57 protein-coding genes are annotated in these 53,553 nt (G+C 35.5%); 46 read left to right on the forward strand and 11 right to left on the reverse strand.

Annotated features, from left to right (window positions below; all coding sequences use genetic code 11):
• The first annotated feature begins 201 nt into the window (after positions 1 to 201).
• The 7 genes from EGT49_RS07870 (at position 202) to EGT49_RS07905 (ending at position 5,314) form a co-directional block, all read left to right on the forward strand.
• On the forward strand, positions 202 to 390 hold the full coding sequence (locus EGT49_RS07870) for a type II toxin-antitoxin system HicA family toxin (protein WP_135373191.1): 189 nt from the start codon (positions 202 to 204) through the stop codon (positions 388 to 390).
• A 20-nt stretch (positions 391 to 410) separates the two neighbouring features.
• Positions 411 to 803 carry a type II toxin-antitoxin system HicB family antitoxin gene (locus EGT49_RS07875; RefSeq protein WP_135373192.1) on the forward strand — a complete coding sequence of 131 codons (393 nt, stop codon included), beginning with the start codon at positions 411 to 413 and terminating at the stop codon, positions 801 to 803.
• Positions 804 to 1,598: 795 nt separating this feature from the next.
• Complete coding sequence (locus tag EGT49_RS07885; RefSeq protein WP_167849798.1) at positions 1,599 to 1,952, forward strand: type II toxin-antitoxin system MqsR family toxin; 354 nt, start codon at positions 1,599 to 1,601, stop codon at positions 1,950 to 1,952.
• A gap of 13 nt (positions 1,953 to 1,965) precedes the next feature.
• Positions 1,966 to 2,934: a type II TA system antitoxin MqsA family protein gene (locus EGT49_RS07890; RefSeq protein ID WP_167849799.1), complete on the forward strand. Its 969-nt coding sequence runs from the start codon at positions 1,966 to 1,968 to the stop codon at positions 2,932 to 2,934.
• A gap of 54 nt (positions 2,935 to 2,988) precedes the next feature.
• Positions 2,989 to 3,192, forward strand: coding sequence for a type II toxin-antitoxin system HicA family toxin (locus EGT49_RS07895; RefSeq protein ID WP_119327141.1), 204 nt, complete (start codon positions 2,989 to 2,991; stop codon positions 3,190 to 3,192).
• A 132-nt stretch (positions 3,193 to 3,324) separates the two neighbouring features.
• On the forward strand, positions 3,325 to 4,725 hold the full coding sequence (locus EGT49_RS07900; protein WP_135373198.1) for an MFS transporter: 1,401 nt from the start codon (positions 3,325 to 3,327) through the stop codon (positions 4,723 to 4,725).
• A 118-nt stretch (positions 4,726 to 4,843) separates the two neighbouring features.
• The gene (locus tag EGT49_RS07905; protein ID WP_135373200.1) at positions 4,844 to 5,314 is read left to right on the forward strand and encodes a glutathione peroxidase; all 471 of its coding nucleotides are present in this window, start codon (positions 4,844 to 4,846) and stop codon (positions 5,312 to 5,314) included.
• Between the two features lie 741 nt (positions 5,315 to 6,055).
• Here EGT49_RS07905 and EGT49_RS12485 read toward each other — a convergent pair.
• Positions 6,056 to 6,202, reverse strand: coding sequence for a hypothetical protein (locus tag EGT49_RS12485; RefSeq protein ID WP_167849800.1), 147 nt, complete (start codon positions 6,200 to 6,202; stop codon positions 6,056 to 6,058).
• Positions 6,203 to 6,392: 190 nt separating this feature from the next.
• Here EGT49_RS12485 and EGT49_RS07910 point away from each other — a divergent pair, with 190 nt between their 5' ends.
• The 4 genes from EGT49_RS07910 to EGT49_RS07925 all read left to right on the forward strand — a co-directional run bounded on the left by EGT49_RS07910 (position 6,393) and on the right by EGT49_RS07925 (position 9,525).
• Complete coding sequence (locus EGT49_RS07910) at positions 6,393 to 7,862, forward strand: MFS transporter (protein WP_135373202.1); 1,470 nt, start codon at positions 6,393 to 6,395, stop codon at positions 7,860 to 7,862.
• A 41-nt stretch (positions 7,863 to 7,903) separates the two neighbouring features.
• Complete coding sequence (locus EGT49_RS07915) at positions 7,904 to 8,506, forward strand: sugar O-acetyltransferase (RefSeq protein WP_135373204.1); 603 nt, start codon at positions 7,904 to 7,906, stop codon at positions 8,504 to 8,506.
• 92 nt (positions 8,507 to 8,598) lie between these two features.
• Positions 8,599 to 9,153: a TetR/AcrR family transcriptional regulator gene (locus EGT49_RS07920; protein WP_135373206.1), complete on the forward strand. Its 555-nt coding sequence runs from the start codon at positions 8,599 to 8,601 to the stop codon at positions 9,151 to 9,153.
• Between the two features lie 111 nt (positions 9,154 to 9,264).
• Positions 9,265 to 9,525 (forward strand): hypothetical protein, encoded by a 261-nt coding sequence (locus EGT49_RS07925; RefSeq protein ID WP_135373208.1) that lies wholly within the window; start codon positions 9,265 to 9,267, stop codon positions 9,523 to 9,525.
• A 40-nt stretch (positions 9,526 to 9,565) separates the two neighbouring features.
• Here EGT49_RS07925 and EGT49_RS07930 read toward each other — a convergent pair whose 3' ends face one another.
• The 4 genes from EGT49_RS07930 to EGT49_RS07945 all read right to left on the reverse strand — a co-directional run bounded on the left by EGT49_RS07930 (position 9,566) and on the right by EGT49_RS07945 (position 12,992).
• On the reverse strand, positions 9,566 to 10,261 hold the full coding sequence (locus tag EGT49_RS07930; RefSeq protein ID WP_135373210.1) for a M57 family metalloprotease: 696 nt from the start codon (positions 10,259 to 10,261) through the stop codon (positions 9,566 to 9,568).
• 87 nt (positions 10,262 to 10,348) lie between these two features.
• Positions 10,349 to 11,674 (reverse strand): glycosyltransferase family 2 protein, encoded by a 1,326-nt coding sequence (locus EGT49_RS07935; RefSeq protein ID WP_135373212.1) that lies wholly within the window; start codon positions 11,672 to 11,674, stop codon positions 10,349 to 10,351.
• A 9-nt stretch (positions 11,675 to 11,683) separates the two neighbouring features.
• The gene (locus EGT49_RS07940) at positions 11,684 to 12,184 is read right to left on the reverse strand and encodes a hypothetical protein (RefSeq protein ID WP_135373214.1); all 501 of its coding nucleotides are present in this window, start codon (positions 12,182 to 12,184) and stop codon (positions 11,684 to 11,686) included.
• The gene (locus tag EGT49_RS07945) at positions 12,171 to 12,992 is read right to left on the reverse strand and encodes an EAL domain-containing protein (protein ID WP_135373216.1); all 822 of its coding nucleotides are present in this window, start codon (positions 12,990 to 12,992) and stop codon (positions 12,171 to 12,173) included. Before EGT49_RS07945 ends, EGT49_RS07940 begins: the two co-directional genes overlap by 14 nt.
• A gap of 779 nt (positions 12,993 to 13,771) precedes the next feature.
• Between EGT49_RS07945 and EGT49_RS07950 the strand changes: the two genes are divergently transcribed.
• The 3 genes from EGT49_RS07950 (at position 13,772) to EGT49_RS07960 (ending at position 18,125) form a co-directional block, all read left to right on the forward strand.
• Positions 13,772 to 15,733, forward strand: coding sequence for a PTS sugar transporter subunit IIABC (locus EGT49_RS07950; protein ID WP_135373218.1), 1,962 nt, complete (start codon positions 13,772 to 13,774; stop codon positions 15,731 to 15,733).
• A 9-nt stretch (positions 15,734 to 15,742) separates the two neighbouring features.
• Complete coding sequence (locus tag EGT49_RS07955; RefSeq protein WP_135373220.1) at positions 15,743 to 16,567, forward strand: alpha/beta hydrolase; 825 nt, start codon at positions 15,743 to 15,745, stop codon at positions 16,565 to 16,567.
• Between the two features lie 106 nt (positions 16,568 to 16,673).
• Positions 16,674 to 18,125: a glycoside hydrolase family 1 protein gene (locus tag EGT49_RS07960; protein WP_135373222.1), complete on the forward strand. Its 1,452-nt coding sequence runs from the start codon at positions 16,674 to 16,676 to the stop codon at positions 18,123 to 18,125.
• 316 nt (positions 18,126 to 18,441) lie between these two features.
• Here the strand turns inward: EGT49_RS07960 and EGT49_RS07965 are convergent, their stop codons facing one another.
• Positions 18,442 to 19,395 carry a LacI family DNA-binding transcriptional regulator gene (locus EGT49_RS07965; RefSeq protein ID WP_135373224.1) on the reverse strand — a complete coding sequence of 318 codons (954 nt, stop codon included), beginning with the start codon at positions 19,393 to 19,395 and terminating at the stop codon, positions 18,442 to 18,444.
• A 535-nt stretch (positions 19,396 to 19,930) separates the two neighbouring features.
• Between EGT49_RS07965 and EGT49_RS07970 the strand changes: the two genes are divergently transcribed.
• The 5 genes from EGT49_RS07970 to EGT49_RS07990 all read left to right on the forward strand — a co-directional run bounded on the left by EGT49_RS07970 (position 19,931) and on the right by EGT49_RS07990 (position 24,082).
• Positions 19,931 to 20,851: a DMT family transporter gene (locus EGT49_RS07970; RefSeq protein WP_135373226.1), complete on the forward strand. Its 921-nt coding sequence runs from the start codon at positions 19,931 to 19,933 to the stop codon at positions 20,849 to 20,851.
• A 180-nt stretch (positions 20,852 to 21,031) separates the two neighbouring features.
• Positions 21,032 to 21,904 carry a DMT family transporter gene (locus EGT49_RS07975; protein ID WP_135373228.1) on the forward strand — a complete coding sequence of 291 codons (873 nt, stop codon included), beginning with the start codon at positions 21,032 to 21,034 and terminating at the stop codon, positions 21,902 to 21,904.
• Positions 21,905 to 22,047: 143 nt separating this feature from the next.
• Positions 22,048 to 22,638, forward strand: coding sequence for a type IV toxin-antitoxin system AbiEi family antitoxin domain-containing protein (locus EGT49_RS07980; RefSeq protein ID WP_135373230.1), 591 nt, complete (start codon positions 22,048 to 22,050; stop codon positions 22,636 to 22,638).
• Positions 22,639 to 22,719: 81 nt separating this feature from the next.
• Positions 22,720 to 23,580 carry a sce7726 family protein gene (locus EGT49_RS07985; protein WP_135373232.1) on the forward strand — a complete coding sequence of 287 codons (861 nt, stop codon included), beginning with the start codon at positions 22,720 to 22,722 and terminating at the stop codon, positions 23,578 to 23,580.
• A 22-nt stretch (positions 23,581 to 23,602) separates the two neighbouring features.
• A complete protein-coding gene (locus EGT49_RS07990) occupies positions 23,603 to 24,082 on the forward strand; it encodes a hypothetical protein (protein WP_135373234.1) in 480 nt (159 codons plus the stop codon).
• Between the two features lie 56 nt (positions 24,083 to 24,138).
• On the opposite strand, the gene budA is transcribed toward EGT49_RS07990, so the two are convergent.
• Entirely contained in the window at positions 24,139 to 24,849 is a 711-nt protein-coding gene (gene budA / locus EGT49_RS07995) for an acetolactate decarboxylase (protein WP_135373236.1), read from the reverse strand.
• 18 nt (positions 24,850 to 24,867) lie between these two features.
• On the reverse strand, positions 24,868 to 26,544 hold the full coding sequence (gene alsS, locus EGT49_RS08000) for an acetolactate synthase AlsS (protein WP_135373238.1): 1,677 nt from the start codon (positions 26,542 to 26,544) through the stop codon (positions 24,868 to 24,870).
• 111 nt (positions 26,545 to 26,655) lie between these two features.
• Here alsS and EGT49_RS08005 point away from each other — a divergent pair, with 111 nt between their 5' ends.
• On the forward strand, positions 26,656 to 27,087 hold the full coding sequence (locus EGT49_RS08005) for a MarR family winged helix-turn-helix transcriptional regulator (protein WP_135373240.1): 432 nt from the start codon (positions 26,656 to 26,658) through the stop codon (positions 27,085 to 27,087).
• 189 nt (positions 27,088 to 27,276) lie between these two features.
• Positions 27,277 to 27,525, forward strand: coding sequence for a Mor transcription activator family protein (locus EGT49_RS08010; protein ID WP_135373242.1), 249 nt, complete (start codon positions 27,277 to 27,279; stop codon positions 27,523 to 27,525).
• A 737-nt stretch (positions 27,526 to 28,262) separates the two neighbouring features.
• Here EGT49_RS08010 and EGT49_RS08015 read toward each other — a convergent pair.
• Together EGT49_RS08015 and EGT49_RS12490 are read right to left on the reverse strand one after the other, a co-directional pair.
• Positions 28,263 to 28,934 carry a metal-dependent transcriptional regulator gene (locus EGT49_RS08015; protein WP_135373244.1) on the reverse strand — a complete coding sequence of 224 codons (672 nt, stop codon included), beginning with the start codon at positions 28,932 to 28,934 and terminating at the stop codon, positions 28,263 to 28,265.
• A gap of 12 nt (positions 28,935 to 28,946) precedes the next feature.
• Positions 28,947 to 29,102 (reverse strand): hypothetical protein, encoded by a 156-nt coding sequence (locus tag EGT49_RS12490; protein WP_167849801.1) that lies wholly within the window; start codon positions 29,100 to 29,102, stop codon positions 28,947 to 28,949.
• Positions 29,103 to 29,488: 386 nt separating this feature from the next.
• Here EGT49_RS12490 and EGT49_RS08020 point away from each other — a divergent pair, with 386 nt between their 5' ends.
• Positions 29,489 to 29,929, forward strand: coding sequence for a universal stress protein (locus tag EGT49_RS08020; protein ID WP_135373246.1), 441 nt, complete (start codon positions 29,489 to 29,491; stop codon positions 29,927 to 29,929).
• A gap of 29 nt (positions 29,930 to 29,958) precedes the next feature.
• On the forward strand, positions 29,959 to 31,614 hold the full coding sequence (locus EGT49_RS08025) for an Nramp family divalent metal transporter (protein ID WP_135373248.1): 1,656 nt from the start codon (positions 29,959 to 29,961) through the stop codon (positions 31,612 to 31,614).
• Between the two features lie 131 nt (positions 31,615 to 31,745).
• Here EGT49_RS08025 and EGT49_RS08030 read toward each other — a convergent pair whose 3' ends face one another.
• Positions 31,746 to 32,156, reverse strand: a complete 411-nt coding sequence (locus tag EGT49_RS08030; RefSeq protein ID WP_135373250.1) for a peptide deformylase — start codon at positions 32,154 to 32,156, stop codon at positions 31,746 to 31,748.
• A 577-nt stretch (positions 32,157 to 32,733) separates the two neighbouring features.
• On the opposite strand from EGT49_RS08030, the gene EGT49_RS08035 reads away from it, so the two are divergent.
• The 23 genes from EGT49_RS08035 to EGT49_RS08145 all read left to right on the forward strand — a co-directional run bounded on the left by EGT49_RS08035 (position 32,734) and on the right by EGT49_RS08145 (position 53,343).
• Entirely contained in the window at positions 32,734 to 33,546 is an 813-nt protein-coding gene (locus tag EGT49_RS08035; protein ID WP_135373252.1) for a glycosyltransferase family 8 protein, read from the forward strand.
• A 146-nt stretch (positions 33,547 to 33,692) separates the two neighbouring features.
• Positions 33,693 to 34,997, forward strand: a complete 1,305-nt coding sequence (locus tag EGT49_RS08040; RefSeq protein WP_167849802.1) for an AAA family ATPase — start codon at positions 33,693 to 33,695, stop codon at positions 34,995 to 34,997.
• Positions 34,998 to 35,002: 5 nt separating this feature from the next.
• Entirely contained in the window at positions 35,003 to 35,587 is a 585-nt protein-coding gene (locus EGT49_RS08045; RefSeq protein WP_135373257.1) for a hypothetical protein, read from the forward strand.
• 163 nt (positions 35,588 to 35,750) lie between these two features.
• On the forward strand, positions 35,751 to 36,074 hold the full coding sequence (locus EGT49_RS08050) for a toxin-antitoxin system HicB family antitoxin (protein WP_135373259.1): 324 nt from the start codon (positions 35,751 to 35,753) through the stop codon (positions 36,072 to 36,074).
• 15 nt (positions 36,075 to 36,089) lie between these two features.
• Positions 36,090 to 36,908 (forward strand): SPFH domain-containing protein, encoded by an 819-nt coding sequence (locus EGT49_RS08055; protein ID WP_135373261.1) that lies wholly within the window; start codon positions 36,090 to 36,092, stop codon positions 36,906 to 36,908.
• Between the two features lie 574 nt (positions 36,909 to 37,482).
• Positions 37,483 to 38,019, forward strand: coding sequence for a phenolic acid decarboxylase (locus tag EGT49_RS08060; RefSeq protein WP_135373263.1), 537 nt, complete (start codon positions 37,483 to 37,485; stop codon positions 38,017 to 38,019).
• A 44-nt stretch (positions 38,020 to 38,063) separates the two neighbouring features.
• Entirely contained in the window at positions 38,064 to 38,582 is a 519-nt protein-coding gene (locus tag EGT49_RS08065; RefSeq protein ID WP_135373265.1) for a PadR family transcriptional regulator, read from the forward strand.
• Positions 38,583 to 39,094: 512 nt separating this feature from the next.
• Positions 39,095 to 39,871, forward strand: coding sequence for a YveK family protein (locus EGT49_RS08070; protein ID WP_135373267.1), 777 nt, complete (start codon positions 39,095 to 39,097; stop codon positions 39,869 to 39,871).
• 4 nt (positions 39,872 to 39,875) lie between these two features.
• Positions 39,876 to 40,631, forward strand: coding sequence for a CpsD/CapB family tyrosine-protein kinase (locus EGT49_RS08075; protein ID WP_135373269.1), 756 nt, complete (start codon positions 39,876 to 39,878; stop codon positions 40,629 to 40,631).
• Positions 40,628 to 41,410 carry a tyrosine-protein phosphatase gene (locus EGT49_RS08080; protein WP_135373271.1) on the forward strand — a complete coding sequence of 261 codons (783 nt, stop codon included), beginning with the start codon at positions 40,628 to 40,630 and terminating at the stop codon, positions 41,408 to 41,410. The genes EGT49_RS08075 and EGT49_RS08080 overlap by 4 nt, the downstream gene beginning before the upstream one ends.
• Positions 41,411 to 41,446: 36 nt before the next feature.
• On the forward strand, positions 41,447 to 42,115 hold the full coding sequence (locus EGT49_RS08085; RefSeq protein ID WP_135373273.1) for a sugar transferase: 669 nt from the start codon (positions 41,447 to 41,449) through the stop codon (positions 42,113 to 42,115).
• Between the two features lie 97 nt (positions 42,116 to 42,212).
• Complete coding sequence (gene pssD / locus EGT49_RS08090; RefSeq protein WP_135373297.1) at positions 42,213 to 42,662, forward strand: PssD/Cps14F family polysaccharide biosynthesis glycosyltransferase; 450 nt, start codon at positions 42,213 to 42,215, stop codon at positions 42,660 to 42,662.
• A gap of 9 nt (positions 42,663 to 42,671) precedes the next feature.
• On the forward strand, positions 42,672 to 43,169 hold the full coding sequence (locus EGT49_RS08095; protein WP_135373275.1) for a glycosyltransferase: 498 nt from the start codon (positions 42,672 to 42,674) through the stop codon (positions 43,167 to 43,169).
• A 19-nt stretch (positions 43,170 to 43,188) separates the two neighbouring features.
• Positions 43,189 to 43,617 carry an FAD synthase family protein gene (locus EGT49_RS08100; protein ID WP_135373277.1) on the forward strand — a complete coding sequence of 143 codons (429 nt, stop codon included), beginning with the start codon at positions 43,189 to 43,191 and terminating at the stop codon, positions 43,615 to 43,617.
• Between the two features lie 9 nt (positions 43,618 to 43,626).
• Positions 43,627 to 44,784, forward strand: coding sequence for a CDP-glycerol glycerophosphotransferase family protein (locus tag EGT49_RS08105; protein WP_135373279.1), 1,158 nt, complete (start codon positions 43,627 to 43,629; stop codon positions 44,782 to 44,784).
• A gap of 23 nt (positions 44,785 to 44,807) precedes the next feature.
• Positions 44,808 to 45,932, forward strand: a complete 1,125-nt coding sequence (locus tag EGT49_RS08110; protein WP_135373281.1) for a glycosyltransferase — start codon at positions 44,808 to 44,810, stop codon at positions 45,930 to 45,932.
• Between the two features lie 23 nt (positions 45,933 to 45,955).
• Positions 45,956 to 47,116, forward strand: coding sequence for an O-antigen ligase family protein (locus EGT49_RS08115; RefSeq protein WP_135373283.1), 1,161 nt, complete (start codon positions 45,956 to 45,958; stop codon positions 47,114 to 47,116).
• The gene (locus EGT49_RS08120; RefSeq protein WP_135373285.1) at positions 47,113 to 47,640 is read left to right on the forward strand and encodes an acyltransferase; all 528 of its coding nucleotides are present in this window, start codon (positions 47,113 to 47,115) and stop codon (positions 47,638 to 47,640) included. Before EGT49_RS08115 ends, EGT49_RS08120 begins: the two co-directional genes overlap by 4 nt.
• 24 nt (positions 47,641 to 47,664) lie before the next feature.
• Positions 47,665 to 48,606: a glycosyltransferase family 2 protein gene (locus EGT49_RS08125; protein WP_167849803.1), complete on the forward strand. Its 942-nt coding sequence runs from the start codon at positions 47,665 to 47,667 to the stop codon at positions 48,604 to 48,606.
• 36 nt (positions 48,607 to 48,642) lie between these two features.
• The gene (locus EGT49_RS08130; RefSeq protein WP_135373289.1) at positions 48,643 to 49,758 is read left to right on the forward strand and encodes a polysaccharide pyruvyl transferase family protein; all 1,116 of its coding nucleotides are present in this window, start codon (positions 48,643 to 48,645) and stop codon (positions 49,756 to 49,758) included.
• Positions 49,759 to 49,783: 25 nt separating this feature from the next.
• Positions 49,784 to 51,163 (forward strand): lipopolysaccharide biosynthesis protein, encoded by a 1,380-nt coding sequence (locus EGT49_RS08135; RefSeq protein ID WP_167849804.1) that lies wholly within the window; start codon positions 49,784 to 49,786, stop codon positions 51,161 to 51,163.
• 31 nt (positions 51,164 to 51,194) lie between these two features.
• Positions 51,195 to 52,184 carry a nitroreductase family protein gene (locus EGT49_RS08140; protein WP_135373293.1) on the forward strand — a complete coding sequence of 330 codons (990 nt, stop codon included), beginning with the start codon at positions 51,195 to 51,197 and terminating at the stop codon, positions 52,182 to 52,184.
• A gap of 64 nt (positions 52,185 to 52,248) precedes the next feature.
• Positions 52,249 to 53,343, forward strand: coding sequence for an LCP family glycopolymer transferase (locus tag EGT49_RS08145; protein WP_135373295.1), 1,095 nt, complete (start codon positions 52,249 to 52,251; stop codon positions 53,341 to 53,343).
• Positions 53,344 to 53,553: the final 210 nt, after the last annotated feature.

Genomic DNA, 53,553 nt, shown 5'->3' on the forward strand with positions numbered 1-53,553 from the left:
GAAGCCTAAACCAACAATTATAGAAGAAAAAGCACTCGACTTTCTGGAAAGAAAGTCGGGTGTTTTTGCGTTCTGAAAGAAATCAGAAAATCAATACGGTCGGTTATTTACTGCTTACATTTTTTCGTAATTTATATTATAAGCATCAAAATGTAAAAATACATATTGATGTGTATAATAAATGTGAGAGGAATAATTCTTATGCCCATGAAGCCCAGAGAATTAGTTAGAATCTTGAAACGAAATGGCTTTATTGAAAAATCACAACAAGGTTCACATTTGAAAATGTATAATCCCTTAACTAAAGTAACTATTCCAATTCCTATTCACGCACGAGAAATGAAAAAGGGAATTGAACATGCTATTTTGAAGAAAGCAGGATTAGAATAATTCTTTTAAAGGAGAAAAATATGTCAGCAGGAAGAAAAATCTTAATTTACCCAGTTATTTTGCATCCCGAAGATCAAGGATATAGCGTTGAGATTCCTGATATTGATCATGGTACTTGGACTCAAGGTGAAACGATGAAAGATGCTTTATTGATGGCTCAAGATGCAATTGGCATAATGTTAGAAGATAAAACTGAATATCCACAAGCTACTAAAATTGAGGATATTAAAGTAAAAGATGAAGATATAAAAACAGTCGTTTACATTGATATGGAAGAGTATCGGCGTAATAATCCCAAAACTGTTCGTAAGAATGTTACCGTTCCAGAATATTTAGTCGTTTTAGGAAAGAAACAGAATTTAAATTTTTCGGCTATTTTAACTGAAGCTTTGAAGAATAAATTGGAACTTTAAGTAGAATTCCTATATTGCGAAATATTGGTTTATAGTTGTTGACGTGTTATAGTTTAGATGCAAAAAAGGAACACATTATGCACACCAAAACCCGAAGTGAGGGGGTCTCGCTTCGGGTTTTATAGTGGGCTAGAATTACCTTTTTATTTTGCTTGCGGTGTTTGCGACGTAGCCGGTCGGCAAACCAAGCGATTATCAAGCCAACCACAAGAGGGGCAAAAAGGAACTCCACATGAAACATACCTCCAATCTGATACCAGACTAGGAAGGTAACAGGTATAGTTTATCAAATTGGCATTTTTGAATGATCTAGTATCACTAATTAAATATAAATATTATTTAAATTTATGATAATTAATTGCTTAATAATGAATTTATAAAAAAAGCACATCAATTTCGATGTGCTTTTTTAGTATAGTGATATGCAATAAGATCTTGTTGGGGATTCACCAACTTCCAGTCTGACTAATTTGATGTTTAGTTTCTCCAAGTGTGGCATGAATAAGTTGAACAGTCATATTGGTATCTTCGTCAATCGTATTGATGTTGTAAAGAAAACTTTTCATTGGCGCTTCCTTACGAAAGTCCGAAAAGACTCCAGCCATAGTGAAAAGCTGATTCTTATGCGATTCCATAACTCTTCCGGATAAAAAAAGCTTATGCATAGTTGAGATTGAATAATTTTTTCGTAATTTAGAACAGTTAAGGATATTTTTTAAATCGTTTTTGATATCAATTGATTGCAAAAGCAAAAAATATTGGTTAATATACCTTTGAATAGTGATGGTAAATTGGATGTCTATTACAACAAGAAATAATATTGCTCTATTTTTAATTAAGATTAAAATATCGATCTCAAAACAGGGAATAGAGTGGGTTCCCAGAATTTTTGATGGTATTTTAGAATTGGAAATTAATTTAAAAGAAGCGGTGAATATTCTTCAGAATTTAACGCCAGCCGATTATTATCGTGGTACAAGTCCTGATTTTAATGGGGATGGAACAATGATTTGGGAATTTATTTATGAGATGGACAGTGAAAAGCAAAACATTCCTATTTATATTAAATTAAAATTTCAAAATGATAAATGTAAGGTTTTATCTTTTCATAGAAGTAGAAAACCTTATTTTTTACCGTATAAAGATTAAACGGAGGAAACCGATGCAAACACATATTGAAAAACGCCGGCAAACTTTCCACGTCCGCAATCAAGAAATAACAGTACTTGCGGATGCTTTGATCAATGACGTGAACAATGAGATAGTTTTTGATTTGAATTTAGACAATCACGCAATCGAAATGGCTTATGATCAATATCGGCAAAAGAATCACCTCATTACACCAGAAGAGATTGTTGCCATTAGAAAGAAATACCATTTGTCACAAAGAGCTTTCGCAAAACTATTGGATGTAGGTTCTGCCACGATTGCTAGATACGAAAAAGGGGCCTTGCCAGCTGAGAGTATGAATAATTTATTATTGAATTTAAAAAATGACAGCAGTTATGTTATCAAATTATTTATGCAAAATAAGAACAAGCTGAGTGATTACGATAGGAGAAGGGCTGAAGATTCCATTTCAAAAATGACGGTCCAATTAAAAAGTGAGTCGTTACTAAATTCTTATATTTTTAGAAATCAAAATGATAAATCGACCTTAGATGATGGTTTCACCGAATTTAATTTGGAGAAACTTTCCAATATGGTTTTGTATTTTACGCAAGAGAATTCCAATTTATCCAAAACTAAATTGAACAAGTTACTGTTTTATAGCGATTTTCGTTTCTTTAGAGATAATTCAAAAGCTATTAGTGGAATCGTCTATACACATGATCATCATGGGCCGGTTCCTAGCGATTTTGAGTTGTTATACACTATTCTTAAAGATAATGGGGATGTCACAACAGAACCTTTTGCGGATGGCCGTGGGTCAAAGTTCATCAGTTTGCGTGATTTCGATAAAGCAGTTTTCACAAATTCTGAATTTAGTATATTGCAGAAAGTTTCAAAGGATTTTGAAGGTTACGATATTGAGATGATGAGTGAGTACTCCCATCAAGAAACTGCCTTTCAAAAAACGGTGCTTGATGAGGTGATTTCTTACCAATACGCTTTGGATTTGAGAGACTAAATTTTTGTATACCGCCAATCTTGTGTACAATGGTAACGAGAGGGGGTAATTCTTATGGCAATGAAACCCCAGAAAATCGTTAAAATATTACGACAACATGGTTTTGTTAAGAAGTCGCAAAATGGGTCGCACTTGAAAATGTACAATCCAACTACGAATGTGACTTTGCCAGTTCCAATTCATCATGATAAAGAGTTGGAACATGGGATTGAAAGTAAAATATTGAAACAAGCGGGTATCAAAGTAACGGATATCTAAATAAAGCTATGCAATGAGTTGTTCAAAGACAAATCATTACATAGCTTTATTTTTATGGAAGCGTTTATTGCATTTGCTTGAAAGAAGTTAAGAGGTCTAATATTAGAAGTGTATTTTTGAGGAGTTATTTTCATGAAAACTAAACATAATATTTTGACACTATTTGCGACTAGTTTTATGTCATTCATGCAATTGTTGGATGCCAGTATCGTCAACGTCGCAATTCCAAGTTTAACTAAAGATTTAAACGTTCCCATGAATCGAGCCGAATGGATCGTATCAGTTTATCTGATCATGATTTGTATGTTATTGCTATTTTGGGGTCGAATGGCCGATCAAATCGGTTATATCAAAATTTTTCAAACTGGAACGATTTTTTTCACCATTGGTTCACTGACCTGTGCAATGAGCCCGTCGTTATATATCCTATTGGTCGGACGAGTCGTTCAAGGCTTGGGTGCTAGCATGAGTATGGCGACTAATATTGGTATTATCGCGATGATTTTTCCGATGAGCCAGCGTGGTCGAGCTTATGGAATCAACAGTATTATTGCCCAACTCGGTAATATTTCCGGACCTGGTCTAGGTGGATTGGTCTTGAGTGTTCTGTCGTGGCACTGGATTTTTATCATCAACATTCCAATTGGTATTATCGTCTACATCTACGGCAGATTCATGTTCCCGAAGGAAAATCGCAAAGTAAAGCGGGTTTCTTATGATTGGCTAGGACTGATTACTTACTCAATTGCCATCGCAACATTTTTCGTCAGTATCTTCTTAGGTCAAGATATTGGTTTTGGAAAAGTCAGTGTTTTATCCACTTTTGCAGTCAGTCTAGTCTTTTGGATGATCTTCTTCTATGTCGAAAAACGTCTTGCAGAACCACTAATAAATTTAAAGATTTTCAAAATATCACGTTTGACGTTGAGTCTAGTCAGTGCACTGATTGTCTTTTCTATCGGTTATTACGCCAACGTTATAATGCCGTTTTACTTAACTAATTTTAGAGCGTTGAGTACCTCATTGACCGGGCTGATTATGATGGCAATTCCGTTTGCTAACGTGATTGCCGCCCCAATTGCCGGCTATTTCACCGATAAGTATAACGCCGCTTCAGTCTCGATTTTTAATCTCTTCGTCTATGCTATTCCAATCGTTTTCTTGATGTTCGTCACTGGTAAGGAGAATTTGTATCTATTTACCTTTATGCTGTTGTTCTTAGGAGTAGGTAACGGTGGTTTCCAAAATAATCCAATGATTATGGGTTATGCCCCAGCAGAATATCAAGGGATTGCCGGTAGTCTAGCGGCTTTGTTCAGAAATCTCGGTATGGGTATCGGAGTCAGTTTGGCCACAACCAGTCTTTATTCTGGCATGAGTGTTAAAGCTGGTAAGCAGATAGCTTATTATCCAAGTCACAATCCTAGTTGGTTTTTGAGTGGGATGCACTTTGCTTATTTGACGGCGTTATTGTTATTGATTGCAGCGATTATTTTAGTTTATTCAATTCATCGACTAGATAAAAAAGCGTGATTTCCATTTGGTAAATAATCGAATAAATTTTGATTACAATTGTCTTGTTCGCAAGTCTTTCTAGTATAATTGAGTCGATAGTTAACAGATAAATTGGACTAGGAAAGGCGGTATTGGAATGGAAGCAATTTACAATTTTCGAGAAACTGAGATGAATGGCGGAATTATTGATTTCAGAGATTATCAAGGCAAGGTGCTTTTGATCGTCAATACCGCTAGCAAATGTGGTCTAGCTCCGCAACTAGAAGCTATTGAAGAGCTTTACAACAAATATCGGACACGTGGTCTAGAGGTTTTAGGATTACCGTCGAATCAATTTCATCAAGAATTGGACAGCGATGAAGCCACTAGCGACTTTTGCCAAATGCACTACGGAGTGACTTTTCCCATGACTCGACAAGTTGTCCTAAATGGTCTAGGTGAAGATCCACTGTTTACTTATTTAAAGGATCAATCAGGTAAAGGCAGAATCAAGTGGAATTTCACCAAGTTTTTGATCGACAAAAATGGTAGTCTCGTAAAGAGATTCGCCCCAATCACGAAACCTGAAAAGATGGAATCATTTATTATTGAAGCATTGAAAAAATAAAAAGAACTTCAGCAATTGTTATATTGTTGAAGTTCTTTTTGTGGTGGTGTAGTATGCCGTCCTCCATAGCAAAGAAAATTTGGCTGGAACGATGTGGGCACGACTTGAAACTACCGCAAAGGGCGCGGCATTTCCAAGCTCGGCCTTTTTGTAAATGCTAAAGCATTAACAAAAATTTCACATCTGAGCCAATTTTCTTTGCTATTCCGGACTGAATTTCACACTTATTTTTTATTTGCTTTCCATTTATTTAAGAATAATAACTCTATTCTGATTAGTAGTTTGGTATTTTGATAAGTAGGATTGTGGGTTCTTATTCAATATAGAAATAATAATGACAAAAGAAAGAGAATCCTGCATATTGCAACAATTTATCACGATTAAGTAAGATTCTCAATTATTTTTCTAAAAATTAACTTAATCAAAATACAGAAATACGATAATGAATCCAGACTATAAAACAATTTCCCATTAATCCCGAATAGAACCTATATCCAATTCAGAATCCATTGAAATAAAGCATAGATTTGCACTCTAGTCTGGAACAACAGTTCTGGGAAATGCTCAGCCGTCAAATTCTAGTTAGCGATTTATCGCTTACTAGAAGGCCAAGCTTGGAGACTTTTTCCGGTTTTGAAAAAGGCTTCAAGTTGTGCCGACAGCGTTCCAGCGTTTCCCAGAACTGTTGTGGAAGACGGGAATCAATCACTACCCAAACTAAAGAGCTATACTAACAAAGCTTTACTTCTGTTCCTTAGTAAAATTCAACATGTACTGTGCAGCTTCTTCCATACTCTTAAAATTGTGCTTGATTTGAATCTCTTTGAGTTTCTTTTTAGCTTGACTGCTTAACTTATCAATATCGATTTTATTATTGTTTTTTTCCATAATTCACCTTCAATTTGCAGTTTACCGTAACAGCGAAAATTTTGATAGTAATTGACTTTGCGAAACAAGAAAAGAAGTCTATAATTGAAAGATGGTTATTCATTTTCTGTAAAAATATATTAGTTATGCGAGGTAAGGCGGACACTTAGTGGAGGTCTTATTTTTTATACTTGGGGAAAGAAGTCGGGATATGAGTCGCAATCGAAAAATTTTAGTTACTTTCGCCTTAGTTTTGTCGAATATGATGGCAGGCTTGGACGCTACAATTATTAATACCGCTTTGCCAGCAATCATCAGTGATTTGCACGGAATTCAATACATGGGTTGGATCGTGGCTATTTTCCTATTAGGAATGGCCGTTTCGACACCGTTATGGAGTAAATTTGGCGAGAAGCGTGGAAATAAGATTGCCTATATCACGGCTACAATTGTTTTCATGATTGGAGCTTTGTTCCAAGGACTCGCTCCTAACATTATTTGGTTTATTACTGCTAGATGTGTGATGGGGATTGGTGCTGGTGGTATGAACACAATTCCTTTTATCATTTATTCCCAGATTTTCAAAAATATTAAACGCCGTTCGCAAGTTATTGGGATTGCGTCTGCTGGATTCAGTGGAACTTCAATTATCGGACCGCTGATTGGTGGTTGGATCGTTGATACGTTCAGTTGGCATTGGGTGTTCTATATTAATTTACCTTTGGCACTGCTTTCAATTATTATTATTGCATTATTCTTCAGGATTAAAGAAACCTTGAACCATGAAAAAGTCGATTATCGAGGAGCAATTTTGATGGTGCTTGGATTGACTGCCATTTTGATTGGAATTCAATTACTGGGAGTCGCTTCGATTTTCATCACGATTGCTTTTGTTATTGTTGGTGGCTTGATGATTTTTTGGATGTCACGAGTTGAGAGTCACGTTGATGATCCCATTGTGCCTAATCGCCTGTTCAAGAATGAGAAACTCGTGATTGACTTGATTTTGTTTGCCTTGTTGTGGGGGTCGTTTGTCGCTTTCAACATCTATATTCCCATGTGGGCACAAGGAATTATGGGCTTGAGCGCTTTGATCGGTGGCATGACACAGATTCCTGGGGCCATTGCCAACTTCATCGGGTCAGAACTAGAACCGCTGATTCAAAGAAAATTGAATCGTTACTCGATTATTGGTATCGGGACAATTGCTTTCTTGATTTCTTTTGCCGGTTTGTACGTTGCAAAACAAAGTGCCAGTTATACTTTCCTATTGATCATGGGAGTCTTTGAAGGCTTTGGGGTCGGAATCTGTTTCAACGCCTTGTCGATTGCGGTACAATTTGACGTCGAAGAACGTGATGTGCCAATTTCAACCTCCTTTGCTTACTTAGTCAGAATCCTCAGTCAGACTTTCATGTCTTCAATTTATGGAGTCATTTTAAACATTGCTTTGATGCACGGAGTTAAAAATAGTAACGGTTATATAACGATGGCAATGATGAACAAACTCAGTAATGCCGCCGATGCGAAGTACTTACCTAAGGATTTGATTCCAGAAATGAGACGGATTTTCTTCTCCGGAATTCACAGTATCATGTTGACGGCAATGTTGTTGATCGTCGCAGTAATTTTGATTTTAGGTTATTTATTTAGAAGAGAACACACCAAAAAGCTTTCCTAAGGGGGGCTTTTTTTGTCTATAATATTATTAGGAGGTTACTGATGACAAATATAGATCGCATGAAACAAGGAAAAGTCTATAATCCTGATGACGAAGCACTTTTAAAAGAACAACTTCAAGCACAAGAATTAAATGACCGTTATAACGAATTAAGACGTTCGGGGCTGAATTTAAAATCTGATATGTTGCAACAGATGTTTGCGGAATTTGGGACTGGCGGTATGATTGAAACGCCGTTTCACGCTAACTGGGGTGGCAAGCACGTCCATATTGGTAAGAATTTCTATGCTAACTTTAATCTCACGTTAGTTGATGATGGTGAAATCTACATTGGCGATGATACTATGTTTGGCCCCAATGTAACGGTAGCAACGGCTGGACACCCGATTGAACCAACGATTAGAGCTAAGCATTATCAATTCAATAAAACGGTCACGATTGGTAAAAACGTTTGGTTGGGTAGTAATGTGACGGTTTTACCGGGAGTGAAAATTGGGGATAATTCAGTGATTGGAGCGGGGAGTGTTGTTACAAAAGATATTCCTGACAATGTGGTAGCGGTTGGAGTTCCTTGCAAAGTTTTACGTGAAATAAATCAACATGATCATGATTATTTTTACAAAGACGAAAAATTAGACATTTAGACATAAGTTCCATTTTGTATATCACTTGATAAATAATAGAATTATAAAAATCCTCCACCTATAATGAAGTGTTAAGGGGAGGTGTCTTTAAGATGACAGCACGGACTTTATCAAAAGAAAAAGTTATTACGGCAGCGATTCAAATTATCAATCAAGAAGATAATTTAACTTTTAGTAAGCTCGGTCGACTAGTCGGTACTCGTTCACAAGCGATTTACAATTATTTTCCAGATGTTTTAGCTGTCAGAGTTAGTGTGGCAGCGGACTTTTATGATAAGCTAGCACAACGTTTAGAGGTTGATCTCTTAGGACTGACTGGGAAACAAGCTATTAAAGCTTTTTGTCATGTCTGTGTCCAATTTTCTTTAGGACAGTATGTGATGGTTCAACAAATTATTGATATCCCGGCTGATCATTTACATGATGAACCTTTAAATAGTAGTTTTAGAAATATTTATGAAATTTTACATCGCTATTTAAAACCGTTAATTCCTGATGAAAAACGGCAGATGGTCTTTTCCCGAATGTTACGCAATTTGATCATTGGCCAAATTATCAACGTCGGTAGCGGCCGTTATACTAATACACCAATCTCCAAGCGTGATAGCTTCGATGACATGCTAGAGTTAATTCTGCTTTCCTTGTAGATTTCTAATGAACATTACATGTAACTATACATGTAGAAGATATTTTTAGTGTCTTGTATTTTTTGATATTTTATAACTGTTAGGAAAAATCGCTATAGGAGGCGTGGCAATATGCACAGTAAGGTAAACTATGACATGTTGCATCCAACGTACAAGGCATTGTATGACATCGTCGGGGAAGAGAATTTATTAAAGATTTACGAACTATTTCGAGGAACTCAATTACAGTTACCAATGAAAATGTATGATCGAGTTTCATTGAAACAAGCTATTCAAGACGGAAAGTTAGACAATATGACTAACCAAGAGATTTCATTACAATTTGGTTATTCGCCGCGTTGGATCAAAAGTGTTCGCGAAAAAAAGGTATAGAAAAAGAGTTCTATAAAGCATACGCTTTATGGAACTCTTTTTATTTGCCAGAACGATAAACTGCCCGCAAACCATTGATGTCACCTTGAGATAAGGTACTAATACCTTGATCCATTGGGTACATGACTGATTTAGTGCTAGAACTATGAGCTAGTCCTAAGGCATGTCCTAGTTCGTGGACGGCAACGGAATCTTTAATTGACAAATCGGGATATTGTAAGTTTAAACCTGCTTGAGCGGTGTTGATGGCAAAGTGGTTGATCACTAATGATGAAGGGCCACCGTTACCTAATTCAACAGTTCTAGAGGCAATGTTTTCGATTTTCTTGTGATAGACAAAAAAGGTAATACTATTCTTATTAGTTTGAGGTTGTCCTGGTATTAAACGGACAATCCCTGTGGCATTGTAGGTATTAACGGCTCGCGTGAAAACATCTCTGACTGATTGTGGAACATCCTTTTTAAAATGGAAGTAATACACATTCGAAGTGGAAACATCTTTCATCGGACTCTCAGCTGGAGTCACTGTCGAACCTACTTGGTGCTCAGTGGTAGTCTGGGTCGTGCCATTGAGTTTTCTATCAACTGAAGCTTCTAATGAGTATAAGTAAGGTTGTACTTTGACGCCAGCTTCTTGGACGGTTGATTTTAAATGCGGAATTAAATTGGGATTCTTATCAACCACTAAAACAATAGAAGCTAAGACCAACAACCAAATCCACAGTTTTCTTTTCATTTATTGCAGCACTCCAAATCTTTGATTTCCCAATAATCATATCGGTAGAAGTGCTAAAAGTCCAATTATTTATTTGTGAAAAGGTAACTATTTTTTCTGTAAACTCTTTCTTTCTGGACTTGACCAAGTACCGGAACCAAAGCCAAAAATAGTCTTGACGGCAGGTATGAAAGTAGTCACAACCGTAATAGGATTGATCATCCAATAGAACAAAATGTATAGTGGTGCAAACAATACATACTTCAACTTGGCCGCATGGTGATCCAAAATCAAAGCGGTGATCAACTGAATCAAGCCAGCAATCATTTCAAAAGTTACGAAAATAAAGGAAATGGCAAAAGCGTGAAAGATCCGTTCATAATTGCCATGAATAAAGAACCAAATCATTAGGAGAATAAAGAAAATTGAGGTGATGACGAAGAAAAATGACCAGATGATCGACAAACTTGAATCGATAAACATCGACATTTGGTAACGACGTTTAATTGGATGGACTAAGAATTTTTTCAAGTTCGTCAACCAAACTTCAGTCCCGCCTTGAGCCCAACGTTTGCGTTGTTTGTATAAATCCTTGATAGTTTCAGGAACGTTCATATGAAAGACAATGTTTGGAGCAAATCGTGGGACAACCCCGATTGTTTGATGATCCCAAGCGATACTAATATCTTCAGTAGCTCGATTTTGTCTGAAGCCACCGACGTCGATCAAAAAATCCTTCTTGTATAAAGTATTGGCACCACTGTAAGCATACATTGAATCGTTAACTGAAGTCTGACTCCGTTTAATTACGCCGACAATACTTGAGAATTCAACCGTTTGTGACTTTCCCAAGAGAGTGGTCCGATTTTGAACGTCCATATTAGCAGTCACGGCTGAAGTATTCATATCGCGAGCGTGGATGAAAAAGTTCATGTATTTCATCAAGGCATCGGGTTCGGGAATTGTGTCCGCATCGTTACTGAGAATGTACTCACCTTTGGCGAAATGCATGCCAATATTGAAAGCATGGGCTTTACCCTTATTTTTGATAATATTGATCGTGCGTAATTTAGGATATTTAGTCTGCAATTCCTTGATGATGTCAGCTGTTTTATCAGTTGAGCCATCATTCATCACCAGTACTTCGAAGTTACTGTAATTTAAGTGTTCAAATAGGTAAGTGATTGTTTCCTCAATCATGACTTCTTCGTTATGCGCTGGAATCATGATGGTAATCATTGGTTGTTCGTTTGGAGGGATTTCAACCCAGTCGTCGTCAGATTTGTCAGTCTTAACAAAACGATAGGATAACGCTCCAAAGAACCACAAAAAAGACCCAGTAATTGGGTACAGGCACAGAATCAACAAGCAAATATTGAGAATAGTGCCCAGCGTCGTCGACTCAAAAATGTGGTCAATAAAAATGTTATACATAATTCTCCCTTAATCTAAATCGTTGAGATTATTTTCCTCGTATAGTTTTTGAATAGCATCGGTATCTAAATTTTGTTCTGGTTGAATATCTAGCGTCCGGACATTTTCGCGAAATTCTTGGTCGCCAAAACGTTGATCGATGAACTTGGCCAAAGTGTCTTCACGCTTTCTTTGATTGATAGGATTAAAAGTAGGCCACTGCTCAACCAAACGGTCACGCTTGCGGTTTTGAATGATCGTCATACTGATAGCAAAAATCCCCGACATTACAAAAGCAAAGAACAGTATAACGCCGATAAAACGGATCTCCAGAATTCCTTCGGCATACGACCAGATATGAGGAATCTTCGGATTAAAACTAGCCCAAAAAGCTGTCACCGTTATAACGATAGGAGCGATCACACAAAACCAACCAATCAAAGCAAGTAAAGTTTGAAATATCTTTCTCAGCCAATGGCCTTTTTCAAAATATTCATCGGTATAGAGTTGCTGTTGGTCATCTTTTTTCATAGTTATCTCCTTGAACTTCGGGATTAGTAGGATGACCAAACAAGTAACCTTGACGAGTATTGATCTTGAGAAATTGTGCTAAATCTTCATCTTCCTGGTTTTCAACACCCATTAAAACGAGTTCAATATTGTGTTCTTTAGTGATCTTATTCCAAGACTGCAAATTTAAGTCAAGCCAAATAGAAGGATCATTTTTACGGAAATCACGCATTGAGCATTTGATACTGTCAATGAAGGGTAACATCCATTCAATATCCTTGAGACTCTGCTTTTGCGAACCAACGTTATCGATGCTGAATTGCATACCATATGCCTGAGCACGCTTGATCTTGTTTTCAAATTGGTAATGGTTGACGTATTTGGGACCAAACTTGGGTGAATACTCAACTGAAAGTTTCATCGGTTCAATTTTTGAAATAGCCCAACGCACGAAGTACAAGAAATCAGCACTGATTATTTGATTGTATTCGAGATTAATTGATAGGCGGATTGGTTCAGATGGTAAAGATTTGAAGGTGTCTTCCAATAAAAAGATCACTCGTTGCAAGGGAAGCGAGTCCAAATCTTTAGGTAATTTCCAAGTCCCGTCGGGTTGTTTTTGACGTAATAGGCATTCATAGCCAATCGTTTTGCCGGTGTGATCGACTTGTTTTTGAATAAAGTATTTCAATTCAAAATCTTTATTCTCAAGGTAGTTGTTGTTCGATTTTCGCGAGCGCCAATAATAGATGATTATCGTTATAACGAACAGAACTAAGGTTATAATAGTTATGCGAAATAACAATATCTCTAATTGTAATAGATCCATTATTCTCCTTTGTAATTCCTTATTTACGGATACGATTATATTAAGTATACAACTAAAATTATGCTTTTTATATTAAATGTATATACCTTTATTTATTGTAATAGGTATAGTTTCTTTTTGTGAATATGATTTAGGCTGAATGGTAATTTTTCTTTTTGGTAGTGGTGGGTGGATGCCGTCTTCCGCAACAGTTCTGGGAAACGCTGGAACGCGGTGGACGCAACTTGAAGCCAATTTTTAAGCCCGAAAATTGTCTCCAAGATTGGTCTTCTTGTAAATGCTAAAGCATTAACAAGAATTTCACGGCTGAGCATTTCCCAGAACTGTTGCTCCAGACTGGATTTTTGATCTATGCAGTTAATTTAGTAAATTTTGAAATGGGTAGGAATTCTATTCGTGATTAATGTAAAACTAAATTATTGTCTGGATACGTTATTGTGCGGAAGACGGCATCAATCACAACCTAAAATTAAAAAAGAATCTAAAAATCAATAATTAATCACTAAAAAATGTTTGGGGAAGACATTTTTATAACTATACCATTTGTCTATGAAATTGATATAAATTTGTATATATTGTTTTTGCGTTTGAATCTTATCAGTATGCTATAAAGCGCTTTCAGATTACAATTGAATGTGTCATGATGTAGATACCGTTGGATATATGTGTTCGACTTAAACTATAAAATTAGTTCGAATAAATATTGACTATTCTGGAATCGGTATCTATAATGTAAGCGTAATCAAGAAATTATTTTATAGAAAAGGACTGTGAACGTTATGAGTAATCAAACATTGATTTCATTAGCGGCTCCTGTTGACGGAAAGCTATTAAAGCTTGACCAAGTTAAAGATCCCGTCTTCTCTCAAGGTTTGATGGGACAAGGTTTTGCTATTGAACCTAGTGACGGTAAAGTGGTTGCGCCAGTTTCTGGTGTGGTGACTTTGGTTGCTGAAACAAAACACGCCTTTGGTATTAGAACGACTGACGGAGCAGACGTTTTAGTCCATTTAGGAATCGATACGGTTGAATTAAAGGGTGAACCTTTTACTGTTTCAATCAAACAAGGAGACCACGTAACGGCGGGACAAGCGGTTATTTCGGTCGATTTGAAAAAAATTACGGATGCTGGTAAACAAAAGACAGTGATTTTGGCTATTACCAACAGTAATGATATTTTAAAGCAATTTTTGTTGAGTGATGGGGATTCAAATATTACCGCTGGACAGATTGTTGCCGGAGCTTTAATTGATGTGGTCAAAGAGACTAAAAAAACTGCGGGTAAAGGTGGCAATTATGACCAATTAGCTACTGACATTGTGGAAAACGTTGGTGGTAAGGAAAATATCAACAGTTTGATCCACTGTATTACGCGTTTGCGGTTTTATTTAAAGGATGACAAGAAAGCTAATGACGACACGATTGAGAATTTACCTGGCGTAATCAGTGTTGCTAAAGCTGGTGGTCAGTATCAAGTCGTGATTGGTCAAGCGGTAACCGATGTTTATGACGCCGTGATCGACCAAATCGGGGCGCAATACACTAATAACGCCGCTACAGCTGAAGCAGTTGCTGAAACGACTAAGGCACAAAATATGTCTGTTTGGGACAAAATCAAGAGTGGTATCAGTAACTTTATCGGTGTTTTGACGGCTTCCATGATTCCGATTATTGGTATCTTGGCTGGTTCCGGTATTTTGAAAGGTATTTTAGCTGCTCTAACAGGTTTCAAAGTTTTATCCACAACTAGTGGTACTTACGTTATTTTAAATGCAATCGGTGATGCAACGTTTTACTTCTTACCTATTATTTTAGGATTCACCGCTGCTAAAAAACTTAGTTCTGATCCAATCGTCTTAGCTATCGTTGGTGGAATCATCATCTATCCAAACTTGTTAACTTTGGCAAGTAAAGCTAGCACGGCCAGCACGAATTTCTTAGGGATTCCGACGACCTTGATTTCTTATACATCTTCAGTTTTCCCAATTATCGTGGCTGCTTGGCTAGGTAAATATGTTGAAAAATTCTTGAAAAAAGTCATTCCGTTATATCTAAGAAGTGTCTTTATTCCTATTTTAGAAGCATTAGTTTTGAGTTTAGTGATCTTGATCGGTGTTGGACCAATTATCACCGCTATGAGTAAAGGCTTATCGAACGGTTTAGTTGCCATTTACAGCTTCAGTCCAACCTTATCTGGATTTGTACTCGGTGGCGTTTATCAAACTATGGTTATCTTCGGTTTGCACTGGGGACTTATTCCAATTGTTATCAACGATATCGCTACTAATGGTCACAGTTACATCAATTCGATTCTTTCAATTACCATGGTTGCCCAAGGTGGTGCCGTTTTAGCAGTCTTCTTGAAGACTAAGAATAAGAAATTGAAGGAAGTTTCTCTTGCCGCTGCGGTTTCGGCCTTTTGCGGAGTTACTGAACCAGCGCTATACGGTGTCAATTTGAAGTACAAACGTATTTTTGTGGTTGCAAGTATCGCCAGCGCTTTAGGTGGTGCGTTGACAGGATTCTTGAAGGTCAACAATTACGCTTTGTCCGGTGCCTTGATTGGATTCCCAGCCTTCATCACGCCAGGAGTCGGTATCGGTAGCAACTTCTACGGTTACTTGATTTCTCATTACGGAACGCTTTTGATCTCAGTCGTTTTAGTTTATCTCTTCGGATTCACGGACAAAATGTTGGCTAAGAAGAATGATCCGATGAATTTGAACGTCAATGTGGCTTAGGAGTAGACTATGGAAACGAAAAATTATAAATTGCAGATTCCCAATCACGAATTTCAAGTGAAGAGTTATTGGCTTGATCAAATTGCTGATTTCGATAAAGAAGTCGATTTTCCAATTGCCATTATTTGTCCAGGTGGTGGTTTTACCTTCCATTCACAAAGAGAAGAAGAACCTGTAGCGTTACGCTTTAATTCTTTTGGAATGCACGCTGTCGTCTTGGAATATCAGTTGATCGGCAATGACCCAGTTTATCCAACTGCCTTACAAGAATTGGCCAAAACAATCGACTGGGTAACTAATCAACCGGCGTCACGCCACATTGATAAGAAGAAAACCATTTTGGTTGGTTTCTCAGCTGGCGGTCATGTGGTAGCATCTTATAACGGCGTTGCAAGCGATACAGCGTTACGTCAAAAATATCAATTAGATCAATATCACGGACAACATGCCGCTGTCATTCTAGGTTATCCAGTGATTGATATGACGATCCCTGGTAGTTTTCCAAATGACAATAAAGCACTTCATCAAATTAGTGAAGATCAAACACTTTGGAAAGCACAAGATTTATTGAATCAAAATTCCAAACCAGCTTTCGTCTGGCAGACTCAAACCGACGAATTAGTCAAAGTCGTCAATACGATCAAGTACGTTGACCGAATGAATGAACTGAACATTCCCGTCGAATATCATCTGTTTGGCTCGGGAATTCATGGTCTGGTGTTTGGAACTTACGTTACAGAAAAGCCAGGGAAGCGTAAATATCTCAATTCTTGGACTTCGAAATGGATTGAGTTGGCTTTGAATTGGTTACAGATGATGAAATTGTTAGATTAATAAAAAAACTGATTGGCAAGATTTGCTAGTCAGTTTTTTTCGTTTGGACATTTATTGTACAATTAAAAAGTAAGTAAGCTCTTACATTGAGAGAAGGAGTACAAAAATGGGACTGAAAGAAGGATTTTTATGGGGTGGCGCAATCACTGCTAATCAAGTTGAAGGTGCTTGGAATATTGATGGTAAAGGACCTTCAGTAGCGGACGTGGCCACTTACAAACCAAATGTTGACGTGAAGGATTATAAGAAACAGGTTGGGGTTACTTCTAAAAGTATTCAAGAAGCACTTCAGACTGATGATACAAAATATTATCCAAAACGCCATGGAATTGATTTTTATCACCGTTATCCTGAAGATATAGAACTATTTGGTGAGTTAGGTTTCAAGACCTTGCGGATTTCTATTGCTTGGAGTCGAATTTTTCCAACCGGTGAAGAAGCAGAACCGAACCAAAAAGGACTGGATTTTTATAAAAGAGTTTTTCGGGAGATGCACAAGTATAATATTGAACCGCTTGTAACGTTGTCCCACTATGAAATGCCTTTAAATTTGGCAATTAAGTATAACGGCTGGGTCGACCGTCGCGTGATTGAGATGTTCAAAAGATTCTGTGATTCATGTTTCCACGAGTTTAAAGATGATGTTAAATATTGGCTAACATTTAATGAGATTGACAGTGTCACACGTCATCCATTTACGTCAGCTGGCATTATCCCTGATAAATCAGAAAATTTATTGAAAGATGAATATCAAGCTTTCCATCACCAATTTGTGGCTTCAGCTTTAGTAACTAAGGACTGCCACGAAATTATTCCTGGTAGCCAAGTCGGTTGTATGTTGACGAAATTGACTGACTATCCGAATTCCTCTGATCCAAGGGACGTTCTGGCTTCATTTAATAAAAATACCATGAATTACTTTGCAGGAGATGTTCAAGTTTTTGGTGAATATCCACCATTAATTTTGGATTTCTTCAAGAAAAATGGTTTAAAGATTAAAATGAGTGCTGAAGACCTCCGAATCTTAAAAGAAAATACCGTTGACTTTGTTTCTTTTAGTTATTACATGTCGACAGTTTCTTCCTATAATGAAGGAAACCTTGAATTAACGGCTGGAAACACAGTCGTTGGTGGTAAGAATCCACATCTAAAAACTACTGATTGGGGTTGGACGGTCGATCCAGTAGGCTTGAGAATTTCCCTATTACAATTGTATGATCGATACCACAAACCGCTATTTGTTGTAGAAAATGGGATGGGTGCTAAAGACACTTTGACTGAGGATAAAAAAATTCATGATGATTATCGAATCGACTATTTTAGAGAACATTTCCGTGAGATGATTAAAGCCGTTGATGCAGGAGTTGATTTGATAGGTTACACTAGTTGGGCTCCAATTGACTTAGTTAGTGCCTCAACTTCACAAATGTCAAAACGCTATGGATTTATTTATGTTGATGAAGATGATTTAGGTAATGGTAGTTTGAATAGATACAAGAAAGATTCTTTTGACTGGTATCAAAAAGTTATCGCTTCAAATGGAGAAAATTTAGATTAATTGTAAGAGAGACGGTAAATGGATAAAACAAAAAGAAGACCTCAAACGAGATCTTCTTTTTTTATTCGCAGTAGTGGCTGTTTACCGCAAATTTATTCAGTGACTAGACTGCAAATTAATTAACCTTTTGAAGGAAGGGGTATAAGGCGCAATCTAGCACTCTACCTTGATTTTTTTAGTTGATCAACGATTACCCCAAATGATAACCATCCTACAAATTATCAAATGTCAGGCTTATCGGTTCAACTCATTTCTTGGTACGACTATATAGTACGATGTGGGATTGGTCCCAGGTCAAGGACTTTTTTAATATTTTTTAGTAACTTTCAATGAAGTGAGGTTCTTCGTGTTCGTAAGGCAGATGGGTGTCATTTAATTGGTTGTACAAATAAATAAATCCGTTGTGCATTTGATTACGGAAACACAAATCAATCGTGGGAAAATTCATCAAAGAGGCTATTTCACTGTTGTCACTGCCGATCACCAGACAATCTTCGGGAACACGGACGTGATGTCTGCGCAAGGTTGCTATGAAGTCGGCCGCTACATAGTCAGTGAAAATCAGCATCGCCTTAGGTGGATTGGAATTTTTCAACCATTTCTCGGCCGCATCATGACCAACGCCATTTTGTCCGTCGTAAAAATCGAAAGTTTGAATACTATCAGGATATTTTTGAGAAAAGTCTTCAATAGCCTTAATTCGAGCCTGCGTGTTACCGTTACGGATCGGTGACAGGATGTGGCCCACGTGATCGTAACCTTCGTTATTAAGACGTTCTAAAATTTTATAATAAATAGGGTAGTGGTCGATGTAATTGGAATAGATGTGGGGATGCTCAACCCTTTGCCAAGTAGCGATGGGACCGAATTTGGCATAGGAGCTGATGGTGTCCCAGGAGTTGAGTCGTAACGCTATAAAAACGGCATCCAGACGTTTGCTAGTGAGCAGATCAAGTGTGTGCAGCTCCTTTTTAGAATTCTTGGTGAAATATAGATTGACGCTGTAACCATATTTTGAAGCGATTTGGGTAAAGGAATTAATCAGCTCGCCAACTAATGGCATGTAATCGTTGATCAGAAAGCCGATAGTATTTGTGCGCTTGCTCCTCAAGTTTTTCGCTACTTGATTAGGGATGTAGTTCATTTCGTGCATCGCGTCTAAAATGATTTTTCTTTTTTCTTCACTCACATACCCATTGCCACTGACGACGCGTGATATGGTTGATTTGGAGATTCCCGTTTTCTTAGCTAAATCATAAATTGTTGTCATATTATCCCTCTCATTAATAGATCCTTACAAAGTTAATTATACATTGGAAACGTTTACTACTCTAGAACGGTTGTTTTATTGTCTGTCATTGTTATACTAAGTCCGTATTAGGTACTTGCTCTACTTAGTTCGGTTGTAGAAGATATAGAAGAGTTCTACTAAATGATATTTCTATTAGTATAATTTTTGAATTAGACAGAATAAAAAATTAAAATAGTTATCTAGTCTGGAGCACAAGCCCCGTGATGACTCAGCCGCCAAATTCTTGTTGGTGCTTTAGCACCTACAAGAAGGCCTAGTTTTGAGATTTTGCGTACTTTGCAAAAGCTCAAAATAGTGCCGGCAGCGTTCCAGCTCATCACGGGGCTTGTGTGGAAGACGGCATCTTACACTAACCAAGCAATAGCAAGAACCTTGTATTACATAAGGAAGGTGAATATTTATCGTTAGTTGACAGCAGTAATATTTCGGCCACATTTGTTTGTGGCGTAGCAATGAATTCAATTGAAATCAACGCGAAAGGGAAATATTACTCATGAAGTCTAAAAGGATTCTCGGATCCGTCTTTTTAACCATTGCTTCAATTATTTGGGGAGCAATGTTTGTAGTTGTAAAAATCATTGTCGACGAGGTACATCCAATTCAACTCGTTTGGTTGGAATACTTAGTTGCGTTAGTGTTCTTGATTGGTTATTCAATCATCAAGCACGAGAAATGGCACATCAATTGGTCTGATTTGAAATTAGTTTTTTGGATTGGAATCATCGGAAATACCATTTCATTAGTTGCCCAGGAAATGGGTACCGGGTTGTCCAATGCCCAAACTGGTTCAGTAATCACCTCAACGATTCCCGCATTTATGATCATCTTCGGTTGGCTGATTCTGAAAGAAAAAATGGACAAAGTTAAGATTTTCTCCGTCATCATCGCTATTCTTGGAGTAGTTATGATCGTCGGCTTGAAGATGTCAGGAACGAATGTTGTTTTAGGAATTTTGCTCCTAGTTCTTGACTCAATCGCTTGGGCCTTGATGTCGGTCTTGGTCAAGAAAGTAAAGACGTACAGTTCTTTACAAATTACTATTATGTCAACAGTAGTAGCGGTAGTTGCTCTGACACCATTTATTTTGAGTGATATGTCATCACTTACAAGCATCAATTTCACTGAGCCAAAAGTAATCTGGAGTCTTCTATATATTGGCGCTGTATCAACAGCCGTCGCTTATGTAATGTGGAATCGTGGGTTACAAATCGTCAGTGCCGGTTCATCTGGATTATTCTACTTGATTCAACCAATCGTTGGGTCATTCTTAGGTTGGTTGTTACTGGGAGAACAAATCTCAGCCGGTTTCATCGTTGGCTCAGCAATGATTTTACTCAGCGTCTGGATCTCAGTTAAATACGACAGTTCATCGTCGAGTGACACGAGTTTAGCCAGCGCCGGGAGTAACATTTAAAAATAATAAACTATTAGTGAATCCATTTTGGATTCACTTTTTTTGTTGGAAAAATTTCCAAAATGTAAACGAAAATTTCTATTCCTTTTTCAAGTGATAATGCTATAATTTTTACAAAAATAAGATTTCGATAGAATTTTATAAATTTATTGTTCCTGAGAAACCACAAGGTCAAGGATTATGTCTAATAAAGTAGTAGGTTCTATTTTATTGAGTGTCGCTGCCAGTATCTGGGGCGGTACTTTTGTTGCGGTAAAAATGGTTGTCGGGGTTATTCATCCGATCCAATTGGTCTGGCTAAGATACTTAGTCGCGTTAATTTTTTTAGTTGGTTTCTCATTGATCAAAAGAGAAAAATGGCACATTCAAAAAAAGGATTTGAAATGGTTCTTCCTTTGCGGATTGACCGGTTACGCTATCTCACTAGTAGCTCAAGAAACTGGCACTTGGTTTTCCAGCGCTCAAACTGGAGCCGTCGTCACGTCATCAACCCCAGCTTTCATGGTGATTTTTGCCTGGTTGATTCTAAAAGAGAAGCTAGATCGAGTTAAAATAATTTCACTGATTATGGCCACTTTAGGCGTTGTCATGATTGTCGGTGTTCATCTGAGTGGAAAACATATCATCTTAGGAGTCTTCTTCTTAATCATCACTGCTCTAACTTGGTCGTTCATGTCCGTTTTGATCAAATTATTGCCCAATTACACCGCATTACAAATTACGATAATTTCGACGGTTGTTGCCATGATATGCCTAACTCCATTTGTGATGGGTGACATTGCCGCGTTATCCAATGTCAATTTCTTAAATCCGAAGATCATTGCCTGTCTATTCTATGTCGGAGCAGTCTCCACGGCCGCCGCTTTCGTGATGTGGAATAAAGGTTTGACCATGGTCAGTCCCAGCATCTCCGGCTTGATTTACTTGTTACAACCAATTGTCGGTACACTGTTAGGCTGGTTGATCCTAGGCGAGAACCTCACGTGGGGATTTGCTTTAGGAACCGGTTTGATTTTGGCCAGTGTCTGGGTCTCAATTCGTTTTGCAAAATAAGTTTTAGCACATTCCTGAAAATGGGATGTGCTTTTTTCGTAATTTTAATAGTAGGTGATTTTGATAATGATTTGTTTTGGTTCGAAAATACACAACTCTATTATATAATTGTGTATAAACGAACCGTTAAAGGTGGAATTACGATGACCGCGGAAAAAATAAAATCGTTTTTAAGAGAAAATAACGGTCAAATAACCCGAAAAGATGCCGAAAATTTGAATATCTATCCGACTGTACTAAGCAGATTAGTCAAGTCTGGACAGTTAGAGCGTGTTGAGCGGGGTGTTTATATTGACCCCAATATTTTTGAAGATGATATGTTTGTTTTGCAATATAAGTACAGTAAAGGGATTTATTTTAAAGATACATCGTTGTTTCTACATGGAATGATTGATCGAACACCAGATAAATATGATATGAATTTTCCTAGTCAGTATAGTAATTCAGATTTAAAAAAGTATCCGATTAGAATGCATCGTCAAATTGATTCTTTATATACGATGGGAATCGAAGAAATACAAAGCCCAGGTAATCATTTGATAAAAACCTACAATATTGAGAGAACGCTATGTGATATCGTTCGAGGAAGGGATAAGTCCGATATGGAGACAATTAAGCAAGCTATGAATTCGTATATTGATAGACCAGATAAAAATCTCGGGCAATTATTTGATTATGCCAAAAAGTTGAAGGTAGAAAAGATTATTGGAACTTACATGGAAATTTTATTGTGAAACTTGATTTTACGTAATTTAAAATATTTGGAGTTAAACGTACATGTTATACTTTTTTTAAGATTGTGAGTGGGGATAATTATGACGACAGATGTTATTTTGAATAAGGTATTTACGGTTAATTATTTGAAGAAACTTATCAATGATCAAGGGTTTGGATTGTATCAGGATGTAGTCGATTCATTGATTTCTGAACAAAAAGTTGATAATAATCTAGATGCATTTGTGGCGTTATATAAATATATGTTTAAAAATCATCGTAATGAATTTTTTTATAAAAATACACTCATTAAGAAAATTTTATTGGGAATTCATAGTGTGAATACGACAACTGCCTTGAGAGAGATTCCCATTTCTGAGAATATTTTGGACCTGCTGTTGATAAATGGAGTTGGACGGGTCTATGAAATTAAAACAGAATTAGACAATCTTACTAGACTGCCACAACAATTAGAGGCATATTATCAAGCTTTTTCTTATGTCAATGTGGTGACTGATGAGAGTCATTTTAAGGATGTGTCAAAACTATTAGAAGATAAGCCGACGGGAATTATTTTGTTGACAAAACGGGGTAGTTTGCACGTTGAAAAGAAAGCTCTAGAATACAATGGAGTTTTAAATAGTAGAGTATTGTTTAACATTTTGCGTAAATATGAATTTGAAAATATTACCAATGAAGTTTTTGGACAATTGCCGCAAGTTAATCAATCAAAATATTATGATGCTTGTTTTGAAATGTTGTCTAAATTAGATGTTAAGGAATTTCAATGGTATGTTTTGAGAGAATTAAAGAAACGAAGTAATATCAATTCCCAAAATTTATCGGCTTTTGAAACGATTCCCAAGGAAATTAAGTCATTAGTGTACTTTTCAAAATATCGTCCGACAGATTTTGAGAAACTTCAGAAGTTTTTAGAAACAGATTATAAAGAGGTGAAATAATGTATTTTCCATTAATATGAGAATGAATAAAAATATTTTTAGAGAGTTTTCTCAACAAGGTAGACAGATTCTACTATATGGTGCTGACAGAGAAGAGAAGATGAATACAGCCCTTGAGAATTTAAGCAAACTAAGTGAAAAATATGGGACTAGTTTTATTAAAGCTTCTGTGACTAGGTTTTCTACAGTAGAAGACTTTACTGTCGATCTATTTAATAAAATTCATGTGCAGAATCTTGATTTGATAAATGGATTTACCATTTTAGAAGAGGAACTTTTCAAGCAAAATACGGTGTTAGTTATAGATGGGATGGAAGAAATCAACAACAATATTGCTCTTCGAGAAAAGTTAGCGGAACTTGCAAAAAGTATGTCAGACAACTCGATTTATTACGAGAATTCGTATGCAAAAGTTATCTTTATAGGAACTGTAAATACGGCAGAATTATTATGGAATGATGTTCAATCCTTGAAAAGTCGGATGGCAACAATTTCTATCTAATTCATTAGACCAAAAAAGACGAGTCGCTTACGAACTCGTCTTTTTACTTCTATATATTATGATTCAGCTTTATGAATATCGCCTAGAATGTCATGTCCGGAAAAGTCAAAGTTGGAAAACTCTTGGTTATTCACTGGTAAATGTTGTTCTAAGGTGTCGAATTGTTGAATAGATACTGTACCGCTGGCACTGCCAAATTCTAACAGGTGGCCGCCAAAGGTGTGGTCGTCTGCTAAGAAGTGGTTGTGGAAACCGGCAACCGCAGCTCCATCGAAAAGCTGTGGTGAGTAATAGCTCAACATGGTACCAGCGACTGTTTCGCGTTGAAAAATACTTTGACATTCGGCTGTTTTGGCCAGAGTGTCATATGGTTTCTGAGATTTCTTCACGGCGCGGGTCTTGATGTTAGTGAAAGTTCCGGAAAACTCGATTGAGAAGAAGGTGTTAGTGCTGGTGGCAGAAACAACTTTTTTCTCTAAATCGGCTTGGGAAATATCTTTGACGTCAAACAGCTTTTGATAATTAGCGAAGTGAATGTTGGCAAATGGCATCGTGAAATCGTCAGGTACGATGTTGACGGATCCGTGACTGTCGATTTGATAAGGTGTGCCATTTAGAATCACTAGTTCACCATCTAATCCTTCGCCAGTTCCGATACCAGTATCGCCGTGTTGTAACATTTCTTTCATCGTGATCGTGCCATCTAACAGCCCAGGAACTAGTAAAGCTAGTGTTCCGTGTTGATAGAGAATGCTTGTTTTTGACATGAAATTCTTCTTTCTATTTTAGTTCAATACATCGTCAACTAACTTGGATGCTAGTTTAATATTATCAGAATAATCAACTGGGATGTGCAAAATAACTGGTCCCTTTGTGTCAAAAGCTTTGGCTAGCATTGGTTCAAGGTCTTCAGTTCTCTCAACACGCATACCAGTAGCACCGAAACTTTCAGCGTATTTAACGAAGTCAACGTGACCGAGCTTGACACCAGATTCGTGGCCATATTTAGCAATTTCTTGGAAACGCACCATGTCGTAATAACCGTCGTCCCAGATCAATTGTACGATGTTCAAGTGGAGACGAACCGCTGTTTCAAGGTCTTGGCCTGAGAATAGGAAGCCACCGTCACCAGCAACTGATACGATAGGTTGGTCAGGACGTTCCAAAGCAGCAGCGATAGCCCAAGGAAGTGCGACACCTAGTGTCTGCATACCGTTACTGAATAGTAGATGTCTTGGTTTGTAACTTCTGAAGTGACGTGCCATCCAGATGTAGAGACTACCAACATCAACTGTAACAGTTGTATCGTCGTTAACTTGATTTTGAAGTGCGTGGATGATAGCTAGTGGGTGAATACCGTCCTTGTCAGAATGGTTTTCAGGGATGGCATCAGTCTTAGTAAACTTCACTTGTTCGTCAGCTAAGTGTTGATGCATTGTTTCGCCTAGGTCGATGTCTTCAGGTAAGTTAGCACTAACTGAGTTAAGAGTCTTGGCAATATCAGCGTTAACAATCAAGTCAGGTTGATAATCATTGGTGATTTCTGGCTTGACCGCATCGATATTAATAATTTCCCCGTGACGGTCGATGTTCCAGTTACGAGCTTCATATTCGATAGGGTCGTAGCCGACAGCGATGATCAAATCACTTTCTTTGAGGATAGTGTCACCAATCTGGTTGCGGAAAAGGCCGACACGTCCGTAATAATTTTTTTCCAAATCACGCGAGATGACTCCAGCACCCTGGAAGGTTTCGACAACTGGGATTGAGAACTTGTGCAAGAAATTGTGAATAGCTTCTGTGACTTCATTAGTAGAAGAACGCATACCAGCCAAGATAACTGGCAACTTAGCAGCCTTGATCTTGTCAACGATTTCGTCGATAACTTCTTGATTCATGCCACCTTGATGGACTTTGTGAAGTGGGTCGATGACTGGACGAGTAACTTCGTCATTCAAGACATCTTGAGGAATTGATAAGAAGGCAGCTCCAGCTTTAACGGTAATTGAATTTTGGTAAGCGTTTGCAAAAGATTCCGACAAATTGTTAGGATCTTGAACTTCCACACTATCCTTAGCAGCAGCGCTCAATAACTCTTTACTTGCGATGGCTTGGTGCGTTAATCTAGCTATATCATTTCGTGGAACTTGACCACTGATAGCAACGACTGGGTCACCTTCAGCTGTAGCCGTGATAAGTGGTGTAACGATGTTTGAAACACCAGGACCAGAAGTAGTAGCGACAACTCCAGGTTTACCAGTGATTCGACCGATTCCGGCAGCGATGAAAGCGGCGTTTTGTTCGTGACGAGTGATAATTAATTTAGGCGTTTTAGGATCGTTATTGTGCTCAAGAGATTCAAATAATCGGTCAACTTTAGCACCAGGTACTCCGAAGACGTACTTAATACCTTGATTAATCATAGTTTGGATCAATGCATCAGCACCAGTTTGCTTTGACATTTAAATAACCTCTTTTTTTATGTAGATTTGTTTTATAATCATTTATAAGAAGAATTTAAAACATTCATGTTGATTTGTCAACACGCAACTATTTTCAAAGGATGAAAGAATATGAAAAACATCGGCTACTTAGCCCAAGATATCTCAATTTTACATCGACAATACTATAAGGACACCCGCAAGGAGTTCAAGGAAATCAGCCTTAATCCGACCGCAGCTTGTATTTTACTGGCTGTAAGCGACTATGAAAACATCACCCAAAATCAAGTGGCACGCTCATTAGTCATCGATAAAGCCCTAGCCACTAGGGAAATCAACAAAATGGAAAAGCTGAATTACCTAACAAAACAAGATGGTGCCGGCAAAACAAAAATACTCAACCTAACCGATAAAGGTAATGAAATAGTTGACCAAGTGCAACATATCAGAAGCCAGTGGTGGGAAGACCGCTTCGCTAAGTCAGGCATCCACAAAGATAGCCCTTTAGTGTCTTCAATCGAGGCAGTTGTCTCCACAATCGTCGGTCCAATAGACGAAAATTAAAAAAATTATTTTCAAAAAAGACAGCCTGTAGCGTTATACGATTGAAAATCGTTGATAACAGAACTTTTGAAAATGGTAATTAAGTAATTACTTATAACGATAAAATAAAAAAGATTTCAAAAAACACCCAGAACGACAAATAGTGACGCACCCATATTATAAAATCTTTTATAAAGGGGGGCGGCTAATATGAAAGAAATAGAATCAGAATTACTAAGTGATTCATATCAAGATTTGGCCGAGATTATAGGAGTAGACAACATGCTAAAGATTCGCCAAAGCTATGGCGGTACACAACTGCAGCTGCCAATGCGCTTATATGATGCCAAAAAGTTGCAGAAGAAACTAAAAGCAATGAACGTCAAACCAGACCAAGTAATGGAACTATCACGAAAGTACGGTTATTCACCAAGATGGATTAAACAGGCAATAAAGTAGGGAATAGTGTATTTCTATATTTTGGGTAGTGCTAGTTTTCCGTCGTCCGTGACAGCTCTGGGAAATGCTGGAACGCTCTGGGCACAACTTGGAGCCAATTCCAAAAGCGGGAATTGTCTTCAAGATTGGCCTTCCACTAGGCGCTGAAAGCGCCAAGAGAAATTTCAGGGCTGAGCATTTCCCAGAGCTGTCGCTACCGACTAGATAATAGATCTAATGAGCTATTCCGTTAGATTTTGAAGGGAATATTTGTTCTATTCATAATAAGAAGTTAATTGTTTTATTGCCTGGATATTTTTTAGATAAATAAAAATAAATAGGATATTACTAAGACCGCATCAATATGTTGCAACCTTAGTAATATCCTATTTTCGTAGTTAGAACCATATCCATTTTGACTAGAATGGGAGACACAATAACGTATCAAAATATCAGATCAAATAAGAAATAGAGCATCTATCCTTAAAAGAATGGAAAACAAATCAACCATAGATCCGTTATTCAGTCCGGAATAGCAAAGCCGATTTGGCTCAGATGTGAAATTATTCTTAGTGCTTTAGCACTTAGAATAAGGTCGAGCTTGAAGACAATTTCCGGTTTTGAAATTGGCTCCAAGTCGGCCCACATCGTTCCAGCCAAAATCGGCTTTGCTATGGAGGACGGCATACTTATACTACTCAAAAAAAACACAAAAAAGGCGTTTGACAACGCGTGATTTCTATCAGAATCATGCCTACTCAAACGCTTTTTTCCTTGCTCAAAACAGTTTCAATCCGAATCATCTTCGTGATGTTCTTCGGCAAAATCTGCTTCAAATTGTTGCGACGATTCAAAACTACCATTGAATGATCGTAGTCATTGATGCTTTGAATCCGCAATTTGTCGCCTAATTTGATGTCGATGTTGCTCAAAATCTTGAATAAATAGTCGTCCTCAAAAAAATTGATGACCTTAAAAGTAGTGTCGAAACTAGATTGATTGGCCAGCAGGTCGTACTTGGAAAACTCCGGAGCTGGCGTGTTGATGGGAATCACGTTGCCGTGTGGACAAGTCTGGGGATAACCCAAATAAGTGTTCAGACGGTCGATCAACAAAAGGTCAGGTTCCTCGGACAAAGTAGATGCCTTATCATAGACGTCACTCAACGGAATATCCAGCTTTTCGTAGAGCCAAGTTTCCAGTAAACGATGCTGCTGAACAAGAGGAGTGACTTCGTTCAAGCCCTTTTTAGTCAGTTTTGAACCGTAATATTTCTTGTACTTGACCAAACCTAATTTTGCTAAATGCTGAGTTCGATCGGAAACGGAAGCCTTACTCACACCAGCTTTGGTTGCTAGATCAATATTGTTTACGTTTTGAAAGCTGCCGCCTAATTCAAAAATCAATCTCAAAAAATTCAGATCATTCATAGAGTCACCACTTTATTTGTTTTTAAAAATCAAGTCATCCAGTAGTAGGGAATTAGTAAAAATGCGTGAGTACATACCCACTAAAACTTCGGAAGTTAGCCAGTTATTAGTCAAAAATTGCTCACTGTTGACCTCGTCTAACACTTCTTGATGTGTTTCTTTATGCATGATTGACCTCCTTTTGTCAATTTAGTTAGCCACACCTAATTAAAATGATTATAAAGTATTACAAATGCCATCGTATATACAAAACGTCTTATAGATATTATTGTGTGCGGTTATAACGTTGCTGTTGACAGCTTTAATATAACATATTTATTTTTTGAAAATAGTTAAGGGAGGGTTAATTTATTTTTGATATATCACATAACATAGTCCTAAAAAGCCTAAGAACGGGCAAGTAATCGCTTTCTATAAAATTTTAGAAAAATTACTATTCTGTATTTTTTTATTAGGGCGGCTTAAAAAATAGTTTACATAGATTTAAAAAGTTGTAGAATGGTTTTTGGAAAGACGAGTACGACTTGTCTTAATAAGAATTGGAGGAAAAACCAATGTCAAAACAAAACAACACATTTGAACGTGTTTTGGTTGGTGTTGATGATTCTGATGATGCACAATTAGCTTTTCGCTATGCGATGCGTCGTTGTATAAAAGATGACTCTACATTAATCATCACTTCTATTTTGGAAAGTGGCGACATGAACGTCTACCAAGCACTGACTCGTGATTATGTTCACGGTGAGCGTCGAGAATTAGAAGAACACATGCAAGAATATCGCAAGATTGCATTGGAAGCCGGAGTTAAAAAGGTTGAACTTATGGTTGCCGAAGGGGATCCCGGTGAAACAATCGTCAAGGATGTTATTCCAGCATCAGAAGCTGATCTTCTTGTAATTGGTTCGTTATCTAAAAAAGGTATCAAGAAGTATTTCGGTTCCCAAGCCGCATATATGGCGAAGCATTCACCTATCTCAGTAATGATCATTCGCTAATAAAATCCGAAAAATAAGGGGAGATTAATATGGCTGAAAAGCATAAATTAATCGAGTACGCCAACGGTCCTTCTCTACAAGAGATCAACGGAACTGTTGATGTACCAAAAGGAAAAGGTTTCTTCAAAACATTGTTCGCCTATTCAGGACCAGGAGCTTTAGTTGCTGTTGGTTACATGGATCCAGGTAACTGGTCAACATCTATTACAGGTGGACAAAACTTTCAATATCTATTGATGTCAGTTATTCTTTTGTCTAGTTTAATTGCCATGTTGTTGCAATATATGGCTGCTAAACTAGGCATCGTGAGTAAGATGGATCTAGCGCAAGCAATTCGTGCTAGAACTAGTAGATCACTTGGAATCGTCTTGTGGATTCTGACCGAATTTGCAATTATGGCGACTGATATTGCCGAAGTTATCGGTGGTGCCATCGCCTTGTACCTATTGTTCCATATTCCATTAGTAATCGCCGTATTCATTACCGTTGGTGATGTTTTGGTATTACTACTATTAACAAAGATTGGTTTCAGAAAAATTGAAGCTATCGTTGTATGTTTAATTCTTGTCATTTTATTCGTATTCGTTTATCAAGTTGCACTATCAAATCCAGACTGGGGTGGCGTGTTCGCTGGCTTGATTCCAACTGGAAAAACCTTTGCCACAAGCCCTACAATTGGTGGACAAACACCTCTAAATGGTGCTCTAGGTATCATTGGTGCCACAGTTATGCCTCACAATTTGTACCTACATTCAGCTATTTCACAAACAAGAAAAGTTGATCACGCTGATGAAAAATCAGTTGCTCAAAACGTACGTTTCTCAGCTTGGGATTCAAATATCCAATTGACAGCTGCATTCTTCGTTAACGCCTTACTACTTATCATGGGTGTCGCCGTCTTCAAGAGTGGTGCCGTTGAAGATCCATCATTCTTCGGTTTGTACCAAGCACTTTCAGATACATCAACTTTGAGTAACGGAGTTTTGATTGCCGTTGCCAAGTCAGGTATTTTATCAACATTATTCGCTGTTGCATTGCTTGCATCAGGTCAAAATTCAACTATCACTGGTACCTTAACTGGACAAGTTATTATGGAAGGTTTCGTTCACATGAGAATGCCTCTCTGGTTACGTCGTTTGGTTACACGTTTGATCTCGGTTATCCCAGTTTTAATCTGTGTTATGTTAACAAGTGGTAAGAGTGCCATTGACGAGCACGAAGCTTTGAATACATTAATGAATAACTCACAAGTCTTCTTGGCCTTCGCCTTACCATTCTCAATGTTGCCATTACTATTAATGACTGACAGTGCCACAGAAATGGGTGACAAGTTCAAGAATGCTAACTGGATCAAATTTTTCGGTTGGTTATCAGTAATCGCTTTGACAGTTCTAAACTTGATCGGTTTACCAGACCAAATCAAAGCCTTCTATGGCGACCACATCACATCTGGTCAATCACTTCAAGCAACCATCATTGCCTACCTATTGATTGCTGCCGTTCTAGCATTGTTAATTTGGACAATCTTAGACATGCATAAAGGTAATGAAAGATTAAAGAACGTTCTAGCTAAAGAAAATGTTACCTCAACATATGAACATCTAGCTAAAATGTCCGCTTCAGCAACTTACGAAGAAGAATTCGACAAAGAAGCAACTGCTGAAAGAAATTCAGAACAAAGATAATAATTTTTAATTAATAAATTAGTAACAAACAAGGGACGAAAGGTTAAAGTAGCAAACCGTTTCATTCCCATCACACAAAACAATTGATACAACAAAACCAAAAAATGGAAAGCCGCCGGCTTTCCATTTTTTTATATCAAGATTCCATCACAGTGGTCGATCTCATGTTGAATGATCTCCGCCACGAAATCGCTGAATTCTTGCGTATGTTCATTAAAATCAGTATCAAAATATTTAACAGTAATCTTCTTAAACCTAGTAGCCTCCCGTTGACCTTCTAAAGACAAACAACCTTCAGAAGTCGAGTAAGAACCACTCTTACTTATAATAGTAGGATTAATCATCACCACCGCCATCATCCCCAGTGAAAAGACGATCATCCGTTTATTTTCCCCAATCATATTAGCCGCCATACCAACACAGTTCTCCACATTTGCCTGCAAAGTATCCCGAAGATCCTGAGCAATCGCTAAGTCGTCCTTAGTAGCCAATTGCGCCTTTTGTTGTAAAAAGTTCTGATCATGATTAATAGGTCGTATCATAAGTTATCCCTCTAATTGAATTAATATAGTAAGTACATTGTACACTAAACCTCCGACCAACTCAGACTAATAGATTTAGTGTGAAGAAAGAAAAGAATAAAATTAAGTATATCAAAAAAATGAGAAGTTGTGAGAAGCTGGGATAGTCCTATATAACAACGCTTATAAGGTGCAAAAAGGTTAAAAATATCAGAAAAAGTGAGAAGCTGTGATAAGCTTGAATAAGCTCGTCATATCAACGATTTTAGGGAAGAAAAAGTTATAAAACATATCCAAGCTTATCCAAGGATGGATAAGCTTGAATAAGCCTATCATATCAACGATTTTAGGGAAGAAAAGTTACAAAACATACCCAAGCTTATCCAAGGATGGATAAGCTTAATTAAGCCCGTCACCTCAACGTTTCTAAGAGAAAAAGAGACATGAAACATGTCCAAGCTTATCCAAAAGTGGATAAGCTTATAAGTTCAACGCCAATTAAGATAGAACTAAATTCCCCATGAAGTGAGACAATAGTCGCCGAATCCAACGGAAAAGTTATAATAGAAGTAGTAAACAATTCAAAGGAGGAAATCCAATGAACCTACTATTTGCTATCGATGACCGCGTAGTCGACCAACTCTTGACCACCCTGTATTCCATCAAATGCAACACCACAGCCAAAAGTTTTTCCGTCTATGTGATCCAAGATAAGAAGTTGACCCACACCCAACGGATAATTCAATTTTGCAAAAAACTCAAAATGACCTATCACCCAATCATAGTTTCCAATACCCATTTTGATAAGGCACCAGTGACCGACCGCTACCCAAAGACCATCTACTATCGATTATTAGCCTACGAATATTTACCAAAAAACCTCAAACGAGTTCTATATTTAGACACCGACGTTCTAGTGATTAACGACCTAAAACGCCTCTATAACATGGACTTTGATGGCTATTGGTACGCTGCTGCCAGCCATGTGGCACTGGACGTAACCGACTCATTAAACAAAATTCGCTTAGGAAATTATGACACAAACGGCTACTTCAATTCCGGAGTTATCTTGATGAACCTACCAGCCGAAAGAGAACACGTCAAAGCCGAAGACATCTATGGCTATATCAGAATCAAGAATCTAGCACTATTTTTACCAGACCAAGACATTCTAAACGGACTATACGGCCAACACATCAAGAAAATCCCTGACGAAATCTACAATTATGACGCCAGAATGAATCCACTGTATTATGCCAAAAGCAATGGTCAGTGGGACATCGATTGGGTGATTGAACACACTGCCATTCTCCATTTCTGTGGAAGAGACAAACCTTGGAAGGCCGACTATAAAGAAAGATATTCCGGACTTTATAAACACTATGCTCACGTTGCCAAAAACTTACATTAATTTATTCAAAGAAGACCTTCAAATCATGGCTGAATTGAAGGTCTTTTTTGCTAGTTTAAATTAATGAAAAAAAGCAATAATAATGATATTATTACCTCAAGATAGTATAAATGCATACAATTTGAATGAAAAAGAGGCATTTTGATATGATTAGAGGAATGATACTAGAAAATTATAAGTCTTTTGGGAAATTAGATTTGAATTTGCAAAAGGGTGGTGAACCTAAATCTGTTGTTGCAATTTATGGGGAAAATGGTTCAGGAAAATCAAATATTATTTCTGTCTTTAAGAATTTGATTTTGTCATTTCAGACATTAAATAATCAGGATCGACTGCTCGACTTTCAAAGTAATATCCCAAAAAACAATTTGGTAGATAAAACTAGTTTATTAGAAGTTTTTGAAGATAGTTATATGCTTGATACAACTGATGATATGAGGGTGAAAATCAATTTTCAGGTGAATGATAGTGATGGGTATTATGAATTGATTTTTAAAAAAGTTGATGGTAAGCCATATCTTTATTCAGAAGAACTTTATTATTTGATAAAAAAAGCTAGTGGGACAGTATTCAAAATCAAAGGTACAAAGAATGGGCCCAATCAAATTGAATTTAGTCCATCTTTATTTGCTAATACAAAATTTAGAGATTTGGCTCAAGATATGGTGAATAGGTTGTGGGGGAAACATAGTTTTCTAGCAATTTTTAACAATTTGATTGAAAAAAGTAATAAAGAATACGTAGAAAGTAATGTTTCAGCAAATTTTTTAAATTTAATACGTACTTTTAATACAGTGGCTTTTAGAGGGGACGATTCAACAGGAGTTAACACATTTAATGGTTTGCTACCAGATATGATCAAAGGAACCTTGAATAAAAATCAATCTGATGAATTGATAACCACCACTTCTAATGCTTTGAATAAGTATCTTGTCCCCTTGTACAGCGATTTGATGGAGGTTTATTATCAAACTGAAAGAACTGAGGAAGGTATTCATTATGAATTGTTTGAACGAAAACGAATGGGTGGTAGAGTTCTGAACCTTCCATTTAGATTAGAGTCACATGGAACTAAGGAGCTATTGAAATTATTTCCGTTGTTTTTAAATGCTGTAAACGGGAAAACAGTCGTAATTGATGAGATTGATCAAGGAATACATGATTTGTTAGTTGATACTTTAGTCGATAATTTAAAAGATGACATTGAAGGACAACTGATTTTCACAACGCATGATACAGAAGTAATGAAGGAACTAGATGTTTCAGCGTTGTACGTTATTCAAATCGATATTAACGGTAATAAAAAGGTAGAAACGTTATCAAAAAATAATAAAAGAAATATTGCTGCACACAACAATATCCAAAAGAAATATTTGGAAGGTTATTTTGCAGGAATACCATATTCGTCAGAGGTTGATTTTTACGATATTTTAAATGATCTAGAGGTATAAAGTTTATGGGGCGAGGGACCTGTGCTATTGTTATCTGTCATGGATTATCAGAATATAAGTTGGTTAGTACCATAAAATCAAAATTAAGATTAAATATAGAAATCTTTGCTAGAGAAAAAGGGAGAACCAGTATTCAAATTGATGGGTTACCTGAAATATTTAATAATGGAGTATTCCGTAATGTAAAAACATTAACGAGGAGATATGATAATATCAACAGTCATAAAAAGAATCTGATTGATTGTAGAATATTTACCATTATGGATGTAGATGACTGTAGGGATGTATCTATCAGAAATAATTATTTAAATGGAAATGTATCTGGTCTTGGAAGACATGAGTTGAAGGAATTCATTACGCCTATTTATTTTAGAGAAAATTTAGAAGATGTTCTAAACGATATTAAATTTCCCTTTGTTGCAAAGAATAATCGGGATAAACATCAGTATGTAAAAGTATTTGGTCCAGAGAGCAATCTCCTAGCAGATGAACAAAGCATCACAGATCTTTGTATAAAAATGAAAAAATCAGAAAGAACCAATTTTGATTCGTTCATAGAATATTGTTTTAATCATACCTTAAGGTTTTAAAAGTATTTTTCTTATCTATATCACTCAAAAGTAAAACAGCATCTATTCAGTACACAGACTGGAATAGGTGCTGTTATTTTTGTCTACTAAATTATTAGAACAAAACCTACCATTCGTATATCAAAGTGATATCACAATGATATAAAAATGATATAATAGAACCATGGCAGATAAAACGATTGCATTAAGATTAGACAAAGATTTATACGACCGGATAGCAGAGGATGCCAGCCGTGACAATCGCAGCATCAACAACTATATCGTCACCAAATTAAGCGAAGCAGTCCCAACCAATAACCTCGAGCAACGCCAAATCGTCGGATCTATCGTGAAGGGGGATAAGATCAACATGGCAAATGATCTGATCGAAGTCAAAGGAATCTACTATCGCTATGACCTGTTGGCAAACGATGCTGTCAATGGCACCAGAAATTACCAAGTCATCAAAGCCAACGGCAATATCCTCACCATCCAAGAAATAAAATAAGAAGAAGGCGCAAAAATGTTTGGATTTAAAGTAGTACGTCAAAATCATGTCGGCTTAGTCGAGACCCTCGGAAAATACCGTCGCGAAGTCAGAGCTGGCCTAAGTTTTTATGTTCCAATTTTTCAGAAAGTCAGAATCGTGGACCTGGCAATGATACCGCTAGCCCTACAAGGTTATTCCGTTATTACCAAAGATAACGCCGAGGTACAAACCAACGTCACTTTAAATTATCACGTCACAGACGCCAGAAAATTCGAATACGAAAACAGCAATTCCGTCGAATCAATGGTCCAATTAGTCCGTGGACACTTACGAGACATCATCGGTAAGATCGACTTGAACGAAGCCCTAGGCTCAACCTCAAAAATCAACGCCGATTTAGCCTTTGCCATCGGAGATTTAACCAACACTTACGGCATCAAAGTCGACCGTGTCAATATTGACGAACTAAAACCATCAGCTTCAATCACCGAATCAATGGAGAAACAAATCCGAGCTGACCGTGAAAAGACTGCCGCTATCGCTAAAGCCAACGGTGAAGCTAGAAGTATTGAAATCGAAACCAAAGCTAAAAATGACGCTACTGTTTCTACAGCTAAAGCAGAAGCAGCCGCCACAATTGCCAGAGCTGATGCCAAAGCCTACGAAATCAAGAAACTAAACGAAATGTTAGCCTCAGCCGATAACAAATACTTCACCGCCCAACAAATCCAAGCCTTCGCTAACTTAGCCGATTCACCAACAAATACCGTGGTCATGGATAAAGATTCAATCGGTAAGTTCTCCGAAATACCAGTTACAGCACAAGTGATGAATCAGATGAGCAATAAATAATTAAATAAAACTTATATCAAACAAGAATAAACCATTAAGGCCAATCCAATTGCGAAACGCAAGGCCATCCATTATAATATGGATGTAACCGAAAAGAGACCACAGGAGGGGATTTCCTGTGATCTCAATCATGACATCGAATAGTTTTGGTGATGGGCTAATCCTTTGGATTAGCCTTTTTGAATATCCAATAGGCAATCGCATAAAGAATCAATGCAACACCCACTTGGACTAAGAACTCTGAGAGCTCATTCAAGATTCACCGCCACGCATCCTTTCACTCATAGTTAACCCTCCATTTCACCAAAGTTTACCGAGGGGGTACAACCATTCGCTTATGAAAGCCACTAAGCCAATAGAGTTAGTCACTCTCCAAAAACATGACTATACTTTGATTATAATAAGCTTTATAGCGTATCACTATTCGAATTCAGTATATTACCAAATAGATTTCCTTATAAAAGATCAATCACAGATTGGTCTTTTTTCTATGTCAAAAATAAAATCCTTGACCGTATGTCAATATCGACATATACTATTTATTGTCGATAACGACACAAGGAGATGCTAAAACATGGAAAAAACATTTAAAACTTTAGAAGACTTTTTAGGGACACACTTTATTTACACTTACGATAACGGCTGGGAATATGAATGGTACGCCAAAAACGACCACACCGTTGACTACCGCATTCACGGTGGCATGGTTGGTGGCCGCTGGGTGACTGATCAAGAAGCTAACATCGTCATGTTGACAGAAGGCATCTACAAAATTTCTTGGACTGAACCAACCGGAACCGACGTGGCACTCGATTTTATGCCTAACGAGAAGAAACTCCATGGAACCATCTTCTTCCCAAAGTGGGTTGAGGAACATCCAGAAATAACTGTCACATATCAAAATGAACATATTGATTTAATGGAAGAGTCACGCGAAAAATACGAAACTTATCCAAAACTAGTTGTCCCAGAATTTGCTAACATCACATACATGGGCGCTGCTGGACAAGACAACGAAGACGTTATCAGTGAAGCACCATATGCAGGGATGCCTGACGATATAAGAAATGGTAAATATTTCGATAAAGACTATAAACGTGTCAACAAATAGCTTAAAATAAAGCAGTATAACGTATATTATTTTTTGGAGGAATTATGCCTAAGAGACGGATACTGCCGTACGTATTGCTCGGCTTGATAAATAATAAGGGGAAATTGTCAGGGTACCAGATCAGCCAAGAATTCAAAAATGAAGTTGGCGAATTTTGGCATGCCTCACATAGCCAGATCTATCCCGAACTAGCCCGCATGAAAACTGACGGTTGGCTAACTGATGAAGACGATGGCAAATCGACTTACTATTTGATAACCAAACTGGGTCAATCCACTTTACGAGCTTGGTTGGCAGAACCATTGAATGACGACAATCTATTTTCTCTAAAACTGTACTTTATCCGTGATCAAAAAGATCCTTTGATGGAGCACTTACTCACTCAAGAACTCGCAATTAATCAGGACAAATACGCACATTTAAAAAAGCGCCTGGAAACAGTCTTCTTTAATGAGGCACAAATCAACGAAAATTACGGCCACTATTTGATTTTGACACGGGCTATCGAACGCGAAAAAAATCACATTGCTTGGCTCCAGAATAATTTAAAAGGACTTGTCTAGTACAGGTCTTTTTTGCTTGGAAAGATTAGTGAACTATTATAGGAATACTAATAATAGCAAGAAACACGACCAAATTAATGAAGATTTTCACGAGGAATTGTCGAATCGTATGTCATTGTTCATGTTATTTGTAGTGCATAAAGCATTTTTAGAGTACAGCATAATTTGCTATTTTATAAGATGTGGATTTTGGAACAAGCAAAATATCCGTCGAGGCAATAGAGCCATCACGTATATCTGATTTAGGGGAAGAGATGAGACTTTTTCGAAAATTTGTCTGATTCAAATTAAAAATTCGTATATAGCAATTAAAAATGCAAAAAGTTAGAATTAAACTCCGAGTAAAAGTGCTAAATACTTGATTTTTTCGAGTAAACGTTACCAAAATGCTAAATTTTTCAAGATTTATTGTTCCAAAAGAACAAGTGGACTATACTTTTTATACATGCTTTAATAAGCTGGGATTTTTATGTATATAATTTATAATAATTTTTATATATTCGGAGGACGAAGTGGAATCAGAACAAACTATTAGTATGATGCAAATTGTCGGCATCCTACGCAAACATATAAAAGCAATTTTGGGGACAACAATCGTTGCGACATTAGCCGCAGCGTTTCTTACTTTCTTTGTAATGACGCCGAAGTACAGCGCTACCACACAAATTTTGGTAAATCGTAAATTATCAGATAATCAACAAGCAGCACAACTTCAACAAACTCAAGCCGATGTGCAAATGATTAGTACATATAAGGATATTATTACTAGTCCTACCGTTTTAAAAGATGTTAATAAGGAAGTTAAGGCTTATCCAGGGTATCCAGGATCTATGAATGCTTTAAAAGATTCTTTATCTATCAGTAATTCACAAAATTCTCAAGTTTTCTCTGTTTCAGCAAAATCAACCGATGCGGGTACGGCTTCAGCTATAGCAAATTTAACAGCTAAAGTATTTAAGAAAAAAGTTGGGAAAATAATGAGTATCGATAATGTTTCAATTGTTTCTGAAGCAATGACAAATACGAAGCCCGTTAGTCCTAGAAAGACTTTAAATATATTGGCCGGTATTGTTATTGGTATTGTTCTTGGTATAGGATTAGCATTTATCCGTGAATTAACAGATAGGACCGTTACAAGTGAGACATTCTTAACAGATGATTTAGGACTAACTGCTTTAGGTACAGTAACAGAAATTGATCAAAAAGATATTGAAAGAACTGTTGAACACAAGAAATTTCAATCTAAATTGAATAATCATAATTCAGCAAGAAATCATAGAAGGGTTTAGGAACATGGGATTATTTAAAAAGAAGACAACTAAGTTAGGTAATTATAGTTTGAAACATGGTGTCGGTTTGATCACTTACGATGATCCTACTAGTACTATTGCCGAACAATTCAATACAATTAGGACTAATATTCAATTTTCATCAGTTGATAAGAAATTAAATTCTATTTTGTTTACTTCTTCCGCACCTTCAGAGGGTAAATCAACGGTAAGTAATAATGTTGCAGTAACTTGGGCCAAACAAGGAGAAAAAGTTGTCTTAGTTGATGCTGATCTTCGTCGTCCTACAATTCATAAAACATTCAACGTTAGCAATCGTGTCGGCTTATCAAGTTACTTATTGGGGAATGCATCATTTGAAGATGTTATTCAACCTACAATGGTTGAAAACCTATATGTAATTACTAGTGGGCCAATTCCACCAAACCCATCAGAACTTTTGGGTAGTATGAGAACTAAAGATTTGATTACTCGTCTTGAAGATAAATTTGGACTATTGATTATGGATGCTCCACCTGTAAATACTGTTACCGATGCGCAAGTTCTTTCAGCACAAATTGATGGGGTTGTTTTAGTCGTACCACAAGGAATCGCTGAAAAAGCTGGAGTTGCTCATGCTAAAAAATTATTAGATACAGTTCACGCTAATATTTTAGGTGTAATTATGAATCGTGTTACAAAACAAAAGTCACAAGGCTATTATGGTGGATACTATGGTGGTTATTATGGAGGATACTATGGAGCTGATAAAGAGAAATGAAATTAATTGATTTGCATTGCCATATATTGCCAGGCGTTGATGATGGTTCCAAAGATATGCAGATGTCATTAGATTTGGCTAGGGCAGCTGTAGATCAAGGAATTACTAACAGTCTGGTTACTCCGCATCATATGGATGGAGAGTACACTAACCACAAAAAGGATGTGATTAGAAAAACTGATGAGTTTCAACAAGCTTTAGATAGTGAGGGAATACCGCTAACAGTATTTGCTAGTCAAGAGGTCCATCTAACTGGTGAATTAATGGATGCAATTGCTCAAGACGATGTTTTATTTATGGATGAAAGTAATAGGTATCTTTTACTGGAATTACCGCATAGTGGAATTCCAGAATATACAGCAGATATGATTTTTGATTTAACGACAAGAGGAATCACTCCAGTAATTGCTCATCCAGAAAGAAATCATGGATTTCAAGAAGATCCAGATAAGATTTATGATTTTGTAAAAATGGGATGTTTAACTCAATTGACGAGTAGCAGTTATTTAGGGATTTTTGGTAAACATGTTCAAAAATTGACCGAAAATATAATTAAAGCAAATTTGGGATTTGTTTTTTCATCTGATACCCACAATTTTAAGGGACGTAGATATTTGATGAGAGAGGCCTTTGATAAATTAGAAAAAGAAGAGGGACCCGAGAGAGCTGATCTATATAAAATGAATGCTAAAAACATTATTAATGGTGATGATATTGAGGAATTAAATATAAAGAGAATAAATAGTTTGATTAAGCAAAGAAGATTCTGGTTCTTTTAGATTATTAGAGTCTTCTTTGTCAAGGGGGGGAAAGTAATGGAATATTTTGAACAGAAAAAAGAAAGCACTTCCATTGGTTTTAAACATCAAAAGAAACGATATTGTTATCTAGCAATTAAAAGAATATTTGATTTTATAGCTAGTCTTCTAGGATTGGTAATATTGTCACCTGTTTTTTTGATTGTATCTGTAGCAATAAAGGTTGAGAATCCTACTGGACCGGTTTTTTATTCACAACTGCGCTTGGGGAAAAATCAAAAGTCATTTAAAATGTTTAAGTTCCGCTCTATGATAGTTGATGCGGATAAACATCTGAAGGAGTTATTAGATAATAATGAAATAGATGGTGCGATGTTTAAGATGAAAGATGATCCTAGAGTTACAAAAGTTGGAAAATTCATTAGAAAATATAGTATAGATGAACTTCCACAGTTATTAAACGTACTGATTGGTGATATGAGTCTTGTTGGGCCAAGACCACCCTTACCAAGAGAAGTTGAGGAGTATTCTAAGCATGACAAACAAAGACTCTTAGTTAAACCGGGCTGCACTGGTTTGTGGCAGGTCAGTGGACGAAATTCAGTTGGATTCAGCGAGATGGTAGAATTGGATATCAAATATATAAATATGAGAAGCATAATGCTTGATCTATTAATTTTATTTAAAACCATACTTGTTTTTATAAAACCTAATGCAGCTTATTAATTTAAGAAATGTTATTTTTAAATTGAAGGACCGCTGGTCAAGAAATCAGAATTTAATTTTTTTATGAATATGTATTTAAAAGGAAGGGTATTTGTATATGAAAGTATGTATGGTTGGATCTAGTGGTGGACATTTAACACACCTTATGATGTTGAAACCATTTCTAGAGGGAAAAGAACGTTTTTGGGTTACTTTTGATAAAGAGGATGCCAGAAGTCAGTTGTCTGAAGAGAAAGTTTACAATTGCTTTTTTCCCACTAATAGAAGTATTAAAGCATTAATAAAGAATACTATTCTAGCAATAAAAATAATTAGAAAAGAGCGTCCGGATCTAATAGTCTCATCTGGTGCAGCGGTGGCCGTACCTTTTTTTTATGTCGGTAAAGTATATGGAGCTAAACTCGTTTATATAGAGGTTTTTGATAGAATAAATAAATCAACGATTACTGGAAAAATGGTTTACCCAATTACAGATTTATTTATAGTTGAATGGGAGGAAATGAAGAGGGTTTATCGAAAAGCAATTAATTTAGGAAGTATTTTTTAGGTGATAATTATGATTTTTGTAACCGTAGGAACGCACGAGCAACCATTTGATCGTTTGATTAAAGAGATAGATATGTTAGTTAAGAATAGAATAATAGAAGAAAAGGTTATTATACAGCGAGGGTATTCAAATTATATTCCCAAGTACTGTGTTTCAGAAAAGTTCTTAAGTCATAGGGATATTTCAAAAGATGTATCTGACGCTAGAATTGTTATCACACATGGTGGGCCATCGAGTTTTATAATGCCACTTCAAATGCATAAAATTCCAATTGTAGTGCCAAGGCTGAGTAAGTTTAATGAACATGTTAATAACCATCAATTAGAATTTGTTAGATTGGTTGCTGAAAGAAAAAAGAATATTCTTGTAGTCGAGGATATTAAGGATTTAGGAAAGATTATAGAGAACTATAATAATGAAGTTAACCATTTAGATAAAGATTTGAACAGTAATAATTTTGAGTTTAATAAAAGATTACAAGAATTAGTTGACGGATTATTTAGATAATCTCTAGAGGGATGTTAAAATGAAGAAATTTAAAAAAGGATATACACAAGGCGTATTTGATATGTTTCATATCGGACATTTGAATTTGATCAATAATGCAAAGGAACAATGTGATGAATTAATTGTTGGGGTTAATTCAGATAGGCTTGTTAAAGAATATAAGGGTAAAGTACCAGTGGTCTCTCAGGACAATAGAAAAAAAATCGTCGAGAATGTTAAAGCGGTTGATAAAGCTGTTATTGCTGAAACACTCGATAAACTTGAACAGTTAGATAAATATGGGTTTGATGCAATCTTTATTGGAGATGATTGGAAAGGGAATGAAAGATGGACACAAACTGTCTCAGATTTATCAAAGAAGAATGTTCAGGTTATTTTTTTACCAAGAACGAAGGGCGTTAGTTCAACTGGTATGAGAGTTGTAAAAGATGAAAGAATAAGTGAGTAGGTTAATTAAATGATAAAGAATGTGTTTTTAAAAAATTTATTAATCAATTCTGTTTTTAAATTATTTTCAAATGCTAATCAAGTGATTCCCAAGAATAACCACCAAATTTTAATATATTCGGATTTAGGTTTTCGTGATAATGTTAAATACTTATATGATTATTTAATTTCAGAAAAATATAATGATTATTACAAAATCATTTGTTCTGTAAAAGGTCATGAGAAATTTGTCGCTAGTGCTCCGAAAAATGTAAAATTTGTTAATCCATTTGAAGGTATTAAGTATTACTTTCAATCAGGACATGTTTTTTATTGCTTTGGTAAATTACCCATTAGAATTGGAAAAAAGCAAAATGTTATTCAAATGTGGCACGGTACATCTTTTAAGGGTTTCGCAACAAATATGACAAATACAAGTTCAAAAGCAGATCAATTTTATTCTTATGTATATAGTAGTTCTGATTATTTTCAACCTATTGTGAAGAAAAAATTTAATTGTAGTGATGAAAAAATTATAGTTTGTGGGCATCCAAGGACAGATGTTTTTTACCAAAAGAATCCAAAATATGATTTAGGTGAATTTAAGAAAATTATTATGTGGATGCCAACTTTTAGAAAATCTAAATTTTTAGGTCAAAATGATGGATTTCAACAAAATGTTGTTCCGTTTTTAAAAGATGATGAATTGAAACGATTTGATAAGTATTTATCAGATATCGATGTTAAGGTAATTGTTAAGCTTCATCCAATGCAAGATATAAAAAGGATAAATACGTCTAGTTTTCATAATTTGATATTGATGACAAATGACTATTTTGAATCAAAAGGATATGATCTTTATCGTTTTTTGAAATGTACAGATGCGTTAATTACTGATTATTCTTCAGTTTTTTATGATTATCTCCTTTTGAACAGACCTATCGGCTTTACCGAAGACGATGTGGATGAATATAAAAATAGTAGGGGATTTGCAGTTGATCCCGAGAAATTTCGTCCAGGTATGAAAATAAAATCAATTAATGATTTAAAAAAATTTATTGAAAATGTAGTCGCCAATAATGATGAGTTTGAAAATTCTAGGGTTAAAATTAATAACCTATCAAATAGATTTCAAGATGGTCATAATTGTCAGCGGACATTAGAAATATCAGGCATACATAAAAGCTAATTGTGTATGAAAAGAGGAAAATAATGATACGAGTAATGCAAATTAATTTGGGGGAATCGTATGGTGGTGTGTCATCAATGCTTTTTAATCTGTATGCTGAAATGGATCATAGTAAGGTGACATTCGATTTTGTAGCCCCTAAGTGTACATCATTTCGGAGTAAAGAAAAAGAAATAGAGAAAATGAATGGTAGGATTATTGAATTAAAAACCGAAGGAAATCTTTTTAAAAGAAAAATAGAGTTTTTTTTTCGACTCAGTCGTCTAATAAAGTCGATGAGGTATAAAATAGTACATATTAATTCAGGTTCCACATTGTTTAATGTTCAGGTGGCTTTGATTGCAAAGATATGTGGTGTAAAAAGAATAATAGTCCATTCTCATAATGCGGGAAATGATAGTGGATTGAAAAGATTTTTAATGAAAGTCTCTAAACCTTTATTAGAAATGTCGGCGACAGATTTTTTTGCATGTTCAAATAAGGCAGCTAGATATATGTTTTTGAACCGTCGTTATAGAGAAAAGAATTTTGTATTAATTAAAAATGCCGTGGATATAAATAAATTTAAATTTTCTAATACTGATAGAAATATTTATCGAAAGAGATATGGCTTAAATGGTAAAAAAGTAATACTTCATGTTGGACGTTTTTCAAATCAAAAGAATCATTCTTTTTTAGTTGATATTTTTGACTATTTAAACAAAATGAACGATGATACGAGACTGGTATTAGTTGGTGTTGGAGAGTTACAGGAGGATATTATAAAAAAAGTGAATTTACTGGGATTATCCTCTAAAGTTTTGTTTATGAATTTACGTAGTGATATAAATCATCTTATGAGTATGAGTGATGTGCTTGTTCTTCCATCTTTTTATGAAGGCTTACCAGTGGTTGGCATTGAAGCCCAAGCATCTGGACTGAATTGTGTTTTTGCAGATACTATAACTGATGAGGTCAATTTGACAGAATATAATAAGTTTATCTCATTGAGTGCGTCGTTGGATGTTTGGAGTAAGAGCATTACAGAATTATCGGAGATCAAGATGGATTTAGTAAATAGATTAGAAAAGTCGAAAATAGTAGAGGAAAATGGATATTCAATTTCTTCAGTTTCAAAGAAACTCGAAAAGTTTTACTTGAATACTTAATAAATTCTAAAAAGGGAGAAAATATGATAATTAGTAAAGCCACTTTAAAAAATAGACTATTTGTAGCTTTGATGATTTTGCCTTTTTTGGAACCGGAGATATTTAATTTTTATCCCAAAATCCATATTGCATTTTTTGCTTTTGAATTTTTAAATATGTTGTTATTATTGATCATGTTTTTATATAAGAAGCAATTTTCAGTATATTTGTTTTTAATAATAATTTGGCGTATTTATTTAATGGTTGTGACGTATATAAGTAGCGGATATTTAAGTAATGCTGTAATTAGTAGAACAGTCATGATTATAGGAATAGTTTTAGTAATTGATATAGGTTTTAGTAGGTCTTATGTTGATACATTATGGGGTATTTACCTTATTATGATAACTTTATCTATAATTAATTTGATTACATGTATTATGGGAGGCTTAATTCAAAGAAATGGAATTCCTTATTATTTATTTGGTTTGCGTACAAGGTTTACTGATAGTGCAATTCCAATTATGATTGTTTCGATTCTGATCTCTTGGATATCAAAAAAAAAGCTTTTCTCGTTTATAAGCTATTTTTCTTTAGTTGTAGTCGGTTTGCAGTTAATTAATCAATGGGTCGCAACCGGAATATTTGTCATAGTTGCATTAGTTGCTTTCATCCTTATTGGAAAGAATTACAATTTTCGATATCCTGCAATAACTTCTACTTTATTAAGTTTTTTCTTTTTAGTTTCAGTTGTCTTTTTTAGGATACAGAATTATTTTTCATTTATAATCGAAAATATATTGAATAAATCGTTGGATCTACATGGAAGAATTGACATTTGGAATGATGCCATATCCATCATTTCCCTGAGGAAGTGGTTTGGTTACGGAGAAATTGGAGATGGTGGTTTTATCCCAGTTTGGTGGTCTTATAAATTAGCTCCAGCGCATGATATGCTATTGCAAGTATTACATGATGGTGGTCTGATTTCTTGTGTAATTCTGTTAATTATACTTATGTATGCTGTAAATCAGACCAAGCATAGTAATGTAATAATAGCTAATATTCTTGTTTCTGGAATGATTGCTTTAATTATTTCAGTTTTAACGGAAATAACATATTATTATTCATATTTTTATATTGTACCTGTACTGTGTGCATATTCTGTTTATATTAAATCCAGTAAGAGTGGTGTAAATGAATGAAAAGGAAATTAAAATATCTATATTCGATAATTCGGTTTTCTTATTTTAGGATTAGGTTTCATAATAAATTTGAGATCGAACCATCTCAAAGAAAATGGGAATCGCCAATTAGTATCAGTATTAAATCTAAAGGAAAAATAAAAATAGGTCGAGATAATAATGTAAGAGGATATCTTAGCTTGATTTCAAAAAAAGGAAATATTGAAATAGGAAATAATAATTTTTTTAATAGAAACGTTAGTATAACATCTTTGGAGAGAATTTTAATAGGGGATAATTGCAAGTTTGCAAATAACATTGTGATTGTCGATCATGATCATGATTATCGGAATGGAAACAATGGATATATATGTAGACAAGTAAGTATCGGTGATAATGTGTGGATAGGAGCTAATGCTGTAATTACAAAGGGAGTTTCAATAGGTAATAATGCAGTGGTGGCTGCAGGTGCAGTGGTAGTAGATGATATTGCTGAAAACACAGTAGTGGCTGGTGTTCCAGCTACAGCTGTATTAAAATTTTAAAGAATATTTTTGGGAGTAAAAAAATTGTTTGGACTAGCTTCAATTATTATACCTGTTTATAACGGGAGTCATTACTTGGATTCATTGATGTTAATGTTAGAGAAACAAACATATTCAAAAATAGAGGTATTGATTATAGATGATGGCTCATCGGATAATACCTGGCAGAAGTTAACTACCTACACAAGTAGAAATTTTAACTTAAGAATCTTTAAGCAAAAAGAAAACAAGGGAGTTTCAGCGGCAAGAAATAAAGGCATCGAAAATGCTGCTGGGACTTTTCTTTTTTTTATAGACGCTGATGACTTAATAGAAAATGATTATGTTTATAAGATGATTAAAATTATTTGTGAAAAAAATGTACAATTTTTAACTTGTGGATATACGGAATTTTCCGGTGGTCAAGATACCTTTGTACGTTCAGAATGTTCAGTTAGTAGCGATTTGAACCAAGCTATGTCATTAGTATTAAAACATCATGGTATTTGTTCTGCCTTATGGAATAAGGTTTTCCTTAGTTCTGTGGTACAAAGAAATGATTTGAAGTTTGATGAAAGTATATACATAGGAGAAGATATGCTTTTTATAGCGTTATATCTGAGTAATGTAGAATCTTGGTGCGAGATTGCGGATGTACTATATCATTACAGAATAAATAATGATGGTGTAATGCAGAATTATAAAATATCAAACGAATTTAATAAAAATTGGATATCAGAATGGAAGGCAGTAAACATAGCAGAAGCAAAGGTACTTAAGTCGACAAGTAAATTTAATTCAGATGTATTTCTTCATAAAAAAATGAAGATTACTTTAAAACTTGTTGGACGAATCAAAAAATATAATTATTATACAAAAGATAGTAAGGAAATTATTAAGTATCTTAGAAAAAATATTTTATTACTTTTAACAAATAGAAGTTTTTCCTTTAAGGAGAAAGTGAAAGCTTTGTTTTTGTACCTATAAGGAGAAAGTAAACTTCTAACTGGAAGGAAAATTCTAATGAGGATAGCAATAGATACAATTGTAGATTATTCTAATTATGGGAATAGATTACAGAATTATGCGTTACAGAAGGTTCTAGAAAATCAGGGACATGAGGTAATAACCCTTAAGAATTATACTCATATAGTAAATAAAGAGCCCAGAGTAAAAAGAATAAAAAGGTTACTTGCGGAAGGTGGTTTACTAAAAAAAGGGTATAAAAAGATTATTAGGAAAGCCTCAAAAGCAAAGCAGTCAAAGAGGCTTAATTCTTTGAGAGAAGAGAATTTTAAAAAATTTACAGAAAAATATATACATGAATCTGATTTTGTTTTAAATCAAAATACAAAAGTTTTTGATTTTGATAGGGATATTGATTGTTATGTAGTGGGAAGTGATCAAGTTTGGAATTATAATTTTACCAGATTTTCATCATTTGATTTTATTTCTTTTAGTAAAAAACCAAAAATTAGTTATGCTGCATCCTTTGGAGTTGATAGCGTACCTGATAATCTTTTAAATATATATAGAAAAGGACTAAACAGTTTTAATTACATATCCGTAAGAGAAAAAGTAGGCAAAAATTTGGTTGAAGAGATATCCGGTCAAAAAGCTACTATAGTTTTAGACCCAACTCTTCTTTTAGATAAAAGTGAATGGATGAAATTAATAACCAACAAAAAATTATATTCAAAAAAATTTATTCTAGTATATTTTCTTGGAAAACCAAATAAATTTGAGAGACAATACATAACTGATTTTGCAAAAATAGAAGGTTACGAGGTTAAAACACTAATGACATATTCGGATGTGAATTTATGGAAGGCAGATCCTAGTGAATTCATTAATCTATTTAGTCAAGCAGAAGCTGTTTTTACTGATTCATTTCATGCTTGTGTTTTTTCAATTATTTTTGAAAAATATTTTGAGGTGTTTAATCGAAATTATACAGGTCCGTCAATGAATTCAAGGTTGGACACATTGTTTGATGATTTAAACCTCGGATCCCGTTGGTATGATGGCAAAATAAAAGAAACAGTTATCGATTACGTATCTGTAAAGAAAAAGCTGGATAAAAGAAAACGTGAATCGATTGAATTTTTAAATGATTCATTAAATGGACTTGAATTTTAATGTTTTATTATTTTTAGGAGATTCTATGAATAGATATAAAAAACTTTTTTCAAATTCGGCTATATTTGCTATAGGTAATTTAGGTAGTAAGATAATTACTTTTTTAATGGTACCGTTATATACCAGATATTTAACAACTTCTCAGTATGGAAAATCTGATGTGTTATCTACTCTTGTGAGTTTATTAACTCCTGTGTTCACATTATCCGTTATTGATGCAGTTTTTAGATTTGCTTTGGATAAAAAATCAGAAAATGGGTATGTTCTAACGGGAGGAATAGTTGTTAGTTCTATTAGTCTTTTAATATTTATAGTAATTATTCCATTTATTAGTAAAATCAATTATGGGGTTTATGTTTGTGTTCTCACTTACGCAAGTGCTGTTGAATCAATGTTTCAACAATTTGCACGAGGAATAGGGAAATCTAAGCTATATGCGGCTACCGGAATTTTAATGACACTAGTTACTGTTCTCAGTAATATACTATTAATAGTTGTAATGGGTTGGAGACTTTCTGGATATTTAGCCTCAATGCTAATTGCTCAAATAGTTGGTATTATTTTTCTATTTATATCATTAAGTGCCTGGAAATATATAAAACTTAAGAATATTAATAGACAATTGATTTTAAAAATGCTGGTTTATAGTATTCCGTTGATACCAAACGCAATTTCTTGGTGGCTTAGTAATTCGGCAAATAAAATTTTTATAATAATATTATTGGGTTCTTCGGCAAACGGTATCTACGCGGTAGCTAATAAAATCCCTTCTTTAATTTCAGTTTTTTATTCAATTTTTACTCAAGCTTGGCAGATTTCGGCAGTTGAGGAATTTAAGAGTAAAGATGCTGGAGAATTTTTTAGTATAGTATTAAATGCTACGATAAGTATACTTTTTATTGGAGTATCAATACTTACCATGTTTTCAAAATTGTTTACTCATATTTTAGCCACTTCTTCGTATTATTCTGCTTGGAGAATAGTTCCGTGGTTATCGCTGGCTGTTTTATATTCATGTATATCTTCATTCTTAGGGACTGTTTATACTACTTCTATGAAAACTGGACAGTTACTATCAACAACCATAGTCGGAGCGACGGTTAATGTAATAGCAAATTTGATTCTTATACCACTCGTAGGAGTAGTTGGAGCGGGTATAGGAGCCATGATGTCCTTTATGGTAGTTTCCATTTTGAGATTAAGGGGGAGCCGAAGGTTTGTTCATATTCTTATAAAATGGAAAATAATATTATTTTCTCAAATGTTCATTTTTTTTGAGATATTTGTGATGTATGTTTATAAAAGTCGCTTTTCAATGGTAATGGCTCTTTTAATAGTCATAGTTATTAGTTTTATAAATTCTAAAGAGTTTGTCCCTGTGATTAAAAGATTTTTAAATAAGTGATAATTTTAAAATAAGATAAAGGAGTGTAGTAATGTCTATAAAGAAAGAAATGAAAAAAATTTTACCAAGTGTTATTGTTAAAGAAATAAAGAAAATGAATAAAAGAAGATTTCTTTATAAGAATTATTTGAACGATTTAAATGGTTATTCCAAATACTCCGGAATGTGGGAACGAAGTGATGAAAAACAGATCAAAGCTAAACTGATTTTTTATTCTCATGCGATAGAAAAAGGATTGAGTCATCCCAATTTTAGAGTTAGGTTTGGCAAAAGAGCACTAAATAATCTATTTCATTATTTAAGTAAGTATAACGAATTAAATTATAATTTGAATTCAATGGAATACTTGAATGCCATTTCTGTTTTAAAGGCATATGATGATAAACATAAAAATTTAAATGTTCCTATGCCAAAGTTTCATAAAAAGTTTGATAGATTTAAGTATGACAGTGCTCCAGATGTTGCAGGTAGTGATGTTTTATACTTGAACAAAAAAAATATGTCGTTTTCAGAGTTGATTTTTGAACGACATAGTGTAAGAGAATTTGATGATTCAAATGTTGATCTATCAAAAGTGAAAAATTCAGTAGAAATGGCAATAAGAACTCCTTCTGTCTGCAATAGACAGCCTTGGAAAGTTTATCTAACTAATGATTCTAAAAGAATAAAAAAGTTACTAGAATTGCAAGGCGGGTTCAAAGGTTACACCATTCCTCCAGTTTTGTCTTTGGTAACTGTGGACCTATCTAGTTTTATATCTGTGACTGAAAGAAATGAGCCATTTGTTGATGGTGGAATGTTTGTTATGTCATTTCTATATGCCCTAACTGATAATGGCCTTGCTTCATGTACTTTAAATACTATGAGGCCTGTACCTGTTTTGGATGAGATAAAAAGTATAATGGGTATCTCCAGTTCAGAGGTGTTAATAAGCTTTATAGCGATTGGTAATTATAAAAAAGAATATAGAGTTGCTAAATCACATAGGAAAAATATTAATGATATTATGATAACTGACTGATTTTACTAATTAAACGTTACTATGATTCTCAAAGTTTATATATTAATTTGAGGGAGAGTTTGTTATGAATGGCAATAAAAGAAAAAAGAAACATGTCTTAAGAAATGTCTTTTTATCCGTTATTCTATTGATTATATTGGGGGGAGCCGCATATGGAATGTCACGTTATCGTGGTGTGAAAGATTCTGTTAATAGTTCTTTTAAGCCATCTGGTGTAACTAAAGAACGTGATGTAAGTGATGCTCTAAAGAATAAGAAACCTATTTCTATTTTATTAATGGGGACAGATACCGGTGCCTTAGGACGTGATTATAAAGGTCGTACTGATAGTATGATGGTTATCACTTTGAATCCTAAGAATCAAAAGACAACTGTAACAAGTATTCCTCGTGATACAGCTGTTAATATTCCTGGGTACAAATCAGTTTCACCAGCAAAAATTAATGCAGCATACTCATATGGTCAAACAAAGACAGCAATTAATACTGTTCAAAAACTTTTGAATGTTCCAATCGATTTCTATGCACTTATTAATATGGGTGGAATGGAAAAAGTTATTAATAAAGTCGGTGGAGTAGATGTTACTCCTACATTGAGTTTTACCTATGAAGGGTACAGTTTCAAAAAAGGCGAAAAGACTCATATGAATGGTAAAAAAGCCTTAGCTTATTCTCGTATGCGTTATGATGATCCAAAGGGTGATTATGGTCGTCAAACTCGTCAAAGAGAAGTTCTTACTTCATTGGTACATAAAAGTACTTCAATCTCGACATTATTGAATCAAAGTTTCATCAATTCATTATCTGATCAAACGCAAACAGATTTAACCTTTGATGAATTGACAGCACTTGCTAAGGATTATAATTCTGTAAGAAAGCATACTTCTGAAACACATCTACAAGGTGAAAGTAAGGAAGTTGCCAAACAAAGTATGGAAGTAATGAAGAAGTCAGAATTACAACGTGTTACTGATTTTATTCGTGAGAATCTTGATTTATCTAAAGCTAAGACTGGTACTATCGCATATGATCCAGCCACCGAAAGTTCTAAGACAAATCAAACTGCTGAAGATATCAATAATATTGGTTCTCAATCTAACTCTAGCTCTTCAAACGGAACTGGTTCTGGTAATAGTGGTTATTCAAATTCTGGATATTGATTTATAAAGAGATATGTCACCTTTGACATATCTCTTTATTTTTCAAATTTACAAAAAAATCGGGAAAAACCTGAATTAAAGAAAAATGAATTGTAAGCAGTAAATAACCGACCGTATTCTCTCGGTCCACAATAAGCGATATGATTACCTCATCAAAATAAATGGTGAGGTATTTTTAATGGACGAAAAGCCGGATATTGTAAAAGTTCA

It is taken from the genome of Companilactobacillus suantsaicola, from assembly GCF_004745525.1.
Classification (GTDB): Bacteria; Bacillota; Bacilli; order Lactobacillales; family Lactobacillaceae; genus Companilactobacillus; species Companilactobacillus suantsaicola.

Bases quoted from the DNA above. Each gene is read 5' to 3' on its own strand.
- EGT49_RS08085 (WP_135373273.1), top strand. From the start codon at position 41,447: ATGGAATATTTTGAACAGAAAAAAGAAAGCACTTCCATTGGTTTTAAA.
- EGT49_RS07985 (WP_135373232.1), top strand. From the start codon at position 22,720: ATGACGACAGATGTTATTTTGAATAAGGTATTTACGGTTAATTATTTG.
- alsS (WP_135373238.1), bottom strand. From the start codon at position 26,544: ATGTCAAAGCAAACTGGTGCTGATGCATTGATCCAAACTATGATTAAT.
- budA (WP_135373236.1), bottom strand. From the start codon at position 24,849: ATGTCAAAAACAAGCATTCTCTATCAACACGGAACACTAGCTTTACTA.
- EGT49_RS07915 (WP_135373204.1), top strand. From the start codon at position 7,904: ATGACAAATATAGATCGCATGAAACAAGGAAAAGTCTATAATCCTGAT.
- EGT49_RS07945 (WP_135373216.1), bottom strand. From the start codon at position 12,992: ATGGATCTATTACAATTAGAGATATTGTTATTTCGCATAACTATTATA.
- EGT49_RS08050 (WP_135373259.1), top strand. From the start codon at position 35,751: ATGGCAGATAAAACGATTGCATTAAGATTAGACAAAGATTTATACGAC.
- EGT49_RS07970 (WP_135373226.1), top strand. From the start codon at position 19,931: ATGAAGTCTAAAAGGATTCTCGGATCCGTCTTTTTAACCATTGCTTCA.
- EGT49_RS07935 (WP_135373212.1), bottom strand. From the start codon at position 11,674: ATGTATAACATTTTTATTGACCACATTTTTGAGTCGACGACGCTGGGC.
- EGT49_RS07960 (WP_135373222.1), top strand. From the start codon at position 16,674: ATGGGACTGAAAGAAGGATTTTTATGGGGTGGCGCAATCACTGCTAAT.
- EGT49_RS08055 (WP_135373261.1), top strand. From the start codon at position 36,090: ATGTTTGGATTTAAAGTAGTACGTCAAAATCATGTCGGCTTAGTCGAG.
- EGT49_RS07885 (WP_167849798.1), top strand. From the start codon at position 1,599: ATGTCTATTACAACAAGAAATAATATTGCTCTATTTTTAATTAAGATT.
- EGT49_RS08110 (WP_135373281.1), top strand. From the start codon at position 44,808: ATGATACGAGTAATGCAAATTAATTTGGGGGAATCGTATGGTGGTGTG.
- EGT49_RS08140 (WP_135373293.1), top strand. From the start codon at position 51,195: ATGTCTATAAAGAAAGAAATGAAAAAAATTTTACCAAGTGTTATTGTT.
- EGT49_RS08065 (WP_135373265.1), top strand. From the start codon at position 38,064: ATGCCTAAGAGACGGATACTGCCGTACGTATTGCTCGGCTTGATAAAT.
- EGT49_RS07965 (WP_135373224.1), bottom strand. From the start codon at position 19,395: ATGACAACAATTTATGATTTAGCTAAGAAAACGGGAATCTCCAAATCA.
- EGT49_RS08005 (WP_135373240.1), top strand. From the start codon at position 26,656: ATGAAAAACATCGGCTACTTAGCCCAAGATATCTCAATTTTACATCGA.
- EGT49_RS08130 (WP_135373289.1), top strand. From the start codon at position 48,643: ATGAGGATAGCAATAGATACAATTGTAGATTATTCTAATTATGGGAAT.
- EGT49_RS07900 (WP_135373198.1), top strand. From the start codon at position 3,325: ATGAAAACTAAACATAATATTTTGACACTATTTGCGACTAGTTTTATG.
- EGT49_RS08015 (WP_135373244.1), bottom strand. From the start codon at position 28,934: ATGAATGATCTGAATTTTTTGAGATTGATTTTTGAATTAGGCGGCAGC.
- EGT49_RS07870 (WP_135373191.1), top strand. From the start codon at position 202: ATGCCCATGAAGCCCAGAGAATTAGTTAGAATCTTGAAACGAAATGGC.
- EGT49_RS08025 (WP_135373248.1), top strand. From the start codon at position 29,959: ATGGCTGAAAAGCATAAATTAATCGAGTACGCCAACGGTCCTTCTCTA.
- EGT49_RS08045 (WP_135373257.1), top strand. From the start codon at position 35,003: ATGGGGCGAGGGACCTGTGCTATTGTTATCTGTCATGGATTATCAGAA.
- EGT49_RS07895 (WP_119327141.1), top strand. From the start codon at position 2,989: ATGGCAATGAAACCCCAGAAAATCGTTAAAATATTACGACAACATGGT.
- EGT49_RS08075 (WP_135373269.1), top strand. From the start codon at position 39,876: ATGGGATTATTTAAAAAGAAGACAACTAAGTTAGGTAATTATAGTTTG.
- EGT49_RS08010 (WP_135373242.1), top strand. From the start codon at position 27,277: ATGAAAGAAATAGAATCAGAATTACTAAGTGATTCATATCAAGATTTG.
- EGT49_RS08145 (WP_135373295.1), top strand. From the start codon at position 52,249: ATGAATGGCAATAAAAGAAAAAAGAAACATGTCTTAAGAAATGTCTTT.
- EGT49_RS12485 (WP_167849800.1), bottom strand. From the start codon at position 6,202: ATGGAAAAAAACAATAATAAAATCGATATTGATAAGTTAAGCAGTCAA.
- EGT49_RS07925 (WP_135373208.1), top strand. From the start codon at position 9,265: ATGCACAGTAAGGTAAACTATGACATGTTGCATCCAACGTACAAGGCA.
- EGT49_RS08060 (WP_135373263.1), top strand. From the start codon at position 37,483: ATGGAAAAAACATTTAAAACTTTAGAAGACTTTTTAGGGACACACTTT.
- EGT49_RS08040 (WP_167849802.1), top strand. From the start codon at position 33,693: ATGATTAGAGGAATGATACTAGAAAATTATAAGTCTTTTGGGAAATTA.
- EGT49_RS07920 (WP_135373206.1), top strand. From the start codon at position 8,599: ATGACAGCACGGACTTTATCAAAAGAAAAAGTTATTACGGCAGCGATT.
- EGT49_RS08105 (WP_135373279.1), top strand. From the start codon at position 43,627: ATGATAAAGAATGTGTTTTTAAAAAATTTATTAATCAATTCTGTTTTT.
- EGT49_RS08135 (WP_167849804.1), top strand. From the start codon at position 49,784: ATGAATAGATATAAAAAACTTTTTTCAAATTCGGCTATATTTGCTATA.
- EGT49_RS07930 (WP_135373210.1), bottom strand. From the start codon at position 10,261: ATGAAAAGAAAACTGTGGATTTGGTTGTTGGTCTTAGCTTCTATTGTT.
- EGT49_RS08035 (WP_135373252.1), top strand. From the start codon at position 32,734: ATGAACCTACTATTTGCTATCGATGACCGCGTAGTCGACCAACTCTTG.
- EGT49_RS07990 (WP_135373234.1), top strand. From the start codon at position 23,603: ATGAATAAAAATATTTTTAGAGAGTTTTCTCAACAAGGTAGACAGATT.
- EGT49_RS07910 (WP_135373202.1), top strand. From the start codon at position 6,393: ATGAGTCGCAATCGAAAAATTTTAGTTACTTTCGCCTTAGTTTTGTCG.
- EGT49_RS08120 (WP_135373285.1), top strand. From the start codon at position 47,113: ATGAAAAGGAAATTAAAATATCTATATTCGATAATTCGGTTTTCTTAT.
- EGT49_RS07955 (WP_135373220.1), top strand. From the start codon at position 15,743: ATGGAAACGAAAAATTATAAATTGCAGATTCCCAATCACGAATTTCAA.
- EGT49_RS07975 (WP_135373228.1), top strand. From the start codon at position 21,032: ATGTCTAATAAAGTAGTAGGTTCTATTTTATTGAGTGTCGCTGCCAGT.
- EGT49_RS07875 (WP_135373192.1), top strand. From the start codon at position 411: ATGTCAGCAGGAAGAAAAATCTTAATTTACCCAGTTATTTTGCATCCC.
- EGT49_RS08080 (WP_135373271.1), top strand. From the start codon at position 40,628: ATGAAATTAATTGATTTGCATTGCCATATATTGCCAGGCGTTGATGAT.
- EGT49_RS12490 (WP_167849801.1), bottom strand. From the start codon at position 29,102: ATGCATAAAGAAACACATCAAGAAGTGTTAGACGAGGTCAACAGTGAG.
- EGT49_RS07905 (WP_135373200.1), top strand. From the start codon at position 4,844: ATGGAAGCAATTTACAATTTTCGAGAAACTGAGATGAATGGCGGAATT.
- EGT49_RS07950 (WP_135373218.1), top strand. From the start codon at position 13,772: ATGAGTAATCAAACATTGATTTCATTAGCGGCTCCTGTTGACGGAAAG.
- EGT49_RS08030 (WP_135373250.1), bottom strand. From the start codon at position 32,156: ATGATACGACCTATTAATCATGATCAGAACTTTTTACAACAAAAGGCG.
- EGT49_RS08100 (WP_135373277.1), top strand. From the start codon at position 43,189: ATGAAGAAATTTAAAAAAGGATATACACAAGGCGTATTTGATATGTTT.
- EGT49_RS07940 (WP_135373214.1), bottom strand. From the start codon at position 12,184: ATGAAAAAAGATGACCAACAGCAACTCTATACCGATGAATATTTTGAA.
- pssD (WP_135373297.1), top strand. From the start codon at position 42,213: ATGAAAGTATGTATGGTTGGATCTAGTGGTGGACATTTAACACACCTT.
- EGT49_RS08020 (WP_135373246.1), top strand. From the start codon at position 29,489: ATGTCAAAACAAAACAACACATTTGAACGTGTTTTGGTTGGTGTTGAT.
- EGT49_RS07890 (WP_167849799.1), top strand. From the start codon at position 1,966: ATGCAAACACATATTGAAAAACGCCGGCAAACTTTCCACGTCCGCAAT.
- EGT49_RS08115 (WP_135373283.1), top strand. From the start codon at position 45,956: ATGATAATTAGTAAAGCCACTTTAAAAAATAGACTATTTGTAGCTTTG.
- EGT49_RS07980 (WP_135373230.1), top strand. From the start codon at position 22,048: ATGACCGCGGAAAAAATAAAATCGTTTTTAAGAGAAAATAACGGTCAA.
- EGT49_RS08095 (WP_135373275.1), top strand. From the start codon at position 42,672: ATGATTTTTGTAACCGTAGGAACGCACGAGCAACCATTTGATCGTTTG.